53 protein-coding genes and 3 pseudogenes (1 of these 56 only partly in view) are annotated in these 56,979 nt (G+C 59.2%); 38 read left to right on the forward strand and 18 right to left on the reverse strand.

The genetic code is table 11. The features are described from left to right. The 3 genes from ACIQY3_RS19675 to ACIQY3_RS19685 all read left to right on the forward strand — a co-directional run. Positions 1-227 (forward strand): hypothetical protein (locus ACIQY3_RS19675; RefSeq protein WP_403022353.1); only part of this gene is annotated, 227 nt, incomplete at its 5' end. A 251-nt stretch (positions 228-478) separates the two neighbouring features. Further along, on the forward strand, positions 479-1,057 hold the full coding sequence (locus ACIQY3_RS19680; protein WP_403022355.1) for a DUF6088 family protein: 579 nt from the start codon (positions 479-481) through the stop codon (positions 1,055-1,057). Positions 1,058-1,367: 310 nt separating this feature from the next. Beyond that, a complete protein-coding gene (locus ACIQY3_RS19685; protein WP_403022357.1) occupies positions 1,368-1,595 on the forward strand; it encodes a BPSL0761 family protein in 228 nt (75 codons plus the stop codon). 141 nt (positions 1,596-1,736) lie between these two features. Here ACIQY3_RS19685 and ACIQY3_RS19690 read toward each other — a convergent pair whose 3' ends face one another. Further along, positions 1,737-2,081 carry a hypothetical protein gene (locus ACIQY3_RS19690; protein WP_403022359.1) on the reverse strand — a complete coding sequence of 115 codons (345 nt, stop codon included), beginning with the start codon at positions 2,079-2,081 and terminating at the stop codon, positions 1,737-1,739. 82 nt (positions 2,082-2,163) lie between these two features. On the opposite strand from ACIQY3_RS19690, the gene ACIQY3_RS19695 reads away from it, so the two are divergent. Further along, a complete protein-coding gene (locus tag ACIQY3_RS19695) occupies positions 2,164-2,493 on the forward strand; it encodes a helix-turn-helix domain-containing protein (RefSeq protein WP_403022361.1) in 330 nt (109 codons plus the stop codon). A 105-nt stretch (positions 2,494-2,598) separates the two neighbouring features. Here the strand turns inward: ACIQY3_RS19695 and ACIQY3_RS19700 are convergent. The 9 genes and pseudogenes from ACIQY3_RS19700 to ACIQY3_RS19740 all read right to left on the reverse strand — a co-directional run. Next, a pseudogene (locus ACIQY3_RS19700) lies at positions 2,599-2,724 on the reverse strand (restriction endonuclease); the annotation flags it as partial. Between the two features lie 20 nt (positions 2,725-2,744). Then, a complete protein-coding gene (locus ACIQY3_RS19705; protein ID WP_403022752.1) occupies positions 2,745-3,215 on the reverse strand; it encodes an antitoxin Xre/MbcA/ParS toxin-binding domain-containing protein in 471 nt (156 codons plus the stop codon). A gap of 80 nt (positions 3,216-3,295) precedes the next feature. Then, a complete protein-coding gene (locus ACIQY3_RS19710; RefSeq protein WP_403022363.1) occupies positions 3,296-3,577 on the reverse strand; it encodes a hypothetical protein in 282 nt (93 codons plus the stop codon). A 255-nt stretch (positions 3,578-3,832) separates the two neighbouring features. Then, a complete protein-coding gene (locus ACIQY3_RS19715; RefSeq protein ID WP_403022365.1) occupies positions 3,833-4,186 on the reverse strand; it encodes a hypothetical protein in 354 nt (117 codons plus the stop codon). Between the two features lie 350 nt (positions 4,187-4,536). Then, the gene (locus ACIQY3_RS19720) at positions 4,537-5,046 is read right to left on the reverse strand and encodes a cupin domain-containing protein (protein ID WP_403022368.1); all 510 of its coding nucleotides are present in this window, start codon (positions 5,044-5,046) and stop codon (positions 4,537-4,539) included. A gap of 102 nt (positions 5,047-5,148) precedes the next feature. Further along, positions 5,149-6,624 (reverse strand): diguanylate cyclase, encoded by a 1,476-nt coding sequence (locus ACIQY3_RS19725; RefSeq protein WP_403022755.1) that lies wholly within the window; start codon positions 6,622-6,624, stop codon positions 5,149-5,151. 183 nt (positions 6,625-6,807) lie between these two features. Then, a complete protein-coding gene (locus ACIQY3_RS19730) occupies positions 6,808-7,851 on the reverse strand; it encodes an alpha-xenorhabdolysin family binary toxin subunit B (RefSeq protein ID WP_403022371.1) in 1,044 nt (347 codons plus the stop codon). A gap of 27 nt (positions 7,852-7,878) precedes the next feature. Further along, positions 7,879-9,051 (reverse strand): alpha-xenorhabdolysin family binary toxin subunit A, encoded by a 1,173-nt coding sequence (locus tag ACIQY3_RS19735; protein ID WP_403022373.1) that lies wholly within the window; start codon positions 9,049-9,051, stop codon positions 7,879-7,881. Between the two features lie 240 nt (positions 9,052-9,291). Continuing rightward, complete coding sequence (locus ACIQY3_RS19740; RefSeq protein ID WP_403022375.1) at positions 9,292-10,200, reverse strand: helix-turn-helix domain-containing protein; 909 nt, start codon at positions 10,198-10,200, stop codon at positions 9,292-9,294. Positions 10,201-10,361: 161 nt separating this feature from the next. Between ACIQY3_RS19740 and ACIQY3_RS19745 the strand changes: the two genes are divergently transcribed. The 13 genes from ACIQY3_RS19745 (at position 10,362) to ACIQY3_RS19805 (ending at position 26,421) form a co-directional block, all read left to right on the forward strand. After that, on the forward strand, positions 10,362-11,720 hold the full coding sequence (locus ACIQY3_RS19745) for a glutamine synthetase family protein (RefSeq protein WP_265038632.1): 1,359 nt from the start codon (positions 10,362-10,364) through the stop codon (positions 11,718-11,720). A gap of 152 nt (positions 11,721-11,872) precedes the next feature. Then, complete coding sequence (locus tag ACIQY3_RS19750) at positions 11,873-12,961, forward strand: polyamine ABC transporter substrate-binding protein (protein ID WP_403022379.1); 1,089 nt, start codon at positions 11,873-11,875, stop codon at positions 12,959-12,961. Continuing rightward, positions 12,958-14,259 carry an NAD(P)/FAD-dependent oxidoreductase gene (locus tag ACIQY3_RS19755; protein ID WP_403022382.1) on the forward strand — a complete coding sequence of 434 codons (1,302 nt, stop codon included), beginning with the start codon at positions 12,958-12,960 and terminating at the stop codon, positions 14,257-14,259. The genes ACIQY3_RS19750 and ACIQY3_RS19755 overlap by 4 nt, the downstream gene beginning before the upstream one ends. 225 nt (positions 14,260-14,484) lie before the next feature. After that, on the forward strand, positions 14,485-15,081 hold the full coding sequence (locus ACIQY3_RS19760) for a paraquat-inducible protein A (RefSeq protein ID WP_403022384.1): 597 nt from the start codon (positions 14,485-14,487) through the stop codon (positions 15,079-15,081). After that, positions 15,078-15,734, forward strand: coding sequence for a paraquat-inducible protein A (locus tag ACIQY3_RS19765; RefSeq protein WP_403022386.1), 657 nt, complete (start codon positions 15,078-15,080; stop codon positions 15,732-15,734). The genes ACIQY3_RS19760 and ACIQY3_RS19765 overlap by 4 nt, the downstream gene beginning before the upstream one ends. Further along, entirely contained in the window at positions 15,715-17,370 is a 1,656-nt protein-coding gene (locus ACIQY3_RS19770; RefSeq protein WP_403022388.1) for an intermembrane transport protein PqiB, read from the forward strand. Before ACIQY3_RS19765 ends, ACIQY3_RS19770 begins: the two co-directional genes overlap by 20 nt. A gap of 17 nt (positions 17,371-17,387) precedes the next feature. Further along, positions 17,388-17,936, forward strand: a complete 549-nt coding sequence (locus ACIQY3_RS19775) for a membrane integrity-associated transporter subunit PqiC (protein ID WP_403022390.1) — start codon at positions 17,388-17,390, stop codon at positions 17,934-17,936. Between the two features lie 320 nt (positions 17,937-18,256). Continuing rightward, positions 18,257-18,910: a histidine phosphatase family protein gene (locus tag ACIQY3_RS19780; protein ID WP_403022392.1), complete on the forward strand. Its 654-nt coding sequence runs from the start codon at positions 18,257-18,259 to the stop codon at positions 18,908-18,910. Between the two features lie 159 nt (positions 18,911-19,069). Beyond that, positions 19,070-20,788 carry a lipid IV(A) 4-amino-4-deoxy-L-arabinosyltransferase gene (gene arnT, locus ACIQY3_RS19785; RefSeq protein ID WP_403022394.1) on the forward strand — a complete coding sequence of 573 codons (1,719 nt, stop codon included), beginning with the start codon at positions 19,070-19,072 and terminating at the stop codon, positions 20,786-20,788. Between the two features lie 153 nt (positions 20,789-20,941). After that, positions 20,942-22,444 carry an ArnT family glycosyltransferase gene (locus ACIQY3_RS19790; protein ID WP_403022396.1) on the forward strand — a complete coding sequence of 501 codons (1,503 nt, stop codon included), beginning with the start codon at positions 20,942-20,944 and terminating at the stop codon, positions 22,442-22,444. Between the two features lie 312 nt (positions 22,445-22,756). After that, positions 22,757-23,770 (forward strand): iron ABC transporter substrate-binding protein, encoded by a 1,014-nt coding sequence (locus ACIQY3_RS19795; protein ID WP_403022398.1) that lies wholly within the window; start codon positions 22,757-22,759, stop codon positions 23,768-23,770. Between the two features lie 3 nt (positions 23,771-23,773). Then, positions 23,774-25,372: an ABC transporter permease gene (locus ACIQY3_RS19800; protein WP_403022400.1), complete on the forward strand. Its 1,599-nt coding sequence runs from the start codon at positions 23,774-23,776 to the stop codon at positions 25,370-25,372. After that, positions 25,369-26,421, forward strand: a complete 1,053-nt coding sequence (locus ACIQY3_RS19805) for an ABC transporter ATP-binding protein (RefSeq protein ID WP_403022402.1) — start codon at positions 25,369-25,371, stop codon at positions 26,419-26,421. The genes ACIQY3_RS19800 and ACIQY3_RS19805 overlap by 4 nt, the downstream gene beginning before the upstream one ends. Positions 26,422-26,427: 6 nt before the next feature. Here the strand turns inward: ACIQY3_RS19805 and xerC are convergent, their stop codons facing one another. Continuing rightward, complete coding sequence (gene xerC / locus ACIQY3_RS19810) at positions 26,428-27,366, reverse strand: tyrosine recombinase XerC (RefSeq protein ID WP_403022404.1); 939 nt, start codon at positions 27,364-27,366, stop codon at positions 26,428-26,430. Between the two features lie 375 nt (positions 27,367-27,741). Between xerC and arnB the strand changes: the two genes are divergently transcribed. The 10 genes and pseudogenes from arnB (at position 27,742) to ACIQY3_RS19860 (ending at position 38,800) form a co-directional block, all read left to right on the forward strand. Further along, a complete protein-coding gene (gene arnB / locus ACIQY3_RS19815) occupies positions 27,742-28,890 on the forward strand; it encodes a UDP-4-amino-4-deoxy-L-arabinose aminotransferase (protein WP_403022406.1) in 1,149 nt (382 codons plus the stop codon). Next, a complete protein-coding gene (gene arnC, locus ACIQY3_RS19820) occupies positions 28,887-29,906 on the forward strand; it encodes an undecaprenyl-phosphate 4-deoxy-4-formamido-L-arabinose transferase (RefSeq protein ID WP_403022408.1) in 1,020 nt (339 codons plus the stop codon). Before arnB ends, arnC begins: the two co-directional genes overlap by 4 nt. After that, positions 29,903-31,894, forward strand: a complete 1,992-nt coding sequence (gene arnA / locus ACIQY3_RS19825) for a bifunctional UDP-4-amino-4-deoxy-L-arabinose formyltransferase/UDP-glucuronic acid oxidase ArnA (protein WP_403022410.1) — start codon at positions 29,903-29,905, stop codon at positions 31,892-31,894. Before arnC ends, arnA begins: the two co-directional genes overlap by 4 nt. After that, the gene (gene arnD, locus ACIQY3_RS19830) at positions 31,894-32,778 is read left to right on the forward strand and encodes a 4-deoxy-4-formamido-L-arabinose-phosphoundecaprenol deformylase (RefSeq protein ID WP_403022412.1); all 885 of its coding nucleotides are present in this window, start codon (positions 31,894-31,896) and stop codon (positions 32,776-32,778) included. The genes arnA and arnD overlap by 1 nt, the downstream gene beginning before the upstream one ends. After that, positions 32,775-34,424, forward strand: a complete 1,650-nt coding sequence (arnT, locus tag ACIQY3_RS19835; protein WP_403022414.1) for a lipid IV(A) 4-amino-4-deoxy-L-arabinosyltransferase — start codon at positions 32,775-32,777, stop codon at positions 34,422-34,424. Before arnD ends, arnT (ACIQY3_RS19835) begins: the two co-directional genes overlap by 4 nt. Further along, the gene (gene arnE / locus ACIQY3_RS19840) at positions 34,421-34,765 is read left to right on the forward strand and encodes a 4-amino-4-deoxy-L-arabinose-phosphoundecaprenol flippase subunit ArnE (protein ID WP_403022416.1); all 345 of its coding nucleotides are present in this window, start codon (positions 34,421-34,423) and stop codon (positions 34,763-34,765) included. The genes arnT (ACIQY3_RS19835) and arnE overlap by 4 nt, the downstream gene beginning before the upstream one ends. Continuing rightward, positions 34,762-35,175 (forward strand): 4-amino-4-deoxy-L-arabinose-phosphoundecaprenol flippase subunit ArnF, encoded by a 414-nt coding sequence (gene arnF, locus ACIQY3_RS19845; RefSeq protein ID WP_403022418.1) that lies wholly within the window; start codon positions 34,762-34,764, stop codon positions 35,173-35,175. Before arnE ends, arnF begins: the two co-directional genes overlap by 4 nt. Further along, on the forward strand, positions 35,172-36,551 hold the full coding sequence (locus ACIQY3_RS19850) for a UDP-glucose dehydrogenase family protein (protein WP_403022420.1): 1,380 nt from the start codon (positions 35,172-35,174) through the stop codon (positions 36,549-36,551). Before arnF ends, ACIQY3_RS19850 begins: the two co-directional genes overlap by 4 nt. Further along, positions 36,524-38,141, forward strand: a pseudogene (locus tag ACIQY3_RS19855) (ArnT family glycosyltransferase). Before ACIQY3_RS19850 ends, ACIQY3_RS19855 begins: the two are co-directional and overlap by 28 nt. Positions 38,142-38,239: 98 nt before the next feature. Continuing rightward, positions 38,240-38,800 (forward strand): GNAT family N-acetyltransferase, encoded by a 561-nt coding sequence (locus tag ACIQY3_RS19860; RefSeq protein ID WP_403022422.1) that lies wholly within the window; start codon positions 38,240-38,242, stop codon positions 38,798-38,800. Here ACIQY3_RS19860 and ACIQY3_RS19865 read toward each other — a convergent pair. Then, positions 38,751-39,716, reverse strand: coding sequence for a LysR family transcriptional regulator (locus ACIQY3_RS19865; RefSeq protein WP_403022424.1), 966 nt, complete (start codon positions 39,714-39,716; stop codon positions 38,751-38,753). The two genes, ACIQY3_RS19860 and ACIQY3_RS19865, sit on opposite strands and share 50 nt — an antisense overlap. 296 nt (positions 39,717-40,012) lie before the next feature. Here ACIQY3_RS19865 and argH point away from each other — a divergent pair, with 296 nt between their 5' ends. From argH to ACIQY3_RS19885, 4 genes are all read left to right on the forward strand, one after another. Beyond that, a complete protein-coding gene (argH, locus tag ACIQY3_RS19870; protein WP_403022426.1) occupies positions 40,013-41,440 on the forward strand; it encodes an argininosuccinate lyase in 1,428 nt (475 codons plus the stop codon). Between the two features lie 157 nt (positions 41,441-41,597). Further along, positions 41,598-42,476, forward strand: a complete 879-nt coding sequence (locus tag ACIQY3_RS19875) for an amino acid ABC transporter permease (RefSeq protein WP_403022428.1) — start codon at positions 41,598-41,600, stop codon at positions 42,474-42,476. Positions 42,477-42,486: 10 nt separating this feature from the next. Further along, entirely contained in the window at positions 42,487-43,251 is a 765-nt protein-coding gene (locus ACIQY3_RS19880) for an amino acid ABC transporter ATP-binding protein (RefSeq protein ID WP_403022430.1), read from the forward strand. Between the two features lie 53 nt (positions 43,252-43,304). Continuing rightward, positions 43,305-44,129 (forward strand): ABC transporter substrate-binding protein, encoded by an 825-nt coding sequence (locus tag ACIQY3_RS19885; protein ID WP_403022432.1) that lies wholly within the window; start codon positions 43,305-43,307, stop codon positions 44,127-44,129. Positions 44,130-44,277: 148 nt separating this feature from the next. Here ACIQY3_RS19885 and ACIQY3_RS19890 read toward each other — a convergent pair. Further along, positions 44,278-44,403 (reverse strand): annotated as a pseudogene (locus tag ACIQY3_RS19890) (metal ABC transporter ATP-binding protein); the annotation flags it as partial. 2 nt (positions 44,404-44,405) lie between these two features. Between ACIQY3_RS19890 and ACIQY3_RS19895 the strand changes: the two are divergent. The 7 genes from ACIQY3_RS19895 (at position 44,406) to ACIQY3_RS19925 (ending at position 52,180) form a co-directional block, all read left to right on the forward strand. Further along, complete coding sequence (locus ACIQY3_RS19895; protein WP_403022434.1) at positions 44,406-45,254, forward strand: polysaccharide deacetylase; 849 nt, start codon at positions 44,406-44,408, stop codon at positions 45,252-45,254. Next, on the forward strand, positions 45,247-46,134 hold the full coding sequence (locus tag ACIQY3_RS19900) for a polysaccharide deacetylase (protein WP_403022436.1): 888 nt from the start codon (positions 45,247-45,249) through the stop codon (positions 46,132-46,134). The genes ACIQY3_RS19895 and ACIQY3_RS19900 overlap by 8 nt, the downstream gene beginning before the upstream one ends. A gap of 29 nt (positions 46,135-46,163) precedes the next feature. Then, entirely contained in the window at positions 46,164-47,507 is a 1,344-nt protein-coding gene (locus ACIQY3_RS19905; RefSeq protein ID WP_403022758.1) for an MmgE/PrpD family protein, read from the forward strand. 120 nt (positions 47,508-47,627) lie between these two features. Beyond that, positions 47,628-48,806 carry an MFS transporter gene (locus ACIQY3_RS19910; RefSeq protein ID WP_403022438.1) on the forward strand — a complete coding sequence of 393 codons (1,179 nt, stop codon included), beginning with the start codon at positions 47,628-47,630 and terminating at the stop codon, positions 48,804-48,806. 155 nt (positions 48,807-48,961) lie between these two features. After that, entirely contained in the window at positions 48,962-49,657 is a 696-nt protein-coding gene (locus ACIQY3_RS19915) for an HPP family protein (RefSeq protein ID WP_403022440.1), read from the forward strand. A gap of 261 nt (positions 49,658-49,918) precedes the next feature. Beyond that, positions 49,919-51,025, forward strand: coding sequence for an enoyl-CoA hydratase/isomerase family protein (locus ACIQY3_RS19920; RefSeq protein WP_403022442.1), 1,107 nt, complete (start codon positions 49,919-49,921; stop codon positions 51,023-51,025). 3 nt (positions 51,026-51,028) lie between these two features. Continuing rightward, positions 51,029-52,180: an acyl-CoA dehydrogenase family protein gene (locus ACIQY3_RS19925; protein ID WP_163910235.1), complete on the forward strand. Its 1,152-nt coding sequence runs from the start codon at positions 51,029-51,031 to the stop codon at positions 52,178-52,180. A 220-nt stretch (positions 52,181-52,400) separates the two neighbouring features. Here the strand turns inward: ACIQY3_RS19925 and ACIQY3_RS19930 are convergent, their stop codons facing one another. The 5 genes from ACIQY3_RS19930 to ACIQY3_RS19950 form a co-directional block, all read right to left on the reverse strand. Beyond that, positions 52,401-53,174, reverse strand: coding sequence for an enoyl-CoA hydratase (locus tag ACIQY3_RS19930; RefSeq protein WP_403022445.1), 774 nt, complete (start codon positions 53,172-53,174; stop codon positions 52,401-52,403). Between the two features lie 13 nt (positions 53,175-53,187). Continuing rightward, complete coding sequence (locus ACIQY3_RS19935; protein WP_403022447.1) at positions 53,188-54,315, reverse strand: acyl-CoA dehydrogenase; 1,128 nt, start codon at positions 54,313-54,315, stop codon at positions 53,188-53,190. A gap of 136 nt (positions 54,316-54,451) precedes the next feature. Beyond that, a complete protein-coding gene (locus ACIQY3_RS19940) occupies positions 54,452-55,645 on the reverse strand; it encodes an acetyl-CoA C-acyltransferase (RefSeq protein ID WP_403022449.1) in 1,194 nt (397 codons plus the stop codon). Positions 55,646-55,657: 12 nt separating this feature from the next. Beyond that, a complete protein-coding gene (locus ACIQY3_RS19945; RefSeq protein ID WP_403022451.1) occupies positions 55,658-56,419 on the reverse strand; it encodes an SDR family NAD(P)-dependent oxidoreductase in 762 nt (253 codons plus the stop codon). 16 nt (positions 56,420-56,435) lie between these two features. Beyond that, a protein-coding gene (locus tag ACIQY3_RS19950) for an AMP-binding protein (RefSeq protein WP_403022453.1) crosses the window boundary here: on the reverse strand, positions 56,436-56,979 show its 3' end. The gene runs 1,121 nt beyond the window's last position; only the last 544 of its 1,665 coding nucleotides appear in the window; the start codon falls outside the window, past its right edge; the stop codon is at positions 56,436-56,438.

Here is a 56,979-nt window from a genome sequence, read left to right on the forward strand (position 1 = left end):
TAAGCTTATCCACAATTGCTGGGGCAAAAATCAGCAATCCGTCCTGGGTCAATTTTCAATCGGCAGGGTGGGTCAGTTTTCAATCAGCGCCAACACAACCTAACGTCATCACCAGCATGCCAAGGCTTCTGGGAGAGGACGGTCTAGGGCAGCTCTGCAATAGTACAGCTAAGCTGACAGACATGTTTTATTTCATGAAACGCATCAATGAAAACGGCGTGGGCTGATACACGTGACTCGTTTATGCCGGCCTGGTGCAATCCGCGCTGTCAGAGGGCTATCAGACGATTTGAGCGAGTGACACACACTGTGGGCCTGGCTAGTTGAATGCATACTGGGCGTGTAGTGCGCCGGTGCTAAAGGGTCAGCTCTAAGCGCTGTCTAGATTTGAGCCGTTTCCCATTGGAATGGTAAACTCCCGTGCAGTGAAGTGTAAGATCTATTGGACATGTATTTGTGCACCGGAGGGGAGGCATTTGTGTCCGTTGCGTACGTCATCTCCCAGAGAGTCAAACGCCTGAAGAAAGGGCAGCCCTTCGTCGGCACGAAGTTCGCCTCAGTCGGCTCTCGCTCTGCGGTCAATAAAGCACTTTCCAAACTGGTACTCGCAGGCTTACTAAAACGGGTGGCCCGAGGCGTATACATGCGCCCCAAGTTGAACAGCTACATCGGTCCAGTACGTCCGAGCCCACTCACGGTTATGAAGGTAATCACCACAGCTAACGGTGAGACCATACAGGTACATGGAGCGGAGGCAGTCCGCAGGTTGGGCCTCAGCACACAAATGCAGGTGCTCCCAACTTATTATACAAGCGGCTCTTCGCGCGAAATCAAAATCGGGATTGCCTTGGTGCGTCTCAAGCATGTATCTAAAGACCGCCTTCAGCATGCTGGTACGAATCTGGGATTAGTACTCACGGCTCTCTACTACGTTGGAAAGCGGGGGATGTCCAAGGAGATTCTGTCAAAAATCACTGATACGCTGAGCAATGAAGAATTTCGCAAGCTTCTAGATTGCAAAATGCCGAAATGGATGCGGTCCTGCCTTACCTCATAACCTATCAGTTGGAGCTAGCGCGACGGCGAGGAATTATGGCTGCGTTGTTCAGCGGCTGCGCCCTGACTAGGTGAGCGGGCGTACAAACGCCATTAGCCACCCAATCGTGGCTATGCCCTCAAAAACTGACATGACCGCAGACATACCGTTCGCCCGTTGCGACCCAGAGCTTTAGCAAGGATGAGGACCAGGCTTGAATTAAGCTGATAGGCGTGCACCTTTCGTAAGTGACAGGCGCGGTGTACGGTGGAGCTTGCATATTATATCAACCTTCACCCTGAACTTTTGCTGAAGCTGCTGGGAGATCGAAATGACCATGCCGGAAGAGCGCACTCGCGCGGTGATTCAGACTCGCGAATTCTTAGTTGAGCTATACCGCGATAAATCTCTTCCCGAAAAAGTTCAGCGCGATGCCAAATTTCTTTTGCGACATTACCCAAGCAAAGCTGACATGGTGCTAGCAGCCCGACTCGAGGAGCAACCCGCTTTGTTAACAGAGCTCATCGGGCCCGTTTTCAGCTTACCAGGCGATGATTGAAGCAAAGCTTTCTCGCCTGCGCTCTATTTTATCGGGTGTGACGGAGATCGGTCTCTGCACAGAACAAGACACGCATAGCAGGGAGTGTGAGATCGAGGTCGTCCCTCAACGAATAGGTAGAGCCGCTGGTCACCTTGAATACTAGGAATGGGCGCCATCCGTTGGAGCTTCTACGAGCGAGACCTGTTGCAGCGGCTCCATTAACCATCTGGCTTGACCATTCATATATGGCGGGGTTACCAACTGCACCTGCTCGATCCACGTTCGTGTCGACTGGTAATCGACGTACTGCTTAAGCTCATGGGCGTGATATAGCATCAGCATGGTGGCATTTAATTCCCGCCCATAGCGGCGTACCACCTGTAGGTAGAACCAAGGCAAGATCAACTCCTGCTCGACGCAGCTCCATAATTGTTGGTTGGGAGCGGAGCACAGCTCATCGGGCAGCTCCAATCCGATTTCTGAATGACGGTAAGTAGTGAACATAGCCACCTCAAAATGAACACTATAGATTGTAGCTCTATAGGTTTCGAGAGCGCTTCATCGTTCCTTTTGCGGAATCGGCAAATTGGAACTCAATACAGCGTTTGGCCTTGCGCTCAAACAGGTCCGTAAGCGACAGCAGCTCACCCAAGAAGACTTTTCAAATATCAGCAGCCGGACGTATCTGAGCACCTTGGAGCGAGGCTTGAAAAGTCCCACACTGGAAAAGCTGGAACAGCTGTCCTCAGTGCTCAACGTCCATCCACTGACCATGATGGTTGTTGCATATATGCACAAAGAAAATCGGCAAAATGTATCCGATCTTCTCAAAAATATTGAAATCGAATTAGCTTCGCTTTCACCCAATGACACCGTTTCACTTGCACATGATCAAAAGAGTCCGAGCCAACCATAAGCCTATCCGGGCGCCGAGAATGGCAGCCTTGCAGCGTATTGCAATGGCAGCCTGTCTACTCCTGCAACACTTCAATCAGCTTCTGGTTGTAATCGTCAAGGTGCAGTAGGAATTCGTGACAACCATGACCTCATCACAGCCGTAGAACGCTTTAGCAGAGATCGCCTGCAACACCGCAGCGTTGCCCACAGAACCTGTGGAGTTTTTGGCCTGTATGACCATGTTCTTGCCTACCCATCCGAGGCCGTTGGTCATTGATAAACCCCTAACTCAACCCGCTCCAGGTAGTCTTCGACAGCCTGAAACCCAAGAGAGTTATCGATAAGATCAAGAGGGACGTTACCTGCAAGGTGCTTACAAGGTCGATCGAGCCATTCTTCGGCAAGCCGCTGTGTGCCAAAAACAGTCGTCGCGTGTTCTAGAACCTTCGCGTATTGAAAGGCCACCGCGCTCTGCTGGACGTTAAGGCGAGCTGTCTTCGAGTCATCATCCTGACGTTGGCTCGTTCGGATGGGCTTGCCGACGATCCGCCCGATGACCCTCGATGACGAGTAAAGCTCAGAGACCGAGAGCATGGCCTGAACATCTTTGAGGGCGAACCCCTCCCTGGCCAGCAAGAAAATACTGAGCTGGCTGAGCTGTTCGATTTTGACTTGGGTCAAGTATTCCGTAGGCTTACGGGCTGGTGTCGATTTAGCTGTTTGGGTAGGAGGAGCAACCATCTGGCTGACTTCGTTTGCGACATTTGAAGCTAGCCTAGCTCGATTTGATGCGTCGCGCATGGTGGCCTGCACCGAATTGATCAGGTCGTCCGGTAGGTCGCCCAACGTAATTGAAATCCTGATGGGCACATTGACGTTGAGGTTGTAAAGGTCGGCTCCCCAAAGGGAGCACTACGCCTGGCGCCAAGACAAAGCTCGATGGCATCCAGGATGGTAAATTTTCCGCTGTCACCCGGCCGAATCAGGCAATTGAAGCCCGGCGGAGGGTGACTAGTAATTTCGCAAGCGGCCAGCACGCGAATTCCCGAAATCTGAAAACTACTCTGCATGATCTTGCTCACCGTTCGCAGTTCGAACCACATCGGCCATCACCTCTAAAGCCCAGCAACCGCAGCACCGACCCGAGTAAAGAAAATATAGTGAATCAGTCTGGACAGGTCGCAGCAGTAAAAAATTGCTAGCGCGACAGGGACTGAAGTATTAATTGGATATGACCGCAGATTTTCGCAGCGGCCGTGAAAACCCCGAAGTAATGTATGGATAGCGCTTGAGAGGGAGGTTATCTTGCGATTTGTTCACGTTTTATCTGCAAAATTGCTTCGGCGGTCTATTAGCGGTCAGGTGAGCAGGTACATGATTGAGGTAATTCTGTAAGTGAGACTTTCAGGGGTGCTCGATAAGATCTGAGTACGAGTAACTAATTGGCCAACAGCTAGCGGTTGATCTAAAAAATAAAAAAAATCGATCCTCTTGTTGTTGTATCCCCATTCGGCTGAATACTTACAGTGAGTACCATCTTCATCGATCAGAAGTCCAGGATATATTTCATTTTCTTTGCCATTCCATTCGATAAGGTGGCAATGCATTTTTTCCGAGACAAGCTTTGCATTTGACAGGATGGCATGGATGCAAATGGCTTGGGACTCATCATCAGTCCACACCAAATCGATCTGAACGGCTGTCTTGGTCATGGTTGAATCTCGTCATTGGTGGCTGTGCCAATATTAGGCCGTTAGCGCGGGGGCGCCAAGTCTGTAGGCTGCCAGGTCCGACGTGGCAGATAATCTCTGTACAAAATGGATTAAAAATCAAAAATGGTATGTGGACTCACGATTTCAGATAATTAGTAGTCGTTTTTTTGGTATTTAGTTCGGTGCGCTTGAGAGGACCTTGGAAGAAGTTCCACTCAGGCACATCATTTAACATAATATACATTACACGTAACAAGATGTTTCAGTATTAGCCTGGTTGCCTACAGATTACAGCTCTCCACCCAAGGCTCATGGCTCAAACGATTTCTCACTCAAGCCCACCCTGGTCATTACGCCTGCGTCAGCTTTTCAAACAATGCCGAATGCTCGGGAAACTGTTCCGTGAGTTTCTGCCTGTCGCCCATTTCCATATCTGCAAAATCAAACCCTGGCGAAACGGCTTCACTGATCAGCCCGTAACCCGAGGCCCCATCCTTCAGCTGAGAAGCCTTCCAGACACCGCCAGGCACGTGCAGCTGTAAACACTCACCAGTAACGACGTCGCTGCCCATCACCACAGTTTTCAATGTGCCGTCCGGGAAAATCAGGCTGTACTGAATCCCGTCGCCCAGATGGTAGTAATGCACGATGTCCGATCGGTTCAGGTGAAAATGGCCGATGGGCGAATCCTCGGTCAGCAGGTAATAAATGGACGTCATCCAATAGCGCTGGCCACCTTCGATCTCGACCATCGCACGGTGATCCGATTGAAAGGTTCTGCGGTAGTAACCGCCTTCCATATGAGGACCCAGTTCAAGTGCCGCGATCAGTTCTTGAGCGCTGGGTTGACTGTGCGCCATCCTGTTTTCTCCTTCTGAGTGAAGCCGATTTCGCTGTGCTTTTAATAACTAAACTAAACGACCATTTAGTGTAGTTATAATTATTAATTATATTATGACTCTTCAAATATGCGCGCCCTGCACGTCTTTGACGGCAATATTCAGCCGGTTTCTACCTTGGGATTTTGCTGAATAAAGTGCGCGGTCAGCCTTTTCGATCAGCGTTTCTTCATCGCTGTCGCTGTCATAAGCATCATAAGTCGCCAACCCCAGGCTCACCGTCACGATGCCGAAAGGACTGGTCACATGCGCAACCCGTTCATCCTTCATGCCGAGCAAAATCGCCTCGGCTACTGAGCGTGCGCCCGCTTCGTTGGTATTGGGCATCACCACGGCAATTTCTTCACCACCATACCGCGCGGCCATATCGCCTGGACGTCGCACGCAACGTTTGATCGTCCGACTGATGATTCGCAGGCACTCATCACCCGCGAGATGGCCGTAGTGATCGTTGTAGCGCTTGAAGAAATCCACATCAATCAGGATCAATGACAACGGGCTGCCCTGTCGCTTGGCGCGCTTGAATTCGACATCCAGGAATTGATCGAAATGCCGGCGGTTGGCCAGGCCGGTGAGCTTGTCTTCGCTGGCCAGGATCTCCAGCGTATGGTTGAGTTCGATCAATTCGGTCTGGGTAGTGCGCAGCTTTTTCTCGGCGCCGATCCGACGATTGATATGGGAAATCAACCGTCGTCCTAACGCAATCAGCAGTCCCAGCAGCACGGCGACCACCGCGACCGATTGTTCTGCCTGGCTCCACCACGCTTGCATCGCCTCCCTCTGCCCCACTGCTACCGTTGTCACAAAAGGGTACTGATCGCTTCGTTTAAAGGCGTAGATGCGGTGAATGCCGTCGACTTTTGAAACGAAATCCACGCTACCCGATGACGCTTTGCGCAGGTGCTCGGAAAATATCGGTGCGGGTGACAAATCAAGGCCGATGTCCTCTTCCTTGAAAGGGTATCTGACCAACAGTCGCCCTTCAGACGTGGTCAAACTGATCGCGCCAAATTGCCCGACGTGAATGGTCCGATACAGCTTGAGGAAGTGTTCGAGGCTGATGGTGGCTGCAATGACCCCGGCGAAACGGCCATCCGGATGATCGAGTCGCCGACTGACCGAAATCACCCAGGTCCCGGTGGCACGACTGAGGATGGCCGGGCCGATAAACAGACCTCGATCGGGATTGTCGCGATGATGTTTGAAGAACGCACGATCCGCATTATTGCTGCCCGATGACACCGGTTTATTGGTCGAGAACGTCCAGTCACCCTCCGCGTCATACAGCACCACGCTATTCAATTGCGACAGCGCTTGCATCTCTTGTGCGACCAGCGCTCTCAAGCGTTCAAGTTGCTGCGGGCCGGTGCCGTCTCGTTCGATCCGTTCGGTCAGGCCCAGCAATACCAATTCACTTTGCTTGAACGTGCCTTCGGTATACGTGTTCAGGGCGTTGGTCAGGTTCAACGTATCGGTCTGGATATCCCCTAGCGTGCTCTGTCGGGAGGTCCAGATCTGCCAGGCAGTCATCAGCACCATGGAAATACACACCAGGGCGGTCAGCAACGTGGCAAGTCGAAGGTCGCGTATCAAGGGATTACCGAAGCGGTTAACAGGTTGGTTAAAAGCCCGCGCAGTATAAGCGCCTTCGAACAGCGGAACACTTCAAATGCTCGAGATACAGGTGCGGCTGAATCACGCATCATCAACCGCACCTGGTTCTTAATGGATCATGATGCTGTTGTAATCAGTGGTCAGCACCTCCAGATGAGTCTTGTATCGATTCAGAAACCTCGACAGTTCGGCCTCGGTGTAATCGGTACTTTTCAATTGATCGAGACTTGTTGAAAACCCCAGCCACACACCCACTACTGAAATGATTTCCTCACCGACTACGCGACGCTGGCGGCTTATTTCCACGACGGCGGTAATATCGGACAACGCATCTTCGGCAATCTGAAGGTCATGGTTCAGCCCTTCCATCAACAACGTCAGGCTCTGGATTTCCTTGTCCAGATTGTTCCGTGAGGTCGCGAGCTCGCTGTATTTAATGCCGTCGGATACAACGCCCAACACTTTCCTGACCAGTTCAATCCCCTGCTTCACCGCTTCTTTTTTTGGGTTCTCGATGTCCAGGCCATCCAGTGCTTCACCATCCGGAATGTAGTTCTGGTACATGTCGGCCAGGTTGAACTCGCGAATCACATCCTGCGCCTTGATCAGTGCGTCTCGCTGCTCTACGCATTTCGCTTTGGTCAGGCTGTGATCATTCAATGTCAGCAGGATTCTGGCCTTGCGGTCCCTGGCGACCTTCAGCGGTTCATCCGCTCGTTCATCGATTTCGACCTTATATACGCTGCGCACTTCGTTCTCGAGAAACCGCGAGCGGTCAGTGAACTTTGCCTCAACCCCTTCCAGCATCGCCTCGATGTTGCGTTTGATATTCACGACTTCTTCGCTGACCATTTCCCGGTCTTTCGCCGTCAGGTCGTTCCTGGCCAAGGCGTCGTTCAATTCTGCGAGGGCCTCAAAGTAGCTTTGCCCGGAAGCGCTATTGAGCGCGGTCAGCAGCACGGGAAAAGATTCCCGCATGGTTTTATCAATGTTGTTCAAATACGCGGCTACCCGTTGTGCCCTTTCCTGCAGAACGTCAGACCGGTCCTGTCGAAAACCGGCCAGGCGCGAGATGTCGCGAATGGTTTGAATGATTTTTTTAACGTCAATCGCGGGAATAAGCGAGGTGTCGATCGGTGTCACATTGTTCATGGCAGTCATCCTTTGGTCGCCGGGCAATCAGTTGAAGTTCTTTTTGTATTCTTCAAGGGCTTCGTTAAATACGCTCACCAATTCACCAGCGGTGTTTTTAACGTCGCGCCACGGATCAATCACCATCGCAAACTCGGCGACAAACGAGGTCAGGCGCAACGCGTTGTTGATTCGCCCGAACTGTTCGGCCGATGAGTCAATTTTGCTCAGGATGGTTTGCCACATGGTGTTCAGGATATTGAGTGCGGCTTCCGCGCCAGCCATGCGGATGCCGATGTCGCCAAAGTTCGACAAGGAACTTTCCATGGCGCTCTGCAAGCCTTCCTTGCCACTGACAGACAACTCCAAGGCGTCCACCTCGGTCTTCAGCGCATTACGTTCTTTACGGGCGGTTTCCGCTTTCGGGCCGAAGATCGAACCTGAAATAGGCCAGAAAATCGGCAAGCCACCGGAGAACGACATGCCGACGTAATAGTCGTAATCCTTGTCCAGTTGAGTGATCCGGTCTTTCTTGGTACGGATGGTTTCCTTGGTACTGGCAATGGACTCGAGCAAGCTGTTGCGCTCCATCAAGTCATACTTGCTCTTGACCTCGGACTGCAAGCCAAAGACCCGTTTGCCGCTCGACAATTCGCCGCCAGCCAGTTCGATCTTGAAGTTTGAGATGCGGTCCTTGAGCTCTTTCGTCGCGCTTTGCTGGCGTTTGATATCGACCTTCATCAGCTCAATGATTTCCGTCACGGCCGACGCGACTTCACCATCATCAGACGTGTATCGGATGCCTTCGAGATCATGATTGCTCAATTGGCCCAGGGTGGTTCTCACCCGCTCCATGATCGGCATTTCCTTGATCACGGAAATAATCTCGCCACCACTGCTGACAATGTTTTTGGCCGCAGAACTCAAGTCGATACTTTGCTGGACAATCTTGTTTTCCACCGCATCCCAACTGGAGGCATGAATCCGGATTTTCTTGAACAACACCTGAATATCACTGGGCTCCAACCCGGGAATATCCAGTTTGGTGTATTTCAGGTACGACTCGACTTCCGGCAGTTCGCTCGGCAGCGAGAGGCCCTTCTTCACATACTGTTTGATCTTGATGACATCTTCTTTGGTAAAGACCCCGGCGCTACGCGCCACACCAGGGTATTCGCCGGAAATCAGATGAAGCACGGCTTTGGGAAGATCATTACTCACTTCTGCATCTTTCAACTCAACAGCCATCGTAGTTGCCTCGGTTCGTTAATATCGATACACCCGTTGTACCGACGAACAGAAACTAGATGAGCTTGGTGCTGCGTCAAATGACCTGAATGATCACGGAAATCGTCAGGCCGTTGATTTGAAAAGGAATATTTCCCTGGCTCAAACTATCTGGAAACATTGAGCTACATATACAGGACATGTCCTACAGACAAGTATTAATAGCTGCCTTAGTTACACTCTGCTTCCACGCTTGAGTGTTTCACTCGGCAACTCCTTGAACAATGCGTGGTAACTACTGGAAAATCGCCCCAAGTGCCAGAACGACCAATGCATCGCCACTTCAGCAACTGTCGTGTCCATTGTTGTCCGGCTGAGCAGTTCACGGTGTGCACTATTGAGCCGGCGCAAACGCAGCCAATGGGTCGGCGTCATCCCGGTAAAGGCCTTGAACGCATGCTGCAATTGACGCAGCGATACCCCCGCCACTTGGGAAAGCTCCAGCAGATTGAGAGTTTCTTCCGGTGCATCAGCGGCCCACTCCCCTACCCGTTTCATGATCGTCCGTTCTTCGGCACGGCGCTGCAGGCCGCCGCGGTCCAGGCGCACGCAAGCGTTGTCGAGGATGTACAGGCAGTCTTCCAGCAGTTGCAGGGTCAACGCCTCACGGCTGGGCGGATCGAGCGTCTGCGCCAGTCGGGTCAAGGTCGTGCTGAGCCAACGGCTGAACAACGCGTTCTGCTGGCAATTGAGCGGCGACATGAACAGGCCTTCCAGCCGCGCCACGTTCAAGCCATGGCGCTGGACGAACTCCGGGCCGAACACCACTGCGATTTCCTGGTAGTTCTCCGGGGTGATCCAGATGTTGCGACTTTCACCATTCAGCACATACAGCGAGTTGTCGCTGCGATCGAAACAGAACGCCAGCGAACCTTGGGGCGCACTGAAATTCTGCTCGACCCGGGTGTTCATGTGCTCTTCGTAAATCTCCACGCCTTGCAAGTCCAGATAGCGCACCAGCCCGGCGAAATGCCCCGGCGACATCTGCTGGTAATGCTGCACCCAACCCGGTGTGGCGCGGATTTGCTCAGCGACATCGGCGGTGTTGAAGGCTTGGACTTGTAACGGATTGCACACTGTCATGGGTGACCTTACGCACTCGTTTGGTGCGTTTTGGTGCTGCTTAAAGTGGATAGATGGAACCGCAAGGCTCGCCCAAGATAGTCGTCAACGCGCTTCAGGGGAAGTGTCTGTCGGATGCGACCGCCCTCCCCGGCGTTACTAAAACCAATAACGAGGTCTTTATGAATGTCCCTTTCGATCAGCTGTTCACGTGGCTGAAAGATCACAAGATTACTGAGGTCGAGTGTGTGGTCAGCGACTTGACCGGCATCGCTCGCGGCAAGATTGCACCCACCAACAAGTTCCTGCATGAGCGAGGCATGCGCCTGCCGGAAAGTGTACTTTTGCAAACAGTAACCGGGGATTTTGTCGACGACGACATCTACTACGACCTGCTCGACCCGGCGGATATCGACATGATCTGTCGCCCGGTGGCGGATGCGGTCTACGTGATTCCATGGGCCATCGAGCCCACCGCCATCGTCATCCACGACACCTTCGACAAGTTCGGCAACCCGATCGAACTGTCGCCGCGCAACGTGCTGAAGAAAGTCCTGCAGCTCTACACCGATAAAGGCTGGAAGCCGATTGTCGCGCCGGAAATGGAGTTCTACCTGACCCAACGCTGCGAAGACCCGGACTTGCCGCTCAAGGCGCCGCTGGGCCGTTCCGGTCGGGCGGAAAGCGGTCGGCAGTCGTTTTCCATCGACGCCGCCAACGAATTCGATCCGCTGTTCGAAGACGTCTACGACTGGTGTGAACTCCAGGGCCTGGACCTCGACACGCTGATCCACGAAGACGGCCCGGCGCAGATGGAAATCAACTTCCGTCACGGCGATGCCCTCGACCTGGCAGACCAGATCACCGTGTTCAAGCGCACCCTGCGCGAAGCGGCGCTCAAGCACAACGTCACCGCGACGTTCATGGCCAAGCCGATCGGCGACGAGCCGGGCAGCGCCATGCACTTGCACCAGAGCGTGGTGGACATCGCCACCGGCCAGCCGATCTTCGCGGATGCCGACGGCAAGATGAGCGAGCTGTTCCTGCATCACATCGGCGGTCTGCAAAAGTACATTCCCAAAGTGCTGCCGATGTTCGCGCCGAATGTGAACTCGTTCCGCCGCTTCCTGCCGGACACCTCGGCGCCGGTGAACGTCGAATGGGGCGAAGAAAACCGCACCGTTGGCCTGCGAGTACCGACCTCCACCCCGGACGCCATGCGCGTTGAAAACCGTTTGCCGGGCGCCGACGCCAACCCGTACCTGGCGATTGCCGCGAGCCTGTTGTGCGGTTATCTCGGCATGGTCGAGAAGATCGAACCGAGCGCCGCCGTGCAGGGCCGCGCCTATGAACGTCGCAACCTGCGGCTGCCGATCACCATCGAAGACGCCCTGACCCAGATGGAAGAATGCGAAACCGTTGGCCGCTACCTGGGCAGCAAATTCGTGCGTGGGTACGTCGCGGTGAAGCGCGCCGAGCATGAAAACTTCAAGCGCGTGATCAGCTCCTGGGAGCGGGAGTTCCTGCTGCTCAGCGTCTAAACCGCATCTCCCTGTGGGAGCGGGCTTGCTCGCGAAGACGTCAGCACAGTCAACATTGATGTCGCCTGACACACCGCTTTCGCGAGCAAGCCCGCTCCCACAAGGGGAAATTGTCAACGCCTGAAAAATCCAACAACTCAAAGAGGTGTCGAATGCGTCTATTGAAATCCGTGGTTCCGGTCGCGCTGGCCATCCTGTTCAGTGCCGGGGCCCAGGCCCAGCCACAGGTCAGCGTCTACAACTGGACCGATTACATCGGCGAAACCACCCTCGCCGACTTCCAGGCCAAAACCGGGATCAAGGTGATCTACGACGTCTTCGACTCCAACGAAACCCTCGAAGGCAAACTGCTCGCCGGGCGCACCGGGTATGACGTGGTGGTGCCTTCCAACCACTTCCTCGCACGCCAGGTGAAGGCCGGCGCGTTCCTTAAACTGGACCGCTCGCAATTGCCGAACTTCAAGAACCTCGACCCGAAACTGCTCGCACTGCTGGAGAAAAACGATCCGGAGAATGCGCACTCGGTGCCGTACCTGTGGGGCACCAACGGCATTGGCTACAACGTCGACAAGGTCAAGCAAGTGCTGGGCATCGACCACATCGATTCCTGGGCCGTGCTGTTCGAGCCGGAGAACATCAAGAAACTCAGCCAGTGCGGCGTGTCGATGATGGACTCGGCGGATGAAGTGTTCCCGGCGATCCTCAACTACATGGGCATGGACCCACGCAGCGAAAACCCGGAAGACTTCAAGAAAGCCGAAGCCAAGCTGTTGAGCATCCGCCCGTACATCACCTATTTCCACTCTTCCAAATACGTGTCGGACCTGGCTAATGGCGATATCTGCGTGGCCTTCGGTTACTCCGGCGACGTGTTCCAGGCCGCGAACCGCGCGAAGGAAGCAAAGAACGGCGTGAACATCGCCTACGCCATCCCGAAGGAAGGCAGCAACCTGTGGTTTGACCTGTTGGCCGTGCCCGCCGACGCCGCCAACCCGAAAGAAGCCCACGCCTTCATCAATTACCTGCTGGACCCGCAAGTGATCGCCAAGGTCAGTGCCTCGGTGGGTTACGCCAACCCGAACCCGGCCGCCAAGCAATACATGGACGAGGCGTTGGTGAACAATCCTGAGGTCTATCCTTCCCAGGCCGTCCTCGACAAGCTCTACATTTCGACCACCCCGCCCCAGGCGATCATGCGGCTGATGACCCGTTCCTGGAGCAAAGTGAAGTCCAACAAATGAATCAGTACAGCAATGAACACGCCCTGTCCTATTACGCCGCCACGGCGAAAAGTCTGGCGCCCTACCCCACGCTGGCCGCGGACCTGGAGGCCGATGTCTGCGTGATCGGCGGCGGGTTTACCGGCGTCAACACCGCCATCGAACTGGCGCAGCGCGGGCTCTCGGTGATCCTGCTGGAAGCCCGGCGCATTGGCTGGGGCGCCAGCGGGCGCAACGGCGGGCAGTTGATTCGCGGGATAGGCCATGACGTCAGCGGGTTCGCTCGTTATGTCGGCGTAGAAGGCGTGCGTTATATGGAGCGCGCCGGGGTTGAATCCGTGGCGCTGGTGGGTGATCGCATCCGTGAAAACGGGATCGATTGCGACCTGCGCTGGGGCTTCTGTGAACTGGCCAACACAAAGGCACAATTTGCCGCATTCAAGGCTGAGCAAGAAGATTTGATTCAGTCCGGCTACGCCCATGAAACCCGGCTGGTCAGCCCGGAACAGATCCGCCAGCAAGTGGTGAATTCCGGTGTGTATGCCGGCGGTTTGATCGACATGGGCTCGGGGCACTTGCACCCGCTCAACCTGGTCCTCGGCGAAGCGCGACTGGCGGAATCCCTTGGGGTGCGGATCTTCGAACAGAGCCCGGTGCTGGAGATCATCCATGGCAGCACCGTGCAGGTTCGTTGTGCCGGTGGCACCGTGCGCGCCGGCAGTGTGGTGCTGGGCTGCAATGCGCATCTCGAAGAACTCGAACCGAAACTCAGCGGCAAAGTGCTCCCGGCCGGCAGCTACATCATCGCCACCGAACCGTTGTCCGCCGAGGTCGCCGCGCAGTTGATCCCGCAAAACCTCGCGCTGTGCGACCAAAAAGTCGGCCTCGATTACTACCGGCTCTCGGCGGATCGGCGTTTGCTGTTTGGCGGCGCCTGTCACTACTCCGGGCGCGATCCCTCGGATATCGCGGCTTATATGCGTCCGGCGATGCTCAAGGTGTTTCCGCAACTGGCCAACGTGCGCATCGATTATCAATGGGGCGGCAAGATCGGCATCTCGGCCAATCGCTTCCCGCAAATCGGTCGCCTGAGCCAGCACCCGAACGTGTTCTACGCCCAAGGCTATTCGGGCCATGGCCTGAACGTGACCCACTGGTGCGCGAAGCTCCTGGGCGAAGCGATCCACGCCGGGCACAGCAAAGGTTTCGACGCGTTCAGCGCCGTGCCGCACATGACCTTCCCCGGTGGCCGCGCCCTGCGTTCACCGCTGCTGGCGCTAGGCATGTTCTGGTATCGCCTGCGCGAAATGCTCGGTTAACCCCCCTTCCCCCGGCAAAACCTTACCCCTGTGGGAGCGGGCTTGCTCGCGAAGGCGGTGTGTCAGTCGACATCGGCATTGATTGACATGACGCCTTAGCGAGCAAGCCCGCTCCCACAGGGAGGGCGTGCATCCCATTGAACAGCCTTTTAATTTGCTCTATCGCGAGGCACTTCTATATTGAGGAGGTGCTCTGACTTTCCTGCCTCCTTGCGAATGCGACCCATGGCCAAAACTGACCAGTTGATCATCTGCGAGCACTGCGACTGCGTGTATGAAAAAGTCACGCTCGCCAAACATCAGAAAACCCTGTGTACCCGCTGCGGCGGCGTGCTCCAGCGCTATAACGGCCTGACGATAGAGCAGCGCCTGGCCCTGACTTTCACCGCGTTGATGCTATGGGTGTTTGCCAACTTCTACCCGGTCATGAGCATCAGCCTCAAAGGCCTGAAAAACAGCGCCACGCTCTGGGATTCAGTACTGGCCCTGAGCCTGGGGCCGATCACGTTTATCGCCCTGGTGGCGGCGATTTCCATGATCATCGCGCCGATCTTCCAGTTGTTGCTGCTGATCTGGGTGTTGAGCTTCGCCCTCAAGGGCCAGCGCTCGCCGGGTTTCCGGTTCTGCATGCGCTGGCTGGAAACGCTCCGCCCCTGGAGCATGCTCGAAGTCTGTCTGCTGGGAGCGATGGTCGCGGTGATCAAGCTCGCCGGGTTGCTGGATGTGCTGCCCGGCATCGGCCTGTTCGCCCTCGCCGTGCTTAGCCTGATGATGATCCGCATCGCCGGGCGCGATATCCGTGATCTGTGGGACATCCTATGACAACGCCTCCGGTCGCCAGCGAACTCGGTTTGTGCCTGTGTCACAGCTGCGGAATGGCCTGTGACATGACCAACGAGCCGCACGAATGCGAGCGTTGTGGCGCGCCACTGCATCGGCGCAAGACCAACGCCCTCGCCCGAACTTGGGCCTACATGTTCACCGCCCTGGCGTTCTACGTGCCGGCCAATCTGTTGCCGGTGATGAACACCAAAATGGTCGGCAACGGCGCCGACAGCACCATCATGAGCGGCGTGCTGGAGTTCTGGGAGGCCGGGGCCTGGGACATTGCCCTGATCATTTTTATCGCCAGCATCGCGGTGCCCGGCATCAAGTTCGTCGCCCTGACGCTGCTGCTGGTCACCGTCCACCGCGACAGCTTGTGGGCACGCAAAGAGCGCTCCAAGCTGTACCGTTTCGTCGAGGTCATCGGTTACTGGTCGATGCTCGATGTGATCGTGGTTGCTTTGGTCGCCTCTTTGGTGAAATTCCAGGCCCTGGCGGATATAGAACCGCGCCCGGGCATTCTGTTTTTCGGCCTGGTGGTGGTGTTCACCATGCTCTCGGCGATGAGCTTCGATCCCCGGATGATCTGGGATAAAACGCCGGATCAACCACAAAACGAGGAGGACATGGATGAAGTCGCAAGCCACTGAAGGGCCGCAAGCCCCGGGTCAGGCCAGTATCAAGACTCGTCGTTTCAGCGTCTCGCTGGTCTGGATCGTGCCGATCGTGGCGGTTCTCGTGGGGATCTCCCTGGTGGTGCACAGCCTGATGCAGGAAGGCCCGACCATTGTCGTGACCTTCAAGACCGGCGACGGCCTGACCGCCAACAAGACTGAGGTCAAATACCGCAACGTGGTGATCGGCCATGTCTCGGACGTGGAATTGAGCAACGACCAGAAGAGCGTCGACGCCACGATCAAGTTGTCCAAACAGGCCGAAACCTTCACCCGCGAAGACTCGCAATTCTGGGTGGTGCGCCCGCGCATCGGTGCTGGCGGTGTCTCCGGCATCGATACCTTGCTGTCCGGGGACTACATCGGCGCCGATATCGGTCACGCCAACGGTCGCGCGAAGAACTTCAAAGGCCTGGAAAACCCGCCGCCCATCACCTACGGCGAGCCGGGTAAGCGCTTTACCCTGCATTCCCAGGACCTCGGCTCGCTGGACATCGGTTCACCGGTTTACTACCGCAAGATTCCGGTCGGTCAGGTCGTGGCTTACGCGCTGGATGCCGACGGCAAAGGCGTGAATCTCGAAGTCTTTGTGCACTCGCCCAACGATGCCTATGTCACCGAAAACACCCGGTTCTGGAACGCCAGTGGCATCGACCTGAACATCGGCGCCAACGGCTTTGCGGTGAAAACCGAATCGCTGTCCTCGTTGCTGGTGGGCGGCATTGCCTTTCTCGCCCCGCAATACAGCCCCAACGATCAACCGGCGACCGAAGAGAAAACCTTCGAGCTGTTCGACGACCAGACCACCGCCCTCGCCCCGCCCAACGGCAAGGCGCAATACCTGAGCCTGCGTTTCGACCAGGCCCTGCGCGGGCTCAAGGTCGATGCGCCGGTGGAATTCCTCGGCATGGAAATCGGCAAGGTGGTGGCGGTCAATCTGGATTTCGACGAGAAGAAACGCAGCTTTCCGGTCAACGTCGGCATCGTGATCTACCCGCAACGGCTCGGTCAGGCCCACACCAAAATGATCAAGGCCTTGATGCATGACCCGAATGACGAAGCCGCTGGCGTGCGTTTGATGGGCACCTTTATCGAAAACGGCCTGCGCGCCCAGGCCCGCAGCGGCAACCTGTTGACCGGTCAGTTGTATATCTCGCTGGATTTCTACCCGAAAGCCGAGAAAGTCGCGTTCGATCCCAACGCCCGGCCGGTCAGCATTCCGACCATCCCTGGCAGCCTCGAGCAATTGCAGGAAAAACTCGAGGCCATGGTCAACAAGATCAACCAACTGCCGGTGGAACGGATTGCCAGCAACCTCGACAGCAACCTCGTCGAGCTGCGTAAAGGCCTGGCGCAATTCAACGCCAAGACCCTGCCCGGCGTGCAGACCACCCTGGCGGACGTCAGCAAGACTTTGAATTCAGCCAGTTCGACCCTGGCCGAAGACTCGCCGCAACGCGAACAACTGACCCAGACCCTGGACGAACTCAAGCGCATGTCGCGTTCCCTGCGTGAACTTTCGGATTACCTCGGCCGCCACCCGGAATCGCTGATTCGCGGCCGCCCCGACAACGCCGCGCCGGCCGATCTGCAAGGACCACCGCGCAACTGACCACAGGAGCAACACCCATGGCTTTTTCGCCGAAGTTCACCTTGGTCGCCGCGTTGTTGCTGCTTGCGGCATGCCGCAGCGATCCGATTCACTTTCACACCCTGACCCCGGCGCAACCGCCCCGGACCAGCGGCGACGAGATCAAGATCGAAGGCATTAGCGTGCCGCCCCAGGTCGATCGTCCGCAGATCGTCATCCGTCAGGGCAACAGCGGCCTGTCGATCCTCGAAACCGATTGGTGGGGCGCGAGCCTGTCGGATGAATTGCGCAGTGCGCTGGTGGATCAACTGTCCAACAGCAATCCCCAGCGCAAGGTGTCGTTGCGGGTGGATGTGCAACGTTTCGACTCGATTCCCGGCCAGTACGGCTTGATCGACGTCAAATGGCGCCTTCGGCCTCTTGGGGCGGGTGATAACGCGCTGGTCACCTGCCGCAGTACGTTGCAGACGCCTTCAGGACCGTCGATTGAGGATCTGGTGACGGCTCAGCAGAACAACGTCAAACGCCTGGCCGCGGTGATCAGTCAAGCGGCTGCTTCGCAACGGGGTTGCCCCGCCTCTCTCTGAGTGACACACCTGTAGGAGCATGGCTTGCCCGCGATGGCGTCTTTAAGGGCGGCATCGCGAGCAAGCTTTGCTCCTACGGATGTAACTTCGCCAAGAGTGTTTGATATTGAATATCAAATACTGCGTTTAATATGACAACTCCGTGACCCCCAAACTAATAGGTGTAGCCGTTTATTGTCTGCGCAAATTTTTCACATCCGTTTCACCACGCTCACACGTACCGCCCCTTAGTGTGCCGAGCATTGCAGAAAGTTTGACTAAGCAACTTTCAAGAGTGTCGTTAAAGGGGCAACACCGTGTTCGAATCAGTGTCATCCGCCATGCCATCTCGTCGTTGGCAGCCATCACGACTCACCCGGATTATCAGCCTGTCAGCGGTGCTGATGGCGGCTGCATTGGTGACGGGTTTCGTCCTGTGGCATCGATCCCCGGCCGACCTCGGCAGTGCGAATTTGCAGACCCGTGCCGAACTGCTCCAACACTGGCGCGCCGGCGAAGTGGTGGTGCTGGTGCGTCATCCCGAGCGCTGCGACCGTTCCAGCAACCCGTGTCTGGGCCCGGCCGACGGCATTACCCGGCTTGGCAGTGAGTCTGCCGCAGCGGTGGGCCAAGGCTTTAATCATCTGGGCATGGCACAAACCGATGTCTTCACCAGCCCCGTAACCCGCACGGAGCAAACGGCGCACTACATGTTCGGCAAGGAAGCGCTGACCCAGGAATGGCTGGCCAGTTGCGGCACCACCCTGCGCAACGATGTGGTCGCGCACAAAGTTGCCCATCGCAATACCGTGCTGGTCACCCACAGTGGTTGCATCAGCGACTTCGAAGTGCAAACCGGCTTCAAGCACGCGGCCGCCAGCCAATACAGCAGTTCGCTATTTGCCAGTATCGGCGCCGACGGACAACTTAAAGTTATAGGCGTACTGAATGACGCTGATTGGCATTCGCTGTCGGGCGATAAAACGCTGAAATAATCTGCCCCATCGTTAGATGACTAATGTTGAAACGCTTAGTTCGTCGATTTATCGCGCGCGCTATTAAAGCTTGTCTGGTTGGAATTCCTTCAGGAACGGTTCAGTCGGGAAGGTTGATAGTTCTCTGGATCCACTGCGTCCCTGCGTTAAGGTCGAGTCATGACGTCCCACAACAATGTGTTGCAACACCCGGCGCTGAAAATATCCCGCCGCCCTGCCCCATCTGCCGTCGAACGCTGGATCGTTCCCGGTTTGCTCCTGGCCTTCGTGCTGTTCTATTTGTTGCCGCTGGTGAGCCACGGCTTGTGGATTCCCGACGAAACCCGCTATGGCCAGATCGCCCAGGAAATGCGCCTGAGTGGCGACTGGATCGCCCCGCACTTCATGGGCGTCCGCTATTTCGAAAAACCCATCGCCGGCTACTGGATGATTGCCATCGGCCAGGCTGTGTTCGGCGACAACCTGTTCGGTGTGCGGATCGCCTCCGCGCTGAGCACCGGGTTCAGCGTGTGGCTGACCTACATGATCGCCCGTCGCCTGTGGAACGACCCGCGCAAAAGCGGCGCCTGTGCGTTGCTCTACATGAGTTTCGGGCTGATCGCCGGGCAGGCCGGTTATGCCAATCTCGATCCGCAGTTCACGTTCTGGGTCAATTTGAGTCTGGTGGCGTTGTGGTTTGCCATCGACAGTCCTTCGGGTAAAAAGCGCCTCGGTGCCTGGGCGGTGTTGGGGGCGGCTTGCGGCATGGGTTTCATGACCAAGGGTTTCCTCGCCTGGCTGTTGCCGGTACTGATCGCCCTGCCCTACATGCTGTGGCAGCGACGGTTGGGTGAACTGCTGCGTTATGGGCCGATTGCGCTGGTGGTCACAGCGGTGGTCTGCCTGCCGTGGGTGCTTGCCATTCACCATCAGGAACCGGATTTCTGGCGGTTTTTCTTCTGGAACGAGCACATTCGCCGGTTCGCCGCCGACGATGCGCAACATGCCCGGCCATGGTGGTTTTACCTGCCGTTGCTGGTGGCTTCGAGCATGCCGTGGGCCGCGTTGTTACCGTCCACGTTTATCCAGGCGTGGAAAAACAAACGTCAACCGGCTATGGGTTTCCTGCTGCTGTGGCTGCTATTGCCCCTGGCTTTTTTCAGCCTGAGCAGTGGCAAGTTGCCGACCTACATCATGCCGTGCCTGCTGCCGCTGGCGTTGCTGATGGGGCATGCCGTGGTGAGTCTCGTAGATCAGGCGAAAGACCGGGTCATTCGCCTCAACGGCGCGCTCAATGTGTTACTGGCCAGCGCTGGCCTGATCGTCTTGATCTACGTCCAGGCGACCAAGGAAATCTTCGAAAACACCGAGATGTTCAGCCTGTCCCTGGCCTACATCGTGTTGGCCGGCTGGATCATCGCCAACGCGCTGCAAGTCTCGCGGCCTTTGGTGTTCTGGGCTGCGCCGGCGCTGGGGAGCTGGCTGCTGGTGGCGCTGCTGCCAGCCGCGATGCCGGCGACGATCGTCAACAGCAAGATGCCAGACCAGTTTATTGCCGAACACCTGGATGCCTTGGGTCAGACCACCTCGTTGTTGAGTAACGATTTGGGCGCGGCGTCGGCCTTGTCCTGGCGACTGAAGCGGCCACAGGTGGATCTGTTCAACACCGTTGGCGAGCTGAAATATGGCCTGGAGGATCCGGCCATGGACTCGCGCAAAGTCACCAAGGACCGCGTCGGCCAGTGGATGATCGAAGCGCGCAAGAAAGGCTCGGTTGGGGTGGTGATGCGGGTCAACAGCGTGCAGGAGGTTGAGGAAGTCGCGTTGTTGCCGGTGGATGGCAAGCGCTATGAGCGTGGCAATCTGGAGATTCTGATATTCCCGCAAACCCCACCCTGATCCCACAGACCAACACCACCCCCTGTGGGAGCGGGCTTGCTCGCGAATGCGGTGCATCAGTCAAAGCAGATGTCGACTGACACGACGCCTTCGCGAGCAAGCCCGCTCCCACAGGGGCTCGCGGTGCTCATTCAAGTTCCAGGAAAACCCTCCATGAAGTTCCAGACAAGTGACAGGGCCGCGTTGTGGCTCCTGCTGGGCGCGACGGCGCTGATGTTGTTGTTGGGTTTGGGCTCGCGGGAGCTCTGGGGCGCGGAAACCCGTTGGGCCAACATCGCCCTGCAAATGTTGCAAAGCGGTGACTACTTCGACCCGTACCTCAAGGGCGGCCCGTATTACGACAAACCGCTGCCGTCCTATTGGTTGATCACCGCCACGGCCTGGCTGACCGGCGGCCTCGGAAACTGGTCCTTGCGCCTGTCTTCAGTCATCTCGGCGTGGTTGAGCGTGTGGCTGGTGTACTCGCTCGGCGAGCAATTGTTTCGCAAAGGCACCGGGTTGATTGCCGGGTGGATGCTGGCGACCACCTTCTATTTCGTCTTTTGGGCACGGGTGGCCACGGCCGACATCCTGACCGTGTGCGGCGTGCTGGCGGCGGTGTGGTGGTACTGGCGCGGACCGGACGACACCCGCCTCGTCCGCTACCTCGGGTTTTTCCTGCTGCTGTCGCTGACCTCGCTGTTCAAAGGCCTGATCGGTTTCATCCTGCCGGGCTTGCTGCTGTTGCCGCATCTGCTGCAGGACGGTCGCTGGAAACGTCATCTGAATCTGCGCATGTGCGTGGCGCTGGTGATCGCCGGCGGGTTCTACATGGCGCCGTTTATCCTGTCCCACTTCTACGGCGCGCCGACCTATGGCGAAAGTGGCCTGGGCCTGGTGCTGCGGGAAAACGTCGTGCGGTTTTTCCAGCCGTTCGACAACATCGGGCCGATTTACACCTACCTGATTTACCTGCCGGTCTACACGCTTCCCTGGGCGCCCGTCTGGATCATCGCGTTGTGGGTCGCGGTGCGGCGCTGGCGCAGCGTCGAACCCAATACCCGCTGGCTGATCTGGGGGCTGGCTTTGCTGATGCTGTTTTTTACTGCCAGCGGTAGCCGCCGCAGTTACTACGTGTTGCCCTTGGTGCCGTTCGCGCAATTGCTCGGTGCCTGGTGGATCACACAACGCAACCCGGTGAGTCGTGGCTGGAAGATCGGTTTTGGTGCGGCAACCCTGCTGTTGCTCGCAGTGCTGGGCGTGCTCTACCCGTGGACCAACGGCGGTGGCGGTGTGATCCGGTTCGGTGAGACGGTCAAGCTTGAAGCCAGCAGACGTGCGCCGCTGAAGGACTGGCGCATGGTCATGATCGAAGTCGATAACAAAGTGCCGATGTACCTGCAAACCGGCGGTGCACCGTTCTATTACGTGCGGGAAAACCAGGACTTTCCACGCTCCGGCGACAGCGCCGCGTTGATGAGCTGGCTGGACACCACCAGCGGCCAGCACTGGGACCCGCAGCGCACCATCATCGTGGCGCACTACCGCAATGGCGATGCGCTGCCGCTGCATTATCTGAGTGTCGACCATCAAGTCATAACCACCACGCCTACCCATGGCGAGCGGATGTTTCATGGCCGGGAAGACCAGAGCGTGGCGTTCATCCCACAGTCCTGACCAACACCGGTAATCCCCCCATGTGGGAGCGGGCTTGCTCGCGAATGCGGTGCATCAGTCAAAGCAAATATCGACTGACACGACGCCTTCGCGAGCAAGCCCGCTCCCACAGGTTTTTGTGCTGGCCGTGCCTCCGCAGTCAATGACACGAATTCACGGTTTTTTTACGTTTTTTTCTCATTCTGCGCTCTACATTCGCCGCGGCTCAAACATGCAAATGATTCCTATTGATCTACAGTTATTGAGAACCTTCCTCGTCAACACTGTGGACGGCGCAGGCAAAAATCAAAAAATAACAGGAGCACGCATCGCATGACTTCCCGTATCCCTTCGTTTCTTAAAACCGCACTGCTGACCGCCTCACTGGTCAGCGCCGGGCACGTGTATGCCGCCGACGCCGACGGCATCGTGGTCTACAACGCGCAGCACGAGAGCCTGACCAAAGCCTGGATCGAAGGTTTCACCAAGGAGACCGGCATCAAGGTCACCGTGCGCAATGGCGACGACACCGAAATGGGCAACCAGATCGTTCAGGAAGGCGCGGCGTCCCCGGCGGACGTGTTCCTGACCGAAAACTCGCCAGCCATGGTGTTGGTGGATAACGCCGGGTTGTTCGCGCCGGTGGCACCCGCCACTCTGGAACAAGTCGGCGCGCCGTATCGTCCGGCCCACGGCAAATGGGTCGGCATCGCCGCGCGCTCCACGGTGTTTGTCTATAACCCGAGCAAACTGAAGGAAGCCGATCTGCCCAAGTCGCTGCTGGATCTGGCCTCGCCCAACTGGAAAGGTCGCTGGGGCGCTTCGCCGGGCGGTGCGGACTTCCAGGCGATCGTCGCCGCCGTGCTCGAACTCAAGGGCGAAGCCGCCACCCTCGACTGGTTGAAGGCGATGAAAGCCAATTCCACTGCGTACCGAGGCAACAGCGCGGTGCTGAAAGCGGTGAATGCCGGGCAGATCGACAGCGGTGTGATCTACCACTACTACCGCTTCGGCGATCAGGCCAAGACCGGCGAAAACAGCAAGAACACCGAGCTGCACTACTTCAAGCACAAAGATCCGGGCGCGTTTGTCAGCATCTCCGGTGGCGGCGTGCTGGCCTCCAGCAAACACAAGGACCAGGCCCAGGCCTTCCTGAAGTGGGTGACCGGCAAGGACGGCCAAGCGGTGCTGAAGAACGGCAATTCGTTCGAATACGCCGTGGGCCTGAATGCTGAATCCAACCCGAAACTGGTGCCGCTGGCGCAACTCGATGCACCGACCGTCGATGCCTCCAAGCTCGACAGCAAAAAAGCGGTGGAACTGATGACCCAGGCCGGACTGCTCTAATTGATGCCTGAAACCCTGCCGTCGGGTGTCGCTGCGGCGATACCCGCGAATTCGCTGCGCCGCTCCCGCGGCCTGTTTATTGGCCGCGGTGGCGCGTGGGTGACGGGTTTGTCGGTGCTGGTGTCGCTGCTGGCGCTGTTGCCGATTGCCTTCGTGATTGGCGTGTCCTGGCAAACCGGTTGGGCTGGCATCGAGAAACTGGTGTTCCGGCCACGGGTCGGCGAGTTGCTGATCAACACCGTGTTGCTGGTGGTGATCACGCTGCCCCTGTGCATTGCGTTGGGCGTGGCGCTTGCCTGGCTGACCGAACGCACCAACCTGCCGGGACGACGCGGGTGGTCGTTGCTGGCCACCGCGCCATTGGCGGTGCCGGCGTTCGTGCACAGTTATGCGTGGGTCAGTCTGGTGCCGTCGATTCATGGATTACCGGCCGGTGTTTTGGTGTCGGTGATCGCGTATTTCCCGTTCCTTTATCTGCCGGTGGCCGCGACATTGCGTCGGCTCGATCCGGCCATCGAAGACGTTGCCGAATCCCTGGGTCTCAAGCCCTGGGCGGTGTTTTTCCGGGTGGTGTTGCCGCAACTGCGCCTGGCTATTTGCGGCGGTGCGTTGCTGGTCGGCCTGCACTTGCTGGCGGAATATGGCCTATACGCGATGATCCGCTTCGACACCTTTACCACGGCGATTTTCGATCAGTTCAAATCGACGTTTAACGGCCCGGCCGCGCACATGCTGGCCGGGGTTCTGGCCCTGTGCTGCCTGGCCATGCTGACCGTCGAATCGGCGGCGCGTGGCAGTGCTCGTTACGCCCGCGTCGGCTCGGGCAGTGCCCGTGAGCAGCGGATTGTCCTGCTGGATGGCCACACCACCCGGCTCGCCCTCGGCCTGCAAATCGTCACCTGCCTGCTGGCGCTGGGCGTGCCGCTGATCACCCTGGGCAAATGGCTGATCGCCGGAGGCAGCGAGGTCTGGCAATGGGACGAATTGCTGCCGGCCTTGGAGCAGACGCTGTTGCTCGGGCTCGCCGGCGCCGCCCTGACCACCTGCGCGGCGATCCCGATTGCCTGGCTGTCGATTCGTTCGCCGGGGCGTCTGCAACGGGTGCTGGAAAGCTGCAATTACATCACCAGTTCATTGCCCGGCATCGTGGTCGCCCTGGCCTTGGTCACAGTGACGATTCACTTCGCCCGGCCGATCTACCAGACCACCATCACCGTGTTGCTCGCGTATCTGCTGATGTTCCTGCCCCGGGCGCTGGTGAGTTTGCGCGCCGGTATCGCCCAGGCCCCGGTGGAACTGGAAAACATGGCCCGCAGCCTCGGGCGTTCCCCCGGTCGGGCGCTATGGCTCATCACTTTGCGCCTGGCTGCACCGGGTGCGGCGGCGGGCGCTGCGCTGGTGTTTCTCGCGATTACCAACGAACTGACCGCCACCCTGCTGCTGGCGCCCAACGGCACGCGAACCCTGGCCACCGGTTTCTGGGCCTTGACCAGCGAAATCGACTACGCAGCCGCCGCGCCTTACGCGCTGATCATGATCCTGCTGTCGTTGCCGCTGACCGGACTTCTCTATCACCAATCCAAACGCACGGCTGGCCGATGAACGCCCTCGAACTGAACTCGATCTACAAATCCTTTGGCGCCCAGCAAGCCCTGGAGAACATCAGCCTGTCGGTGCCCACCGGCAGCCGCACGGTGATTGTCGGGCCTTCGGGCTCGGGCAAAACCACGTTGCTGCGGATGATCGCCGGTTTCGAATTCCCCGACACCGGCAGCCTCTCGCTCAACGGCCAGACGTTGGTGGACAGCACACACTCGGTGCCGGCGCATCAGCGCTTGATCGGCTACGTGCCCCAGGACGGCGCGCTGTTCCCGCACATGACCGTGGCCGCCAACATCGGCTTCGGTCTGACCGACAAAGGCCCGGCCCGCCAGGAACGCATCGCTGAGTTAATGGACAGCGTCAATCTGGAGTCGAACATGGCCAAGCGCTGGCCCCATGAACTGTCCGGCGGCCAGCAGCAACGGGTGGCCCTGGCCCGGGCGTTGGCGCAACAACCGCGGTTGATGCTGCTGGACGAGCCGTTCTCGGCCCTCGACACCGGTTTGCGCGCGGCCATGCGCAAGATGGTTGCGCGATTGCTGGAGGCGGCCGGCGTCACCACGATTCTGGTGACCCATGACCAGAGCGAAGCGTTGTCGTTCGCCGATCAATTAGCGGTGATGCGTCAGGGCCGGCTGGTGCAGTCGGGGCATCCGATGGATTTGTACCGCTATCCCGATGACGAACAAACCGCGCTGTTTCTCGGCGATGCCGTGGTAATGCCGGCGCGGATCGAGGCCGGTTGGGCCCATTGCGACCTGGGCCGGATACCGGTCAACGATCAGGACAAAAGCGGTTCGGCGCAGATCATGCTGCGGCCCGAGCAACTGCAGATCGGCAACTCGGCGACGGATGTCCACGGCTGTCCCGGCGTGGTCACCGAACGTGACTTCGGTGGCAACACCTGCACCTTGACCGTGGAGTTGCTGCCCAGCGAGTTCGAACCGGGCCGATCCTTGCTGGTGCGCAGTTCCGGCATGCACGCGCCACCGGCCGGCAGCGCGGTTCACCTCACCACCCTTGGCCATGCCCATGTGCTGAGCGACTGACAGCCTTCACAAATCGAAACGATCGACCGCCCGGCGCCGTTCATTGTCATCGCGCACGTCGTAGTTGGCAGTGGTCTGGATGTTGCTGTGATGCGCCAGTTTCTGGGCGATCGACAGGTCGTGTTCTTCAATCACCCGGGTGATAAACGAGCGCCGAAAATCGTGGGGCATGATCTTCACCCCGACCTGGGCGCCCCGCTGCCGGGCGATGTAGTAGATCGCGTGCTTGGTGATGCGCTCGCGGGTAATGTGACTGCCGCGTCGGATACGGTTGAACAGGAACGGATCGTCCTTCTGCCCTTCTCCCAGTTGCGAGCGTCGCAGGTCCAGCCACGCCTCCAGTTTGGCAAACGCCCAGGCCGGCGCGTACTTGATCAACTGCTTGTTGCCCTTGGCCGTGACCCGCAGGCTGCGCTCGCTGAAATCCACCTGGTTTAAATCCAGGTTCACCGACTCCGACTTGCGCATGCCTGAACCGTACAGCACCGCGATGATCGCCGCGTCCCGCAGGCCTTGTGGTCGCGGATCCGCTGCACAGACTTCCATCAACTCTTGAATCAACGTGCGCTTGAGGTTGCGTCCCTGGGACAGCCGCGTGCCGGCGATGCCTTTGACCGAGCGCATTTTCAGCAAGTGTTCCTGGCTGATCAAACTCATGCGCCAGGCTTCATTCATGACCCCGCGCACCGCGTTTACATACAGCGAAGAGGTATTCGGCGCGTAACCATCAGTGCGCAACGCTGCCACTAACGCGACGACATCCTCGGGCTGGAGTTCGTACCAGGGAATCTCCTCGATGTTCATGTCTTCGAAGCCCAGGCGATCCGCCGCGTCTTGCAGGACGTAACGCATGGTCAGTTGGCTGGACGGCGCCAGGCGTGCCAGATACAGGGTCAACGGGTTGGCTTTTGCAGCCCTGGATTCATTAACGGGTAAGTCAATCAAACGAAAAAGCCTTGAATGAAAACGGTTCAACACAACAACTAAAGAGTTCGGCTACTTGCTGTAAGGAGTAGCAAACGTTGGGATTAACGCGATAAACGGTCGAAGTCTGAACTCTAGCTGTCTGAACTTCAGATAAACGAATCGCCGACCGGTTTTTCATGTCCCTTTCACATTTTCGGGCCTACTCTAATTCAAACAGGCCGCCAGCAATCAGTCAGCACAACCTGACGAGGCCGCCGCCAAAAGTCAACCAAAGCAATTTGTAATATTTATGTAGCAACTCATTGATGCGATTTGTTTTTTAGCGTCTACGCTTCGGTGTGGATCCAATCCGTTCGGCCAGAATTTTAGTGTTGTAACCGTCCCGAGGTCCCCATGAGTCAGGCTTTTCTCCCCTTTTCGCGCCCCAGTATCGGCGATGAAGAAATTGCAGCCGTAGAGCAAGTATTGCGCTCTGGCTGGATCACCACCGGGCCAAAAAACCAGGCACTGGAAGAGCACTTCGCCAACTATGTCGGTTGCAAACACGCCGTGGCATTGTCCTCGGCCACCGGTGGCATGCACATCACTTTGCTGGCCTTGGGCATCGGTCCCGGGGATGAAGTCATCACCCCGTCCCAGACCTGGGTGTCCACCGCCAACATGATCTGTCTGTTGGGGGCGACGCCGGTGTTTGTCGATGTCGATCGCGACACCCTGATGACTGATCTGGACAGCATCGAAGCGGCAATCACCCCGCGCACCAAGGCGATTATCCCGGTGCATTACGCCGGCGCGGCGTTCGATCTCGACCCGCTCTATACCCTGGCGGACAAACACGGGATTGCCGTGATCGAAGACGCGGCCCACGCGGCAGGCACGTTTTACAAAGGTCGCCACGTTGGCTCCCAAGGCACGGCGATCTTCTCGTTCCACGCGATCAAGAACATGACCTGCGCCGAAGGCGCGATGTTTGTCAGCGACGACGAAGACCTGGCCAGCCGCGTGCGCATGCTCAAGTTTCACGGCCTGGGTGTCGACGCCTATGATCGCCTGACCGGTGGCCGCAAACCCCAAGCCCAGGTCATCGAACCCGGCTTCAAGTACAACCTGGCCGACATCAACGCCGCCATTGCCCTGGTGCAACTGGAGCGCCTGGACGAAATCAACACCAAGCGCACACAACTGGCCCAGACCTACTTGCAACAACTCGAAGGCCTGCCGGTGCAACCGCTGGCGATCCCGGCCTATGCGCAGCAGCACGCCTGGCACCTGTTCATCCTGCGCATCGACGCCGAGCGCTGCGGGCTCGACCGCGAAGCGTTCATGAAAGCCTTGCAGGAGCAGAACATCGGCACCGGCATCCACTTCATCGCCACCCACCTGCACACCTACTACCGCCAGCGTTTCCCGGACATCTACCTGCCCAATACCGAATGGAACTCGGCGCGGCTGTGTTCGATCCCGTTGTTCCCCGACATGACCACCGACGACGTCGAACGAGTCGTCGGTGCCATTGCCAACATTACGGACAGAAGCCTTTGAAACCTTATCCAATCCGCTGCGTGTCGATCGTTATCCCGGTCTACAACGAAGAAGAAAGCCTGCCCGAGCTGCTGCGTCGCACCGAAGCGGCCTGCGCCCAATTGCATTACGAGTACGAAATCGTGCTGGTGGACGATGGCAGCCGTGACGACTCGGCGCAAATCCTCGAGGACGCCGCCCATCGTGAAGGCAGTCGGGTGGTTGCGGTCATTCTCAACCGCAACTACGGCCAGCACGCCGCAATCATGGCCGGTTTCGAACAGTGCAAGGGCGACGTGGTGATCACCCTCGACGCCGACCTGCAGAACCCGCCGGAAGAAATCCCGCGCCTGGTGGCCCAGGCCGAACTCGGCTATGACGTGGTCGCTACCGTGCGCAACAACCGCCAGGACTCGGCGTTGCGCCGCTGGCCGTCGAAACTGATCAACCTGGCCGTGCAACGTTCCACCGGCGTGGCCATGACCGACTACGGCTGCATGCTGCGGGCCTACCGCCGCACCATCGTCGACGCGATGCTCGCCTGCCGCGAACGCAGTACCTTCATTCCGATCCTGGCCAACAGCTTCGCCCGGCACACCACGGAAATCCTCGTGACCCACGCCGAGCGTGAACACGGCGAATCCAAGTACAGCCCGATGCGCCTGGTCAACCTGATGTTCGACCTGATCACCTGCATGACCACCACCCCGCTGCGCTTGCTGAGCATTGTCGGCTTCTGCATGGCCGGTCTTGGCGTGCTGTTTGCCATTGCGCTGATCGTCCTGCGCCTGGCTTTTGGTGCCGGCTGGGCCGGCGGCGGTACGTTCGTGCTGTTCGCCGTGCTGTTCGTCTTCACCGGCGGGCAATTCATCGGCATGGGCCTGTTGGGTGAATACCTGGGCCGCATGTACAGCGATGTCCGGGCGCGCCCGCGGTTCTTTATCGAAAAAGTCTTGCGTAGCCAACCCGCCTCCCCTGCTCCCGTTGTCACGGTCGACGGTCTCACTTCCACTTCTTCAGAACAGGTTCTCTCATGAGCAAAAAAGCTGTTGTCTTCGCCTATCACGATATCGGCTGTGCCGGCATCGACGCCCTGCTTGGCGCAGGTTATGAGATTGCGGCCGTGTTCACCCACGCCGATGACCCGAAGGAAAACGCTTTCTACGGCTCCGTCGCACAACTGTGCGCCAATAAAGGCATTCCGGTGCACGCCCCGGAAGATGCCAACCATCCGCTGTGGATCGAACGCATCAGCAAGCTCAACCCGGACTACATTTTCTCGTTCTACTATCGCAACCTGCTGAGCGAGCCGCTGCTGGCCACCGCGAGCAAAGGCGCGTTCAACCTGCACGGCTCGTTGCTGCCGCTGTATCGCGGCCGCGCCCCGGCCAATTGGGTGCTGGTCAACGGCGAAACCGAAACCGGCGTGACCCTGCACCGCATGGTCAAGCGTGCCGATGCCGGCGCCATCCTGGCCCAGCAAAAGGTCGGGATCGAGCGCTCCGACACCGCCCTGAGCCTGCATGCCAAGCTGCGTGACGCCGCCAGTTCGTTGCTGCGCGACACCCTGCCGGCGCTGCTGCAAGGCAAAGTCACGGAAACCCCGCAAGACGAATCCAAAGCCACCGTGTTTGGCCGTCGTACCCCGGCCGACGGCAAACTGGTCTGGAAAAAACCGGCGGAAGAACTGTTCAACCTGGTTCGCGCTGTCACCCAACCTTACCCGGGCGCGTTCTGCGACGTCGGCGAGCACAAGTTGATTGTCTGGGGTGCGCAAGTCGCCAAAGGCAACGAAGGTCAGGCCCCGGGCCGCGTGATCAGCGTCGATCCGCTGCGCATCGCGTGTGGCGAAGACTCGCTGGTGATCACTGCCGGTCAGCGCAACGACACCGGTCTGTACCTGAGTGGGCCGCAACTGGCCAACGAGCTGGGCCTGGTGGACGGTTCGGTGCTGCGTGGCGCCGAGTCTGGTCGCAAACCCCGCCGCACTCGCGTGCTGATCCTTGGCGTCAACGGCTTTATCGGCAACCACTTGTCCGAGCGCCTGTTGCGTGACGACCGCTATGAAGTCTATGGCCTGGACATCGGTTCCGACGCCATCGAGCGCCTGCGCAGCCACCCGAATTTCCACTTCGTCGAAGGCGACATCAGCATTCACTCCGAGTGGATCGAGTACCACATCAAGAAGTGCGACGTGGTCCTGCCGCTGGTGGCCATCGCCACGCCAATCGAATACACCCGCAACCCGTTGCGCGTATTCGAACTGGACTTCGAAGAAAACCTGAAACTGGTGCGCTACTGCGTCAAGTACAACAAGCGCGTGATCTTCCCGTCGACCTCGGAAGTCTATGGCATGTGCCAGGACGCACGTTTCGATGAAGATACCTCGAACCTGGTCCTCGGCCCGATCAACAAACAACGCTGGATCTACTCGGTTTCAAAGCAATTGCTCGACCGCGTGATCTGGGCTTACGGCCAGAAAGGCCTGAACTTCACCCTGTTCCGTCCTTTCAACTGGATGGGCCCGCGCCTTGATCGTCTGGACTCGGCGCGCATCGGCAGTTCCCGAGCCATCACCCAGTTGATCCTGAATCTGGTGGAAGGCACCCCGATTCGCCTGTTCGACGGCGGCGAGCAAAAACGCTGCTTTACTGACATCGCTGACGGCGTCGAGGCACTGGCGCGGATCATCGATAACGACAACGACGTGTGCAACGGCCAGATCATCAACATCGGCAACCCGGACAACGAAGCCAGCATCCGCCAGTTGGGCGAAGAGCTGCTGCGTCAGTTCGAAGCTCACCCGCTGCGCAGCAACTTCCCGCCGTTCGCCGGTTTCCGCGACGTGGAAAGCAAGGCGTTCTACGGCACCGGTTACCAGGACGTGTCGCACCGTAAACCAAGCATCGACAACGCCAAGCGCCTGCTGGACTGGACGCCGACCGTCGAGATGAGCGAGACGATTGGCAACACGCTGGACTTCTTCCTGCGTGAAGCCATGCTCGAAATTGCGGACAAGCGCTGATGCAGGCAGGCCTTCGAATCGATGTCGACACTTACCGAGGCACCCGTGACGGTGTGCCCCGGTTGCTGGAAATCCTCGATGAGGCCCAGGTCAAGGCGACGTTTTTCTTCAGCGTCGGGCCGGACAACATGGGACGCCACTTGTGGCGCCTCATCCGCCCGCAATTCCTCTGGAAAATGCTGCGGTCCAACGCCGCCGGCCTGTATGGCTGGGACATTTTGCTGGCCGGGACTGCCTGGCCGGGCAAACCGATCGGTCGCGACCTCGGGCACTTGATGCGTCAGGCCCGGGCTTCCGGGCATGAAGTCGGCCTGCACGCCTGGGATCACCACGGCTGGCAGGCCAATGCCGGGCGCTGGAGCGATGTGCAACTGATCGAGCAAATTCGCCGGGGCGTCGACAGCCTCAGCGACATCCTCGGGGAAAAAGTCGACTGCTCGGCCTCCGCCGGTTGGCGGGCGGACGAGCGCGTGATCGAAGCCAAGCAGGCGTTCGGCTTTCGCTACAACAGCGATTGTCGGGGCCAAAGCCTGTTCCAGCCGACCTTGGCCAATGGCTTGTTAGGCGCGCCGCAAATCCCGGTGGACTTGCCGACCTTCGATGAGGTGGTCGGGCCGACCGTGGCCGCCAAGGACTTCAACGCTTTCATTCTCGACCGCTTCACCCCTGAAAAACTCAACGTCTACACGATCCACGCCGAAGTAGAAGGGATTCTGATGGCCCACGATTTTCGTCAACTGCTGGCCGATGCGCGCCAGCGTGATATTTGCTTCAAACCCTTGGGCGAGCTGTTGCCCGAGTCATTCGCCAGCCTGCCGGCCGGGCGTGTGGTACGCGGCGCCCTCGATGGCCGTGAAGGCTGGTTGGGAGTGCAAGGCGCATGAGTAAACGCTGGGCCTTGCCTGTGTTGCTGCTCGTCATGTTGCTGGCTTACCTGTTGCCATTGGGCACCCATGGCCTGTGGATTCCCGATGAAACCCGCTACGCCCAGATCAGCCAGGACATGCTCCTGAGCGGTAACTGGGTGTCGCCGCACTTCATGGGCGTGCGCTATTTCGAGAAACCAGTGGCCGGCTACTGGATGATCGCCCTGGGTCAGGCAGTGTTTGGTGAGAATCTGTTCGGCGTGCGCTTCGCCTCGGCCCTGAGCACCGGGCTGAGCGTGTTGCTGTGCTATCTGATCGCCCGGCGCCTGTGGAACGACCCGCGCAAAAGTTTTGCCTGCGCGTTGCTGTACATGAGTTTCACCGTGGTCGCCGGTCAGGCCGGTTACGCCAACCTCGATCCGCAATTCACGTTCTGGGTCAATTTGAGCCTGGTGGCCCTGTGGTTTGCGCTGGACAGCGTCACCCGTGGCCAGCGGCTGTTGAGCTGGGCCGCGTTGGGACTGGCCTGCGGCATGGGCTTCATGACCAAGGGTTTTCTCGCCTGGGTGTTGCCGGTGCTGGTCGCCCTGCCGTGGATGCTCTGGCAGAAACGCTGGCGTGAACTGCTGGTCTACGGCCCCCTCGCGATCGTCGTGGCCATCGCGGTCAGCCTGCCGTGGGCCTTGGCCGTGCATGCCCAGGAACCGGATTACTGGCGGTTCTTCTTCTGGCACGAGCACATTCGACGCTTTGCCGGCGATGATGCCCAGCACGACGCGCCCTGGTGGTTTTACCTGCCGCTGCTGGTGGCGTTCAGTCTGCCGTGGGCGGTGTTGCTGCCGACGGCGCTGAAACAGGCCTGGCAGACCCGCCGCCAGGTGAGCATCGCTTTCCTGCTGTTGTGGCTGCTGATGCCGCTGATGTTCTTCAGCCTGAGCAACGGCAAGTTGCCGACCTACATCCTGCCGTGCCTGCTGCCCCTGGCCCTGTTGCTGGGTAATGCGCTGGCCGATCGTTTGCGCCTTGAGCAAGGCCGGGCGCTGGGACTCAATGGCCTGCTGAATCTGGTACTGGGCCTGACGGTGCTGTTGGCCCTGGTGTACCTGCAACTGAAAAAGCCGCTGTACGAACTCGAACTGCACAACCTGGTGCTGGTGTTTATTGCGCTGATCGGCTGGATCATGGCCAACCTGCTGCAAGCCTTTCGGCCCCTGCAATGCTGGGCGGCGCCGGCGTTCGGGAGTTTGCTGTTCATCGGCCTGATTCCGTCCGGGTTGCCCAACTCGGTGGTGGCGAACAAGACCCCTGACCAGTTCATCCTTGAACACGCCCAGGAACTCAGCCAGACCAGCCAGTTGATGAGCAACGACCTGGGCGCTGCGTCGGCCCTGGCCTGGCGCCTGCAGCGTCCGCAAGTGGCGCTGTTCAACACCGTTGGTGAACTGAAATACGGCCTTAATTTCCCTGAAGCGCGCAATCGCCGGATCACTCTCTACAAAGTGCAACAGTGGATGCGCGATGCTCGCAAGCAGGGTTCCGTGGGCGTGGTCATGCGGGTCAAGGGTGACGACGAACTGCAGGAAGTGGATCTGTTGCCTAAAGAGGGCAAGCGTTATGAGCAAGGCAACCTGGTGATTCTGATTATTCCCAAGGACGCGGCATGAGCCTGCTTCTTTTGCTGACCGCGTGCGTGCTGACGTGCCTGGGCCAGATTGCCCAGAAGTACGCCGTGGAGAGCTGGCGCGGCAAGGACACAGGCTGGGGCGAGAAACTGCGCTCGCCATGGCTGTGGTTGGCGCTGTTCTCGCTCGGCCTCGGTTTGCTGGTCTGGCTGCTGGTGTTGCAGCGCCTGGAAGTCGGCATCGCCTATCCGATGCTCAGCCTCAATTTTGTGCTGATCACTTTGGTCGCCCGATTCATCTTTCACGAACCCGTCGACCGCCGTCATTGGCTCGGTGTGGCGCTGGTGATCGGTGGTGTGGTTTTGCTGGGGCAACACGCATGAGCCTGCGCCGTGGAATCACCTTCGCCCTGGGCAGCGTGATGCTCGCCAGCGCCGCGCAATTGGGCATGCGCTGGAGCATGAGCCGCCTGCCGCAACCGGATCAATGGCTGACCGCCCTGGGCAATGGCAGCGTGAATTTGGCCGCGATCGGCGTGGTGCTGGCGGCGATCCTCGCCTACGCCCTGTCGATGCTCAGTTGGCTGCTCGCCCTGCGCGACGTGCCGCTGGGGCGAGCCTATTCGCTGCTGAGCATCAGCTACGCGCTGGTGTACCTGTTGGCCGCCAGCCTGCCGGTGTTCAACGAACAATTCAGTCTCGCAAAAAGCCTGGGGGTGGCCCTGGTCATCCTCGGTGTCATCACCATCAACTCTCGACCTGCTCGCGTCTCCGTTCTCAGGAATGACCCATGAAAATCAGTGTATTTGGTAGTGGTTACGTTGGCCTTGTACAGGCTGCCGTTCTGGCTGAAGTCGGCCACGATGTGATCTGCATGGACATTGATGCCAAAAAGGTCGAATTGCTCCAGCAGGGCCACGTCAGCATCTTCGAACCGGGATTGGCCAGTCTGGTCAAGGAGAGCCTGGAGGCCAAGCGCCTGCAGTTCACCACCGACGAAAAACTGGCCGTACAGCATGGCGAAGTGTTGTTTATCGCCGTGGGCACGCCGTCCAGCGAGGACGGTTCGGCTGACCTGAAATACGTGCTGTCGGTCGGTGATGCCGTGGCCCGTCATCGCGAGCAACCGGTCATCCTGGTGGAGAAATCCACCGTACCGGTGGGCACTGGCGACACGTTGCGTAGCCACATCGAGCGCCGGCTCCAGGAGGCTAATCGACTGTTGCAGTTCGATATCGTCTCCAACCCCGAGTTTCTCAAGGAAGGTTCGGCGGTGGCTGATTGCCGGCGTCCGGACCGCATCATCATCGGCTGCGAACGTGACGAAGTGCGCGACGTCATGCGCGATCTCTACGCGCCGTTCAACCGTAACCATGACCGCATCATGTTCATGGACCTGCGCAGCGCCGAGCTGACCAAATACGCCGCCAACTGCATGCTGGCGACCAAGATCAGCTTCATCAACCAGATTGCCGAACTGGCCGAACACCTGGGGGCCGACATTGAATCCGTGCGCCTGGGCATCGGCGCGGATTCGCGCATCGGCTACCACTTCATCTATCCGGGCTGCGGGTATGGCGGCTCGTGCTTTCCCAAGGACATGCGCGCGCTGATTCACAGCGCCGAAGAGGCGCACTGCTCCAGCGACCTGCTACAAGCGGTGGAAGCCATCAACCAGCGGCAGAAGCACAAATTGTTCGAGCGCGTGAATGCGTTCTACAAGGGCAACCTCGCGGGCAAGACCTTTGCCGTGTGGGGCCTGGCGTTCAAGCCAAACACCGATGACATGCGCGATGCGCCGAGCCGGGTGTTGCTGGAATCCTTGTGGGCGGCGGGCGCCAATGTGCGGGCGTTCGACCCGGAAGCGATGCAGGAAACCCAGCATTTGTACCCGGACGAATCGAAGCTGATGCTGATGGGCACGCCGGAATCGGTACTCGCCGGCGCCGATGCGCTGATCATCTGCACCGAATGGCAACAGTTCAAGGCACCGGATTTCGACCTGATCCGCCAGCGCCTGACCGCGCCAGTGATCTTCGACGGACGCAACGTGTATGACGCCGAGCGCTTGTCCCGCAGCGGCTTCCTGTACTTCCCGATGGGGCGTGGGGATTCGCGCAACCTGCCGATTCCGCACCAGCAATGGTCTGCCATCTCGTCGGTTGCCTGACGGTGAATGACACTGTCCGTCGACAGTCCCTCGGTCTGGGGCTGTTGGCACTGCTGTTGTTCATGGCCGGGGTTTATCAGCAGGCTGCCATCGGTTTCGATTCGCGGTTCGTGCTGTTCGCCCAGGAAATGCTGCGCCACGGGCCGACAGTTTTTTCCCACGACCTATGGCCAGCCCTATGCCGACTATTCGGCGCTGAGCACATTGTTCGTCTGGTTGCTGTCGCTGCCATTTGGGCAAGTGAATGCCTTCAGCGCCTGGTTGCCGAGTGCGCTGGCCGGCGCAGTGATTGTCACGTTGATGTACCGGCTGCTGGCGCCCTATTCCACTCGCTGGGCGTTGCTGAGCATTGCCCTGCTGTTGCTGACCAACACTTTCGTCACCGAAACTCGCGCGGTGTCTTTGGATCTGATGCTGGCGGCGGTGGCGTTTTCGGTGTTCTACCTGGGTTATGCCGCCGACCACTTTGGCGCGCCGCGTCGCTGGTTGCTGATCTTTGCCTTGTTGCTGCTGGGTTTCGGGATTCGCGGGCCGATTGGCCTGGTGGTGCCGACCGGCATGCTGTGCAGTTACTTCCTGCTCAATCGCCAGTGGCGACGGCTGTTGGCTTTCGGGTGGGTCGCCGCCGGGTTGCTGGTGCTGTGCATCGGTGTGCTGTTGCTGCTGGCCAAGCTCAGCGGTGGCCCGGCCTTTATGCAAGACGTGATTCGCATGCAGTTCATGGGACGCATGGACGGCAGTGAAGGTGTCAGCGGTTCGCTGTATTACTTCACCAGTTCCATGGGCAACTATGCGTTGGCGTATCCATTGGGGTTGTTGGCGCTGGCGGCGATCTTCCTGACCAATCCGCGTGAAGCCGGGCCGCAACTGCGTCTGGTGCAGTACTGCGCGGCAGCCGGGTTGATCGTGATGCTCGGATTGTCGATTCCCCAGGCGAAAAAGGCCCGGTACCTACTGCCGATGCTGCCCATGGCCGCGATTATTGCGGCGTATCCGTTTCAGGTAGCCCAAGGCCGGTTGTTCGGCGTTTTGCGTGGTGTGATGCAAGGCCTGTGGCTGTTGATTCCGGCGTTGTTGATCATCGGATTGTTAGTTGGCCAGCGGCGCTTTCCCGACATGTTGACCTCGCTGGCACCGATATTGATTGTCCTCGGCGTGTTGCAAGCGGTCGCTTTGGCCGCGTTTTTTTGGCCCACATGGCGGGCGCAGATATTGGCGTTTTGCGCGGTACTGGGACTGTGGTCGGTGTACATCCTGGTGTTCGAACCGGTGGAACGGCAGCTCTACGATTCAAGCAGCTTCAGTCGTGCAGCCTTCTCTCTCGTACAACAAGAGCCGGCGCCGCTAGTGCTGTTCGGCATGGGCAAAGACGCCAAGGCGATCAAGTTCATGGTCAATATCGAACAGGATCTGCAACCGGTGTTCACCGAATCGGTCCAGGAACTGGAAACCATCAAGGCGCCAGTTTGGGTGATGCTGGATCAGAGTGATTACAAAGCCCTGAAAGGCACATTGCTGGGTTCGCTGGAACCTGCGTTGATCGGGCGTTTCGATAAAAACGATTACGTCCTGCTGCACCTCGAGCCCTGACGCGTAACCCACGTAGGAACTGCCGAAAGCTGCGGTCTTTTGACTTTGATTGTTAAGATCAAAAGATCGCAGCCTTCGGCAGCTCCTACACGATCATCATGACCATCATTCTGCGCCGTGCCCAACCTGCTGACGCCAACGCCCTCCCCACCATCGAACGTTCGGCGGCGGCATTGTTTCGCACCGACCCTTCACTCGCCTGGCTCGCCGACTCACCCGTGACCGAAGCCCGGCAACACCTGCACGCCATCAAAACTCAAGATATTTGGGTCGCCGAATTGCCCGATGGTGTACTGGCGGGATTTCTCAGTGCCGAACATGTCGACAACCAACTGCATATTCAGGAACTGTCGGTCAGCCAACACTTTCAGGGCCAGGGCATCGGTCGAAAGTTACTGTTAGCGGCAATTGAGTATTCCCGCGAACGAGAACTCAACGGTCTGACCCTGACCACGTTTCGCGACTTGCCGTGGAATGCACCGTTTTATCAACGATTCGGTTTTGAAACATTGAGCGCTGCTGAAACAAGTCCACGGTTATTGGCGATTTTGAGTCAGGAAATCGCCCACGGTTTGCCCGGTGAGCGGCGGTGTGCGATGTGTCTACGACTCACACCGGCGCTTTCAAATCCACACCCAACGCCTGGGCAAACGCCTTGACCAGCGGGCTGCGCACGGTGTTGTGGCGCAGGATCAAATTGAACGGCGTGACGATATGAATCAGGTCCGGGCGCACCGCGCGGAATTGGCCCTGGACCACCAGGTTAGCGGCGTAATGCTGCGGCAGGAAACCCACGAAACAACCCGTCTTGATCAACAGCGCCACGGCTTCGACCTGGGTCGCGGAGGCTGAAAAGCTGTCGTAGCGGGCAAAATTGAGTTTGTCCCGATGGATCGCGTAGCGATGGTTGACGCACTCGTAGTCCTTGAGCACGTTGCTGCTGATTTCTGCCTCCGGCACTGTGAACAACGGATGGCCGACAGCACAGTAAACTTCGGAGCGTTCCTCGTAGAGCGCGTAGTAATCGAACTCTTCGCGTTTTTGATAAACCGGCACGATGCCCGCGACTAATCGCCCCTCTACAACACCGCGCTCTACTTCATCCAGTTGCGAGGCCTGAAGTTGAAACCTTACTTTCGGCGACTCTTTATTGATTCTTCTAAGTGCAACAACTAACGGGGAGTTAGGATCAGAGATCGTGTTATCGATAATGCCTACGCCAAGATCCCCGATAAGTTCATTCTGCGCCGAACTAAGCCGATCACGAAAGTTGTCAACCGAAGCAAACAAATCAATCGACGCCTGATACACCAGGCGCCCTTCTTCGGTCAGGTGAAAACCCTCTCGACCACGGGTGCACAGGCGCATACCGATGCGAATCTCCAAGTCGGAAATCTGTTTGCTAATGGCCGCCAGGCCCACATTCAGCTCGTTCTGCGCAGCACTGAAGCCGCCGGCTTCGACCACGGCCTTGAACACTTTGAGCAGTTTGAAATCCAGGCCGCTGAGCGCCAACGGAGCCCGCTGAGTCGGTTTTGGCGGCGGGTTTCCGGAATTGGAAAGTGGGGTTTCCATAATGCTTATTTACCTCTGGCGCCCTAGCAAACAATCTGTGTCCAACAACAAAAACATAGCTGGCCAATAATAATGAACACAGAAAACAAGGCTTGGCAACCGTTAATAAAATCCGTACCTGAGTGCCAACTCACTGATTTCGCACTATTAAAAGCTGACACTTCGATCAGCTCTCGCCACTTCGCAACTGCCCCTTTGAAAACTGCTTTGGCCTGACCACGCCCGAATGATTTCCGGCGAGTGTCCGGGGCTTTGCAGACCGCATTCAGTTCGCTTTACCGACGAGGAAAACAACAATGTCTCAAACCACCGACCGTCTCTGGGGTGCACGCTTCAAAAGCGGCCCATCCGAAGCCCTGGCGGCCCTGTCCCGTTGCCCCGAGCGCTACTTTCGCCTCACGCCTTACGACCTCGCCGGTTCCAAGGCCCATGCCCGGGAACTGCAACGCGCCGGTCTGTTGAGCGAAGAAGAAACCCAGACCATGCTCGACGCGCTGGCCGGTATTGGTGCTGACTTCAGCGCCGGCAGCATCGCCCCGACCCTGGACGACGAAGACGTCCACACCTTTATCGAACGCCTGCTGACCGAGCGCCTCGGCGCCCTCGGCGGCAAGCTGCGCGCCGGTCGTTCGCGTAACGACCAGACCGCCAACGATCTGCGCCTGTTCCTGCGTGATCACGTCCGCACCCTGGCCGTTGAAGTCTTGGCCCTGCAACAAGCGCTGGTGGATCAGGCCGAACAACACATCGAAAGCATTTGCCCTGGCTTCACTCACCTGCAGCAGGCGCAACCGATCGTCTTCGCTCACCACTTGCTGGCCCACGCTCAATCGATGCTGCGCGATGTGCAGCGTCTGGTGGACTGGGACGTGCGCACTTCGCTGTCGCCACTCGGTGCCGCGGCCATGGCCGGTTCCGCCATCGCTCGCCTGCCCCAGCAGTCGGCCAAGGAAATGGGCTACAGCGGCGTGTGCGAAAACTCCATCGACGCTGTGGCCAGCCGTGACCATGTGGCCGAATTCCTGTTTATCGCCAGCATGCTCGGGATCAACATTTCCCGCCTCGCTGAAGAGTTTTGCCTGTGGTCGTCGCGGCAATTTCGCTGGGTCGCGCTGGACGATGCCTACGCCACCGGCAGCTCGATCATGCCGCAGAAGAAAAACCCGGACATCGCCGAACTCGCTCGGGGCAAGGCTGGCCGCCTGATCGGTAACCTCACCGGTCTGCTGTCCACCCTGAAATCCCTGCCGCTGTCCTACAACCGCGACTTGAGCGAAGACAAGAACGGCGTGCTCGACAGTGTCGACACCCTGTTGCTGGTGTTGCCGGCGATGGCCGGGATGGTCGCGACCATGAAGGTCAATGTTGAAGAGCTGCGGCGCCAGGCGCCACTGGGCTTCACCCTCGCCACCGAAGTCGCCGACTGGCTGGCCATGCGCGGCGTGCCGTTCAAGGAAGCCCACGAGATTACCGGTGCGCTGGTCCAGGCCTGTGAGAAACACGACATTGAGTTGTGGGAAGCCTCCACGGCGCTGCTGGCCGAGATCGATCCGCGCCTGACCCCGGAAGTGCGCGACAGCTTGACCCTGGAAGCCGCCATCGCAGCCCGCAGTGGCTGGGGCGGCACCGCGCCGCAACAGGTGCGCGAACAGATCGGCCGCTTGAAAACCGCCCTCGCCGCGCAGCAAGAGTGGACCGAGAACTATCAGGGTTTTCGTCTCTGATCCAAGGGACACTGCGATACCCCTGTGGGAGCGGGCTTGCTCGCGAATGCGGTGTGTCATTCAAAATGAATGGCGACTGGCACGGCCCCTTCGCGAGCAAGCCCGCTCCCACAGGGATTGTGGTTGGCCTGATTTATCAAGTGTACGGAGAAACATCATGAGCCAGACTCAGGCAGAACGACTCCAGGCGGAGCGCAACCTGGCGGACAACCAGTTTGATATCACCCAGTACCACCACGTTCCACGGCGTTATTACGGGCGGATTTTCTTCGCCACTGTCATTGTCATCGCGATTCTCGGCCTGGTACGCGCCTTCGCTGAAGGCAAGATCGAATGGTCCTACATCGGCCAGTTCGTCACCTCCCAGGCGATCATGTGGGGCTTGTTCAACACCATCGTCATGGCGGTGCTGGCGATGGCCCTGGGCATTGTCTTCGGGGTGATCACGGCGATCATGCGCATGTCGGCCAACCCGATCCTGCGCTACGTGGCGGTGACCTACACCTGGCTGTTCCGCGGTACGCCGCTGATCCTGCAACTGCTGTTGTGGTTCAACCTGGCGCTGATCTTCCCCACCATCGGCATTCCCGGCCTGTTCGAAATGGACACCGTGAGCCTGATGACGCCGTTCGTGGCCGCCCTGCTCGGCTTGAGCATCAACCAGGGCGCCTACACCGCCGAAGTGGTGCGCGCCGGCCTGCTGTCGGTGGACACCGGGCAGTACGAAGCCGCCAAGTCGATCGGCATGCCGCGCCTGCAAGCGCTGCGCCGGATCATCCTGCCGCAGGCCATGCGTATCATCATTCCGCCTGTCGGCAACGAGTTCATCAGCATGGTGAAAATGACCTCCCTGGCGAGCGTCATCCAGTACTCGGAACTGCTCTACAACGCCCAGAACATCTACTACGCCAACGCCCGGGTCATGGAATTGCTGATCGTCGCCGGTATCTGGTACCTGGCCGCCGTCACTGTGCTGTCCTTCGGCCAAAGTCGTCTGGAGCGTCGTTTCGCTCGCGGCGCCGGCAAGCGTTCTTGAGGAGTTCGACATGAGAAGCATCGTCAAGGCCGTGAGCCTGAACAAATATTACGACCAGTACCACGCGCTCAAGGACATCAACATCGAGGTCGAGCAAGGCGAAGTGCTGTGCATCATCGGCCCGTCCGGCTCGGGCAAGAGCACCTTGCTGCGCTGCGTCAATCAGCTGGAAAAAATCGACAAGGGCGGCCTCTGGGTCGACGGCGAACTGGTGGGTTACCGGGTCGTCGGCAACAAACTGCACGAACTCAACGAGTCGCAGATTGCCCGTCAACGCCTGTCCACCGGCATGGTGTTCCAGCGGTTCAACCTGTTCCCGCACATGACTGTGCTGCAAAACATCATCGAAGGCCCGTGCCAGGTACTCAAGCGTTCGCCCAAGGAAGCGCACGAAGAAGCGCTCGAACTGCTGGCTCGGGTCGGCCTGGCCGACAAATGCAACAGCTACCCGATTGAACTGTCGGGCGGCCAGCAGCAACGGGTGGCAATTGCCCGCGCGTTGGCGATGCGGCCCAAGTTGATGCTGTTCGATGAACCCACTTCGGCACTCGACCCGGAATTGGTCGGTGAGGTGCTGTCGGTGATGCGCGATCTGGCGCAAACCGGCATGACCATGATCGTCGTCACCCATGAACTGGGCTTCGCTCGCGAGGTTTCCAACCGCATGGTGTTTATGGACGGCGGGCAGATCGTGGAGGCTGGAAGCCCCGAAGAAATACTAATAAGTCCGCAAAACCCGCGCACCCAAAGCTTCATTTCTGCCGTTCGAACCTAAGCGCCAGCCTCGCAAACCAAGAGCTGCGTCAAAACACTCATAAGAGAACGACCATGAAGAACTTCGTAATTCCAGCAGTACTCGCCGGCCTGATGGCTTCCAGCTTCAGCTTCGCCGCCGAATTGCCGGCCAGCATCAAGGCCAAGGGCGAGATCGTTGTCGCGATAATGCCGAACTACCCGCCGATGGATTTCAAGGACCCGGCGACCAACACGCTGACGGGCCTCGACTATGACCTGGGCAACGCCTTGGCCGAGCGTCTGGGCGTGAAGATAAAATGGCAGGAAACCGGCTTCGAGCAAATGATCAACGCCCTGACTACTGACCGCGTGGACATGGTGCTGTCGGGCATGACCGACACCGCCGAGCGTCAGGCCAGCGTGACCTTCGTCGACTACTTCACCAGCGGTCCGCAGTTCTACACCTTGCAGAAGAACAAGGACTTCAACGAAATCACCGACCTGTGCGGCAAGAAAGTCGGCACCAGCCGACGCACCACCTTCCCGGCGGAAATTGCCGAGTACAGCAAGGCCAACTGCGAAGCCGCCGGCAAACCGGCCATTGTCGTGATCGGCACCGAAGGTTCGGCGGATGCCCGTGCGCAACTGCGCCAGAGCCGGATCGACGCGGCGATGCAGGGTAGCGAGACCTTGTCGTACCTGAAGACTCAGGAAAAGGACATGTACAAGACGGTCGGCCAGCCGATTTCCGTGCAGTTCTCCGGCATGGGCTTGAGCAAGAAAAAACCTGAGTTGAGTGAAGCGGTGAAGGTCGCGTTGCAGAGCATGATCGATGACGGCACGTACCAGACCATCCTGAAGAAATGGGACCTGGAACTGGGCGCGATCAAGACGGTGACCGTGAACGCCGGCAAATAAGGAGCTGCCTTTTGTGGGAGCGAGCTTGCTCGCGATAGCGGTGTATCAGCCAACAAAGATGTTGAATGTATTGGCCTCATCGCGAGCAAGCTCGCTCCCACAGGGGTACTTGCCGGGCCAAAAAATTGTGATCGACTCAAATTCAATGTGGGAGCGGGCTTGCTCGCGAATGCGGTGTGTCATTCAACATCAATGCTGGCTGACAGGGCCCCTTCGCGAGCAAGCCCGCTCCCACAGGGGATTGTGTTTTACCTATAGATGAATGGAGTGCCACTGATGTCCTCCTCGCTGCAACCCACCTGGCCCGCCCCGCACAAAGCCTGTCTGGCCCTGGCTTTCGACCTCGACGGCCCGACCGGCGATGCCATGCTCAACGGCTCGATCTGGCAAAAGCCCGAGTACTTCGGTTTCGGCGGTTACGGTCCTTATCGCGCCCTGCCCCGTCTCCTCGATTTGCTCGACGCGTTCAAAATCCCGACAACGTTCTTCGTCCCGGCCTGGGTCGTGGAGAACTGGCCGAAACAGTGCCAGGCGATTGTCGAGCGCGGGCATGAGGTGGCGTATCACGGCTACAAACACGAATCCTTCTACGCCCTCACGCTGGACCAGCAGAAGGACGTGATGAAGAAATCCCGCGAGGTGTTCTGGAAGCACCTGAACATCCGCGCCGAAGGCTTTCGCACGCCGTCCGGTGACTGGCGCGCCGAAACCCCGGCGATGCTGGTGGAGGCCGGCGTGACCTATTCCAGCAGCATGCGCGGCGATGACCGGCCCTATCTGGTCAACGTCCCCGGCTTCGACACCCCGCTGGTGGAAATCCCCGGCCGCTGGGAAATGGACGACTACGCCTCCCTCGCCTACACCCGCGCGCCGAACTTCCCTTCGGGCCTCGACCGAACCGCCAGTTACGAACTGACCCTCGACAATTGGTGCCGCGAATACGACGGCGCCATGGACGAAGGCTTGTGCCTGACCACCCTGTTCCACCCCAAGATCACCGGCAAACCGGGACGCATCCTGTTGCTGGAAAAACTCTTCGAACACATGCGCCAGCGCGATGACGTGTGGTTCGCCACCTGCCGCGATGTCGCCCAGTGGTGGCTGAAGGAGCATCACCATGGCTGATTCCAATGTCTGGCCCAACGGTTACCGCTGCGCGGTGGTGTTGACCGTCGATTACAACGACATCTACGGCATCCTGACCCAGGCCCCGGAAGTCGCCGGGCGCGACAAGACCCTGTCGGTCTGGCGCTACGGCAGCCAGCGCGGCGTGGATCGTCTGCTGGATCTGTTTGCAGAATTGGACGTGCCCAGCAGCTGGTGCATTCCCGGCATCGTCGCCGAGGAAAACCCTGAACATATCAAGGCAATCCTCGCTGGCGGGCATGAAATCGCCTGCGCCGGCTATCGCCATCAGAACTACGACGACCTCGATCTGGCGGCACAGAGCGCCGACATCGCCAAGGGCTGCGAAGCCTTGGCCGCGTTGACCGGCGTGCGTCCGACCGGGTTTCGCATTCCGGCGGGCAATGGTGCAGCGGGATTCATCGAGGCGTTGAGGGATCAAGGCATCCGCTGGTCTTCATCATGGCGCGGCGATGATCTGCCGTTCGCTCACCCCACGGCGCCGGAAGTGATCGAGTTGCCGCTGCACTACGAACTGGAAGACGAACCCTACTTCGCCTTCAACCTCAGCCCGGCGGTGCCGCCAGCGCAATCGCGTATCGCGTCCTACAGCCACACCCTCGGCAACCTGCAAATGGACTTCGCCGGGTTTCACCGCTTTGGCCTGTGCTACGTACTGCGGCTGCACCCGGAAATTATCGCGACGCCGGGGCGTATTGGCGTGTTGCGCGAGTTGCTCCAAGGCATTCAGCAGCATCCAGACGTGTGGATCGCCACGGCGGGTGAAGTCGCGCAATGGTGGGCGGATTCAGCAGTGCAGGTGACGGCGGATCATCCTTCGGCGGTGTATGAGCGGCATTATCGGGATTACGGCGTATGAACGAGTTCGGCAGCGCCTACCAGGGCGTGATGCGCATGGAACACCTGGCGCAGTTTTGCGTCGATACCCACTTTGAGGATTTGCCGGCGGCGCTGGTGGCACAAGCCAAACGGCACATTCTCGACACCTTTGGCGCGACCCTGGCCGGGGCTGGCAGTGACGTGGCGAAACAGGCGCGCCAAGTGTTCGAAGGCGAGACCGGCTGCACTTTGGTCTGGGGCACCGATTGGCAGGTTGGCGCGGCTCAAGCGGCGATGCTGAACGGTATCGCCGCCCATGCGTTGGAGCTGGACGACACGGGCGGCTGTGACCATTCCGGCGCGGTGGTGTTGCCAGCGGTCATGGCCGCCGTGTCAATGTCGGGCAAAACCGTGAGCGGCCCGGAATTCATCACTGCCGTGGTCATCGGCTACGAAATCGGCCGTCGGGTGCTGGAAGCCTGCGGCAGCTATTCGGCGCATAACGGCGCCGGTTGGCACTCAACCGCCACTTGCGGGGTGTTCGGCGCGGCAGCGGCCAGTGCGCGGATTCTCGGCCTCGATGCCGCACAAACTTTGTCGGCGCTGGGCATCGCCGGCAGCTTCAGCGGCGGACTCTGGGCGTTTATTCATGACGGTTCCCAAAGCAAGAAACTCCACAGCGGGCGCGCCGCCGAAGGTGGCTTGCTCGCGGCGCGGTTTGCCCAGCGCGGCATCACCGGGCCGACGAAGCTGTTCGATGATGTGTGGGGCGGTTTTCTCAAGACCCTCGCTGGCGATGCCGCCGTACCTGAAGCACTGGACGCGGAGCTGGGCCGGGTGTGGAAGCTTGCCCGCTGCTCGATCAAGCCATACGCCGCGTGTCGCGGGACGCATTCGGCGATTGATGCCTTGGGATTGTTGCTGGCGCAGTTGCAGGTCGGTGCCGATCAGGTCGAGGACATCCAGGTGTCGTTGTGCGGGTTCCTGCAGGACATGTGCGGCGGACAGGAAGTCGCCAGTCTGGCGGCGGCGCAGATGAGTTTGCGCTATGCCCTCGCCGCGCGGTTGGTGCTGGGGCATTGCCGGTTGCAGGCCTATGACGATGCCCAGCGCAGCGATCCGCGCCTGGCGCACTGGATGTCGCGGATTCGGCTTGAGGTGGACCCGCAATTGTCCGAGGATGGCGAGCCTATTGTGAGCGTGCGGACCGTGGACGGTCGGCAGGCGAGCCTGTGCGTCGAGGTGCCGCTGGGCGCGCCGAGCAATCCGCTGAGTGACGAGGCGCTGGATGAGAAGTTTCTCAGTCTGGCCGGGCGGGTATTGGCGCGGGGGCAGGCTGAGGCATTGCTTGAGCAGTTGTGGCGGGTTGAAGAGCTGGAATCTGTTGCGACATTGGATCAGTGGCTGACATGACGGCCCCTTCGCGAGCAGGCTCGCTCCCACATTTGAAATGCATTCCCCTGTGGGAGCGAGCCTGCTCGCGAATAGCGGCGACACCTCGCTAAAAATCTGAATAAGGACATCCGCACCACCGTGGCCACTTACTCGCTCGTTATCCGCCGGTTGATGATTTGCTCGCTGACCATCGTCGTCAGCCGCGCCATCACCAGCCCGTTGCTCACGCTGTTCCTGAGCAACAAACTCGGTCTCAACCAACAGGACGTTGGCCTGCTGCTGGGCATCGCGGTGTTTATCGCCACCCTGCTCGCGCTCTACGGCGGCTACATCATCGACCGACTGGAAAAACGGCGGCTGTTGATCCTGGCCATGCTCTCCAGCGCCATCGGCTTCGTGCTGCTGACCTTCGCCGAAAACCTCTACCTGACCACCGCCACCCTGGTGATCACCGAAACCGCCTCGGCTTTATTCCTGATCGGCTCGAAAGCGATCCTCAGCGAAAACCTGCCCATGGGCCAACGGGCCAAGGCGTTTTCCCTGCGCTACACCCTGACCAACATCGGCTACGCCACCGGCCCCATGCTCGGCGTGGTGATCGCCGGGGTGTATCCGATTGCGCCGTTCCTGATAGCGGGCGGTATCGCGTTCTTCAGCATCTTCTTGATGAGCGGGATTCCGAAAGACGCCGCCCAGGTGCCCGCCATCGGCCAGCCGCAAAGCTTTCTCAAGACCCTGACCACCCTGAAAAACGACCGAACCCTGATCATGTTCACCTGCGGCTGCCTGTTCAGCACCGTGGTCCATGGCCGTTTCACCTTGTACCTGTCGCAATACCTGCTGGTGACCCACGACTCCAAGCGCGCCCTGGAGACCATGGCCGCCCTGCTCGCCTGCAACGCCATCAGCGTGATCCTGCTGCAATACCAGATCGGCCGCTTCCTCAAGCGCGAACAACTGCGCTACTGGATTGCCGGCGGCACCAGTCTGTTCATCCTCGGGTTGATCGGTTTCAGCCTGGCCGACGGCCTGGTGAGCTGGTGCGTGGCGATGTTCATTTTCACCCTCGGGGAAATGATCATTTACCCGGCGGAATTCCTGTTCGTCGACACCCTGGCCCCGGAAGAACTACGCGGCAGTTACTACGGCGCACAAAACCTCGCAGCCCTCGGTGGCGCGTTAAGTCCGGTGATTTGCGGTTTCCTGCTGATGCACACCCCGGCGCCGACGATGTTCTATGCCTTGTGCGGGCTGACAGCGATGGGCGGATCCCTGTGTTTCATGGCCGGTCGGCGAGTGGCGTTACTGCAAAAATAATGCACTGAAGCTGCATTAATATGAATTTGTCAGCACCAGGAATCGACGGCACACTGTGCCTCGTTCCTCCCCCAATAGTTGGAACACCTTCAAGGGCTTTCTGGGTATCCCAGCTAAGCCTTTTTTTTGCTTGGTTTTTTGTCACCGGGATCATCATGCTCGCACGCTGGTTACCTGCCGCCGTCAACACTCGCCCCTCGGAATGGAGCCGGGCCGCCATCGGCATGTCCTTGGGCACGCTGTTCAGTGTCTGGTTGTGCAGTCAGGTGTTTGGCATTGAAGTGGCACAACACTTGGTCGGGCCATTGGGCGCGTCGGCAGTGCTGTTGTTCGCCGTGTCTTCCGGCGCCCTCGCCCAGCCGTGGTCGATCCTCGGTGGTTATTTGAGCGCCGGGGTGGTTTCGCTGCTGGTGGCTCACGTGCTCGGGCGAACCTTGGGCAGCGCTTGCCTCGCGGCGGGCATGGCGCTGATCCTGATGTGCTGGCTGCGTTGCCTGCACCCGCCGGCCGGGGCATTGGCGCTGCTGTTGGTGCTGGCTGACCCGGCGACCATCGCCCTGGACTGGAAAGCCCTCGGCCCGGTGATGCTCAGCGCCTCGGCCATGCTGCTCAGTGCGTTGGCCTATAACAACCTGACGCAGATCCGCTACCCCAAACGCCCCGTCGAACCGGCGCCGGTCATGCCCTCGGCGGACAGCCAGGCGATTACTGCCGAGGATTTGAAACTCGCGTTGGCGGACATGGAGGCGTTTTTCGACGTCACCCCGGAAGATCTTGAGCAGTTGATTCATGCCAGTGAATTGCACGCCAAGCGGCGCAGCATCGGCGAAGTGCTCAGCAGCAGAACCTGACAAAACACAAATCCCCTGTGGGAGCGGGCTTGCTCGCGAATGCGGTGTGTCATCCAGCATTAATGTTGACTGACACGGCCCCTTCGCGAGCAAGCCCGCTCCCACAGGTTTTTCTGTGGTCGCTGGATTTTGCACTAAGGTAAAAATGCAGACAGAACCTGCACGTATCCCGGTTGTACATCACAAATTTGCACTGTTACGATCCAGCATCGCTCGCGCGCGAGCTTGTCTATAAAGAACAATAAAAGCAGGGAGTTATCGATGACTGCTCAGGTTTCATCCCAGGAGGCCAACGCCATGGACGCCACGCAAAATGAAGTGCTGGCCGAGGTTCGCAACCACATCGGTCACCTGACCCTCAATCGCCCCGCCGGTCTCAACGCTCTCACCCTGAACATGGTCCGCCGTTTGCAAAACCAGCTGGATGCCTGGGCCGAAGATTCGCAGGTCAACGCCGTGGTATTGCGCGGTGCCGGCGAGAAGGCCTTTTGTGCTGGCGGCGACATTCGCTCGCTGTACGACAGCTACAAAAACGGCGACACCCTGCACGAAGATTTCTTTGTCGAGGAATACGCCCTCGACCTCGCTATCCATAATTACTGCAAACCGGTCCTGGCCTTGATGGACGGCTTTGTGTTGGGCGGCGGCATGGGCCTGGTGCAAGGCGCGGATATGCGCGTGGTGACTGAACGCAGTCGCCTGGCGATGCCCGAAGTGGGCATCGGTTATTTCCCGGACGTCGGCGGCAGCTACTTCCTGCCACGGATTCCGGGCGAACTGGGGATTTACCTGGGCGTCAGCGGCGTGCAGATTCGTGCTGCCGATGCGCTGTATTGCGGTCTGGCTGACTGGTATCTGGAAAGCGACAAACTGGGCACCCTGGACGAGCAGCTCGATCAGCTGGTGTGGCACGAATCGCCGCTCAAGGACCTGCAAGGTGTGCTGGCCAAACTTGCCGTGCAACAACTGCCGGATGCGCCGCTGATTGCGCTGCGCCCGGCCATCGACCACTTCTTCGCCCTGCCCGACGTGGCGAGTATGGTGGAGCAAATGCGTGAAGTGACCGTCGCCGACAGTCACGAATGGGCGAAAACCACCGCCGATCTACTGGAAAGCCGTTCGCCGCTGGCCATGGGTGTGACCCTGGAAATGCTGCGGCGCGGTCGCAAGCTGAGCCTGGAACAGTGCTTCGCCCTTGAGCTGCACCTGGACCGCCAGTGGTTCGAGCGCGGCGACCTGATCGAAGGCGTGCGCGCCTTGCTGATCGACAAAGACAAAAAACCGCGCTGGAACCCGCCGACCTTGCAGGCGCTGCACGCCGAGCATGTCGAGAGTTTCTTCACGGGTTTTGAGCAGAGCGGGAGCTGAGCCATGCACGATATCGAATTGAGCGAAGAGCAAGTGATGATCCGCGACATGGCCCGGGATTTCGCCCGTGGTGAAATCGCGCCCCACGCCCAGGCCTGGGAAAAGGCTGGCTGGATCGACGACGGTCTGGTGGCGAAGATGGGGGAATTGGGTCTGCTGGGCATGGTGGTCCCGGAAGAATGGGGCGGCACTTATGTCGATTACGTCGCTTACGCCTTGGCCGTCGAAGAGATTTCCGCTGGTGATGGCGCTACCGGCGCGTTGATGAGCATCCACAACTCCGTGGGTTGCGGGCCGGTCTTGAACTACGGCACCGATGAACAGAAACAAACCTGGCTGCCGGACCTGGCCAGTGGTCAGGCCATCGGCTGCTTCTGCCTGACTGAGCCGCAAGCCGGTTCCGAAGCCCACAACCTGCGCACACGCGCCGAACTGCGGGACGGTCAGTGGGTGATCAACGGCGCCAAGCAATTTGTCAGCAACGGCAAGCGAGCGAAACTGGCGATCGTGTTTGCGGTGACTGATCCGGACTTGGGCAAGCGCGGTATTTCAGCATTCCTGGTGCCGACCGATACGCCGGGTTTTATCGTTGATCGCACCGAACACAAAATGGGCATCCGCGCCTCCGATACCTGCGCGGTGACCCTGAGCAACTGCACCATCCCCGAAGCCAACCTGCTGGGTGATCGCGGCAAAGGCCTGGCCATCGCCCTCTCCAACCTCGAAGGCGGCCGCATCGGTATCGCCGCCCAGGCGTTGGGCATTGCGCGGGCGGCGTTCGAAGCGGCGCTGGCTTACGCGCGGGATCGGGTGCAGTTCGGCAAGGCGATCATCGAGCACCAGAGCATCGCCAACATGCTGGCGGACATGCACATGCAGCTGAACGCCGCGCGATTGATGATCCTCCACGCGGCGCGGTTGCGCAGTGCGGGCAAGCCGTGTCTGTCGGAGGCTTCACAGGCGAAGTTGTTTGCGTCGGAAATGGCCGAGAAGGTCTGTTCGTCGGCGATGCAGATTCACGGCGGGTATGGGTATCTGGAGGATTACCCGGTGGAGCGTTACTACCGGGATGCGCGGATTACCCAGATTTACGAAGGGTCGAGCGAGATACAGCGGATGGTGATTGCTCGGGAATTGAAGAACTATTTGGTGTGATGTTTGGGATTGGGGGTGGGCTTGAACTCCACCCCTCTCCCTAACCCTCTCCCCAGAGGGGCGAGGGGACTGACCGATGCGCTCTTGGAGCTACATCGACCTGAAAGTCCTGAGTCGAACTCAGGCTTTGAACAGCATGAAGATCTGCTCCCTTTCCCCCTCTCCCCTATGGGGAGAGGGCTGGGGTGAGGGGTGGATCTTAAGCCCGCCCCCCAGATCATCACTTGCCTTGGAATCCGGCTTCACGCTTGGCAATAAACGCCGCCATCCCTTCTTTCTGATCCTGCGTCGCAAACGCCGCATGGAACACCCGACGCTCAAAGCGCACGCCTTCCGACAGGCTGACTTCAAACGCGCGGTTCACGCTTTCCTTGACCATCATCGCTATCGGCAGCGACTTCTTGGCAATCAGCGCCGCGACTTTCAGCGCTTCTTCCAGCAATTCATCCGCCGGTACGATCCGCGCGACAATCCCGCAGCGCTCCGCTTCCACTGCATCGATCAGACGGCCGCTGAGGCACATTTCCATGGCCTTGGCCTTGCCCACGGCGCGAGTCAGGCGCTGGGTGCCGCCCATGCCCGGCAGCACGCCGAGGTTGATTTCCGGTTGACCAAACTTGGCGTTGTCGCCCGCCAGGATGAAGTCGCACATCAGCGCCAGTTCACAGCCACCACCGAGGGCGAAACCGTTGACCGCCGCGATGATCGGCTTGCGGCGGTTGGCCACGCGATCGCTGTCGCTGAACAGGTCGTCGAGGTAGATCTGCGGATAGGTCAGCTCGGCCATTTCCTTGATGTCGGCACCGGCGGCGAAGGCTTTTTTCGAGCCGGTCAGCACGATGCAGCCGATGTTCGAATCGGCTTCCAGGCCATCGAGGGCGTGGTTCACTTCGCTGACCAACTGCGCGTTCAACGCGTTCAAGGCTTGCGGACGGTTGAGGGTGATCAGGCCGACGCGGCCGTGAATTTCCAGCAAAATCGTTTCATAGGTCATAAAGATTTCCTTCTTAAAGATTGCGCGAAATAACCATGCGCTGAATATCGCTGGTGCCTTCGTAGATCTGGCACACCCGCACGTCGCGGTAGATCCGCTCCAGCGGGAAGTCGTTCAGGTAACCGTAACCGCCGAGGGTTTGCAACGCTGACGAGCAGACCTTCTCGGCCATTTCCGAAGCAAACAGCTTGGCCATCGAGGCTTCGACCAGCGCGGGTTTGCCGCTGTCTCGCAACGCGGCGGCGTAATGCACCATCTGCCGGGCCACGGCGATCTGGGTCGCCATGTCCGCTAGACGGAAAGCGACCGCTTGATGTTCGATGATTGGCTTGCCGAAGCTCTCGCGCTCACGGGCGTAATCCCGAGCCGCTTCAAACGCCGCGCGGGCCATGCCCACCGATTGCGAAGCGATGCCGACGCGCCCGCCTTCCAGGTTGGCCAAGGCGATCCGGTAACCTTCACCCTCCTCGCCCAAACGGTTGGCCACGGGCACTTTCACGTCTTCGAACAGAATCTGGCAGGTGTCGGACGCATGCTGGCCGAGTTTGTCTTCGACCCGTGCGACTTTGTAGCCCGGTGAATCGGTGGGCACGATCAGTGCGGTAATCCCGCGTTTGCCGGCACTCGGATCAGTCACCGCAAACACAATCACCACCCCGGCGTTCTGCCCGGAAGTGATGAACTGTTTGCAGCCGTTGAGCACGTAGTGATCGCCATTTAGCCTGGCGCGGGTTTTAAGGCCACTGGCGTCGGAACCCGCCTGAGGTTCGGTCAGGGCAAACGCGCCGAGCATCGAACCGCTGGCCAACGGCTTGAGGAAACGTTCTTTCTGCTCGTCGGTGCCGTACTTGAGGATCGGCACGCAACCCACGGAGTTGTGCACGCTCATGATCGTCGAACAGGCGCCGTCGCCGGCGGCGATTTCTTCCAGGGCCATGGCGTACGCCAGGTAACCGGTGTCGCAACCGCCCCACTCTTCCGGCACCAACATGCCGAAAAAGCCCAGCTCGGCCATTTCGCCGATGGCTTCTTTCGGGAAGCGATGCTCGCGGTCCCACTCGGCGGCGAAGGGTTTCAGCCGCTCCTGGGCGAATTGCCGGGCGGCTTCGCTAATCTGCAGTTGTTCGTCATTGGGAATCATGGTGAATCCTTCATTCGGGTAATGCGCAGAACCTGTGGGAGCGAGCCTGCTCGCGAAAGCGGTGTGTCATCCAACATCAATGCTGACTGACAGGTCCCCTTCGCGAGCAGGCTCGCTCCCACATGGATCGCATTCATCAATACAGGCATTCCACAGCCATGGCGGTCGCTTCGCCGCCGCCAATGCAAATCGCCGCAACGCCGCGCTTCATGCCTTTCTGCCGCAACGCCGAGAGCAAGGTCACGATGATCCGCGCGCCGGACGCACCGATCGGATGACCCAATGCGCAAGCGCCGCCGTGGATGTTGACCTTCTCGTGGGGGATTTCCAGTTTGCTCATGGTCACCAGGCTGACCACCGCGAAGGCTTCGTTGATTTCAAACAACTCGACCTCGTCCAGGGACCAGCCGGTTTTCTTTATCAGCTTCTTGATCGCACCGACCGGGGCCACCGGGAACAGGCCCGGGGTATCGGCAAACGCCGCATGGCCGTGGATCACGGCCAATGGCTTGAGGCCGCGCTTTTCAGCTTCGGAACGACGCATTAATACCAGCGCCGCCGCGCCATCGGAGATCGAGCTGGAGTTGGCAGCCGTGACGGTGCCGCCGTCGCGGAATGCCGGTTTCAGCGAGGCGATCTTGTCCAGTTTGGCTTTCGGTGGCTGTTCGTCGTTGCTGATCAGTACTTGTTCTTTACCGACCGTCACGGTCAGCGGCACGATTTCAGCCTTGAAGCTGCCGTCCTTGATCGCCTGTTGCGCGCGGGTGGTCGAGGCAATGGCAAACGCGTCCTGAGCTTCGCGGGTGAAGCCGTTGGTCTCGGCGCAATCTTCGGCGAAGGTGCCCATCAGGCGGCCCTTGTCGTAGGCGTCTTCGAGACCGTCGAGGAACATCGAATCCAGCACCCGGCCATGGCCCATGCGGTAACCACTGCGGGCGCGGTCCAGCAGATACGGCGCGTTGGACATGCTTTCCATGCCACCGGAGATCACCACTTCGGCACTGCCGGCCACCAGCATGTCGTGGGCGAGAATGGTGGTTTCCATGCCGGAACCGCACATCTTGTTCACGGTGGTGCAACGGGTCGATTTATCCAGCCCGGCGCCCAGTGCGGCCTGACGTGCAGGCGCCTGGCCGAGGCCGGCGGGCAACACGCAACCAAACAGCACTTCGTCAACCGCGTCAGAGGCGACACCGGCACGTTCGACGGCGGCTTTGATCGCCGCTGCACCGAGTTGCGGTGCGGTCAGGCTTTTCAGTTCGCCCTGGAAACCGCCCATCGGGGTACGAACGGCGCTGACAATAACAATCGGATCGTTGGAAAGGGTCATGACAAATCCTCCTTACTTGGCGGCCATACGCAAGGCACCGTCGAGACGGATCACCTCGCCGTTGAGCATGCTGTTTTCAATGATATGCCTGACCAGCGCGGCATACTCGCCGGGCTTGCCGAGGCGCGGCGGGAACGGTACGCCAGCGGCCAGGGACGCGCGGACTTCCTCGGTCATGCCGGCCATCATCGGCGTTTCGAAGATGCCGGGTGCGATGGTCATCACACGAATGCCGAAGCGCGCCAGTTCACGGGCGGCAGGCAAGGTCAGACTGACAATCGCGCCTTTGGACGCAGCGTAAGCAGCCTGGCCAATCTGGCCGTCGTAGGCCGCCGCCGACGCGGTGTTGATGATCACACCGCGCTCACCGCCGGCGTCCGCTTCGGTTTCCGCGATGGCCGCCGCAGCGAGGCGCAGCATGTTGAAGCTGCCGATCAGGTTGACGTTGATCACCTGGCTGAAACTGGCCAATGCATGCGGGCCGGTCTTACCGAGGATCTTCTCGCCACGCACGATGCCGGCGCAGTTCACCAGACCGTGCAGCCCACCGAAGGCTTTGACGGTTGCGGCGACGGCGGCTTCGGCAGCGGCTTCGTTGCTGATGTCGGCGACTACGCTTTGCGCGCCGAGGCGTTCAGCCTGGGCCGCGACGGCCTCGGCATTCATGTCCACCAGCATCACTTTGGCGCCAGCGGCCACCAGCATTTCAGCGGTGGCGGCACCGAGGCCGGACGCTCCGCCAGTGACGAGAAAAACCTTGTTTTCGATCTGCATCTTATTTTCCTTCGATTCAAGCAGAAGCTTTGTGAGCCGCGGCCTCTTGAGCCTTGGCGATTTCCTGGTTGCGCAAGATAAAGCGCTGCAATTTGCCGCTTGGGGTCTTCGGCAATTCGCTGACAAATTCGATTTCACGGGGGTACGAGTGCGCGGCCAGACGCTTGCGCACGTGTTGGCGCAGTTCTTCGGCCAGTTCCGGCGTGGCGCGGTATTGCTCGCAGATCACCACGAAGGCTTTCACCAGTTCGGTGCGCTCCGGGTCGGGTTTGCCGACCACTGCGGCTTCGATCACCGCCGGGTGCTCGATCAGCGCGCTTTCCACGTCGAACGGGCCGACGCGGTAGCCGGAGGTGGTGATCACATCGTCACTGCGGCCGACGAAACTGATGCTGCCGTCCGGGTTCCACTCGACGGTGTCGCCGCTCAGGTAATAGTTGCCGACGAAGGCTTTGGTCGGCGCGCCTTCGTAACCGTTGAACCAGCACATCGGCGACTGGGTGCGGTCGATGGCCAGGATGCCGGGATGACCGACGCCGAGTTCTTTGTACTCGTCATCC

It is taken from the genome of Pseudomonas sp. NPDC096950 (assembly GCF_044762525.1).
GTDB lineage: Bacteria > Pseudomonadota > Gammaproteobacteria > Pseudomonadales > Pseudomonadaceae > Aquipseudomonas.

Bases quoted from the DNA above. Each gene is read 5' to 3' on its own strand.
- ACIQY3_RS19685 (WP_403022357.1), top strand. From the start codon at position 1,368: ATGACCATGCCGGAAGAGCGCACTCGCGCGGTGATTCAGACTCGCGAA.
- ACIQY3_RS19690 (WP_403022359.1), bottom strand. From the start codon at position 2,081: ATGTTCACTACTTACCGTCATTCAGAAATCGGATTGGAGCTGCCCGAT.
- ACIQY3_RS19705 (WP_403022752.1), bottom strand. From the start codon at position 3,215: ATGGTTGCTCCTCCTACCCAAACAGCTAAATCGACACCAGCCCGTAAG.
- ACIQY3_RS19710 (WP_403022363.1), bottom strand. From the start codon at position 3,577: ATGTGGTTCGAACTGCGAACGGTGAGCAAGATCATGCAGAGTAGTTTT.
- ACIQY3_RS19715 (WP_403022365.1), bottom strand. From the start codon at position 4,186: ATGACCAAGACAGCCGTTCAGATCGATTTGGTGTGGACTGATGATGAG.
- ACIQY3_RS19720 (WP_403022368.1), bottom strand. From the start codon at position 5,046: ATGGCGCACAGTCAACCCAGCGCTCAAGAACTGATCGCGGCACTTGAA.
- ACIQY3_RS19725 (WP_403022755.1), bottom strand. From the start codon at position 6,624: ATGGTGCTGATGACTGCCTGGCAGATCTGGACCTCCCGACAGAGCACG.
- ACIQY3_RS19730 (WP_403022371.1), bottom strand. From the start codon at position 7,851: ATGAACAATGTGACACCGATCGACACCTCGCTTATTCCCGCGATTGAC.
- ACIQY3_RS19740 (WP_403022375.1), bottom strand. From the start codon at position 10,200: ATGACAGTGTGCAATCCGTTACAAGTCCAAGCCTTCAACACCGCCGAT.
- ACIQY3_RS19745 (WP_265038632.1), top strand. From the start codon at position 10,362: ATGAATGTCCCTTTCGATCAGCTGTTCACGTGGCTGAAAGATCACAAG.
- ACIQY3_RS19750 (WP_403022379.1), top strand. From the start codon at position 11,873: ATGCGTCTATTGAAATCCGTGGTTCCGGTCGCGCTGGCCATCCTGTTC.
- ACIQY3_RS19755 (WP_403022382.1), top strand. From the start codon at position 12,958: ATGAATCAGTACAGCAATGAACACGCCCTGTCCTATTACGCCGCCACG.
- ACIQY3_RS19760 (WP_403022384.1), top strand. From the start codon at position 14,485: ATGGCCAAAACTGACCAGTTGATCATCTGCGAGCACTGCGACTGCGTG.
- ACIQY3_RS19765 (WP_403022386.1), top strand. From the start codon at position 15,078: ATGACAACGCCTCCGGTCGCCAGCGAACTCGGTTTGTGCCTGTGTCAC.
- ACIQY3_RS19770 (WP_403022388.1), top strand. From the start codon at position 15,715: ATGAAGTCGCAAGCCACTGAAGGGCCGCAAGCCCCGGGTCAGGCCAGT.
- ACIQY3_RS19775 (WP_403022390.1), top strand. From the start codon at position 17,388: ATGGCTTTTTCGCCGAAGTTCACCTTGGTCGCCGCGTTGTTGCTGCTT.
- ACIQY3_RS19780 (WP_403022392.1), top strand. From the start codon at position 18,257: ATGCCATCTCGTCGTTGGCAGCCATCACGACTCACCCGGATTATCAGC.
- arnT (WP_403022394.1), top strand. From the start codon at position 19,070: ATGACGTCCCACAACAATGTGTTGCAACACCCGGCGCTGAAAATATCC.
- ACIQY3_RS19790 (WP_403022396.1), top strand. From the start codon at position 20,942: ATGAAGTTCCAGACAAGTGACAGGGCCGCGTTGTGGCTCCTGCTGGGC.
- ACIQY3_RS19795 (WP_403022398.1), top strand. From the start codon at position 22,757: ATGACTTCCCGTATCCCTTCGTTTCTTAAAACCGCACTGCTGACCGCC.
- ACIQY3_RS19800 (WP_403022400.1), top strand. From the start codon at position 23,774: ATGCCTGAAACCCTGCCGTCGGGTGTCGCTGCGGCGATACCCGCGAAT.
- ACIQY3_RS19805 (WP_403022402.1), top strand. From the start codon at position 25,369: ATGAACGCCCTCGAACTGAACTCGATCTACAAATCCTTTGGCGCCCAG.
- arnB (WP_403022406.1), top strand. From the start codon at position 27,742: ATGAGTCAGGCTTTTCTCCCCTTTTCGCGCCCCAGTATCGGCGATGAA.
- arnA (WP_403022410.1), top strand. From the start codon at position 29,903: ATGAGCAAAAAAGCTGTTGTCTTCGCCTATCACGATATCGGCTGTGCC.
- arnD (WP_403022412.1), top strand. From the start codon at position 31,894: ATGCAGGCAGGCCTTCGAATCGATGTCGACACTTACCGAGGCACCCGT.
- arnT (WP_403022414.1), top strand. From the start codon at position 32,775: ATGAGTAAACGCTGGGCCTTGCCTGTGTTGCTGCTCGTCATGTTGCTG.
- arnE (WP_403022416.1), top strand. From the start codon at position 34,421: ATGAGCCTGCTTCTTTTGCTGACCGCGTGCGTGCTGACGTGCCTGGGC.
- arnF (WP_403022418.1), top strand. From the start codon at position 34,762: ATGAGCCTGCGCCGTGGAATCACCTTCGCCCTGGGCAGCGTGATGCTC.
- ACIQY3_RS19850 (WP_403022420.1), top strand. From the start codon at position 35,172: ATGAAAATCAGTGTATTTGGTAGTGGTTACGTTGGCCTTGTACAGGCT.
- ACIQY3_RS19860 (WP_403022422.1), top strand. From the start codon at position 38,240: ATGACCATCATTCTGCGCCGTGCCCAACCTGCTGACGCCAACGCCCTC.
- ACIQY3_RS19865 (WP_403022424.1), bottom strand. From the start codon at position 39,716: ATGGAAACCCCACTTTCCAATTCCGGAAACCCGCCGCCAAAACCGACT.
- argH (WP_403022426.1), top strand. From the start codon at position 40,013: ATGTCTCAAACCACCGACCGTCTCTGGGGTGCACGCTTCAAAAGCGGC.
- ACIQY3_RS19875 (WP_403022428.1), top strand. From the start codon at position 41,598: ATGAGCCAGACTCAGGCAGAACGACTCCAGGCGGAGCGCAACCTGGCG.
- ACIQY3_RS19880 (WP_403022430.1), top strand. From the start codon at position 42,487: ATGAGAAGCATCGTCAAGGCCGTGAGCCTGAACAAATATTACGACCAG.
- ACIQY3_RS19885 (WP_403022432.1), top strand. From the start codon at position 43,305: ATGAAGAACTTCGTAATTCCAGCAGTACTCGCCGGCCTGATGGCTTCC.
- ACIQY3_RS19895 (WP_403022434.1), top strand. From the start codon at position 44,406: ATGTCCTCCTCGCTGCAACCCACCTGGCCCGCCCCGCACAAAGCCTGT.
- ACIQY3_RS19900 (WP_403022436.1), top strand. From the start codon at position 45,247: ATGGCTGATTCCAATGTCTGGCCCAACGGTTACCGCTGCGCGGTGGTG.
- ACIQY3_RS19905 (WP_403022758.1), top strand. From the start codon at position 46,164: ATGCGCATGGAACACCTGGCGCAGTTTTGCGTCGATACCCACTTTGAG.
- ACIQY3_RS19915 (WP_403022440.1), top strand. From the start codon at position 48,962: ATGCTCGCACGCTGGTTACCTGCCGCCGTCAACACTCGCCCCTCGGAA.
- ACIQY3_RS19920 (WP_403022442.1), top strand. From the start codon at position 49,919: ATGACTGCTCAGGTTTCATCCCAGGAGGCCAACGCCATGGACGCCACG.
- ACIQY3_RS19925 (WP_163910235.1), top strand. From the start codon at position 51,029: ATGCACGATATCGAATTGAGCGAAGAGCAAGTGATGATCCGCGACATG.
- ACIQY3_RS19930 (WP_403022445.1), bottom strand. From the start codon at position 53,174: ATGACCTATGAAACGATTTTGCTGGAAATTCACGGCCGCGTCGGCCTG.
- ACIQY3_RS19935 (WP_403022447.1), bottom strand. From the start codon at position 54,315: ATGATTCCCAATGACGAACAACTGCAGATTAGCGAAGCCGCCCGGCAA.
- ACIQY3_RS19940 (WP_403022449.1), bottom strand. From the start codon at position 55,645: ATGACCCTTTCCAACGATCCGATTGTTATTGTCAGCGCCGTTCGTACC.
- ACIQY3_RS19945 (WP_403022451.1), bottom strand. From the start codon at position 56,419: ATGCAGATCGAAAACAAGGTTTTTCTCGTCACTGGCGGAGCGTCCGGC.